This is a genomic window from Paenibacillus woosongensis, from assembly GCF_009725165.1.
GTDB lineage: Bacteria > Bacillota > Bacilli > Paenibacillales > Paenibacillaceae > Fontibacillus > Fontibacillus woosongensis.
In genome coordinates this window covers 1-56366 of the sequence record NZ_WNZW01000001.1, presented here as the reverse complement: position 1 = coordinate 56366, position 56366 = coordinate 1, and the positions used below count along the sequence as shown (strand labels likewise).

The window sequence follows — 56366 nt, the reverse complement described above, 5'->3', positions numbered from 1 at the left end:
CGTGCTGAAGCAGAGCTACCGGTCCACTCGCGAAATCGTCGAATTTACGAAACAGATGATCGCTGGAGGCGAGGAAATTGTTCCCTTCAACCGCGAAGGCGAAAAGCCGCTGGTAAGGGTGCTTCAGAACCTGGAGGACATGGATCGCGAGATCAAGCGGGATCTTCTGTCTTTGCGTGCTGACGGTTACGAGACGATTGCGGTCATCTGCAAAACGGCTGAGCAGAGCGAGAAGGTGCATGAAATGCTGGCCCAGGCTCTGCCCGTCAAGCTAATCAAAAAAACGACGCTTTCGTTCGAGAAGGGGATCCATGTTATACCTGCATATCTGGCAAAGGGCGTGGAATTTGACGCTGTGCTCATTTATGACGGTTCGAACCGCAACTACACCAAAGAGGCAGAGCGTAAACTGTTCTATACCGCTTGTACGAGAGCGATGCATTTGCTGCATGTGTATTCGGCGGGCGAGCCAAGCCGATTCATTACGGAGAGCGACCCGTCGGCCTATATCCAGGCTTAGGCAGGACAGTCCGAATATATTTTCACTTTTCAACCACACTAACATTGTATATCGTGTGTTGAAAGGTGGCCAAATAAGGATGGATAACAAAAAAGGTGATTTGTTCGCCCTAGCTTCCATACCGTTGATCATGACTTTAGGCAGTTCAATGATTATTCCGATATTGCCCCAAATTTCCCGCAAGCTGCAGGTTTCATCGTTCCAGGTCAGCATGCTCATTACGGTATACGCGGTTGTCGCGATTTTGCTCGTGCCAATCGCCGGCTACCTTTCCGACAAATTCGGCAGGAAAGTGATTATCATTCCAAGCCTGGTCATCGCCGGTATCGGCGGTGCGTTATCTGGAGTGGCCAGTTGGTTTGCGGAGGGGACGACGGTTTACTGGATCATTCTGGGCGGCCGCTTGCTGCAGGGTATCGGTGCTGCGGGTGCTTTTCCCATTGTTCTCCCCCTTGTTGGCGATATGTTTGACGATGACGAACAGGTCAGTCATAGTCTTGGAATTATCGAGACCTCCAATACGTTTGGCAAAGTGCTCAGTCCGATTCTGGGGGCGTTGCTTGGCGCCTGGATTTGGTATGTGCCGTTTTTGGCGATTCCTGTATTGTGCTTTGCTTCCCTGCTGCTCGTAATTTTTCTGGTTAAGGAACCGGAACGGAAGGAAGAGGCCAAGCCCATTGGCGAATTCTTGAAGACGGTGAAGAAGCTGTTCCATGAGAAGGGGCGCTGGCTTTACGCTATTTTTGCCATCGGCTGTATTTGTATGTTCCTGGTGTTTGGCGTGCTCTTCTACCTATCTGAGCAGCTTGAGACCAAGCATAGGCTGGAGGGGGTATTAAAGGGGCTGGTGCTGGCGATCCCGCTTGCTGCGCTGTGCCTTGCCGCCTACTTTACGGGGAAAAAAATCGGCAATGACAAGACGTTGATGAAGTGGTGCGGGGTTGTAGGATTGGTTTTGTCCACAGGTGCTCTTTTTGGCATTGGCTTTTTTAACAATATTTATTTTGTTATCGCTTGTCTGATCGTGTGCGGCGCGGGCATCGGCATAGTTCTTCCGAGCTCCGATGCTCTCATTACGGAAGGGATAGAGAAGCCCCTGCGCGGCACAATTACGTCTATCTATGGTAGCATGCGTTTCATCGGTGTTTCATTAGGGCCGCCGATCGTATCGCTGCTCATAAAAGCAGGGCATATGACGCTGTTCTTTGTGATCGCGGGCGTGTCGCTTGTGGCGGTGATTCTGCTGCTGACACTGGTCAAGCCAGAAACAGATAATGAACAAGGCAAAATGAAAAAAGCACCTCGTCCCGCACACCAGCCTTAAAGTGCAAAATATTCACATAATATCAATAAATAGACTTATATATTGTTAGAATTATCATATATCCGCCTCGTCAAGCTGTGTACAATCCTTGTACAATCGAACAATCCAAGATTATTCGATGATAATGCGAGGGGGAATAGTGATGAAGAAGAACAATCGGCAGCTTGGCTTTGTAACGCTTGGTGCAATAGCTCTGCTGGCCGTAGCCATAGTAATCTTCACTAGCTTGAAGGATAGCAGACCGACAACGGAGTTTCCTGATTTCGATCAGGTTTCGGTTAAGTTTAGCCCAACTGGGTTTAATGAAGCAGAGCAGCCCTACATCGGCGACAGGAACGCTCCTGTGGTGATTGTTGAATTTTCTGACTACAAGTGCCCGGCTTGCAAAAGATGGAATGAGGAGGTTCTTCCGGAGCTGAAGCAGGAATACTTGGATACGGGCAAAGCTGTATTGTATACGATCGATTATCCTTTTTTGGCGCCGGACTCCAATCTCGCAGCATTAGCTGGTGAGACGCTGTATCAGCAGAACCAAACATATTTTTGGACGTATCATGCGAAGATGAGCGAGCTGCAAGGAAAAAAGGACGACATTTGGGCAACGAAGTCGTTCATTCTCGATTTGGTACGCACTTATATTCCCGAAGCGGACATTGAGAAATTCGAGCAGGATTTGGACAACCGTACATACAGCGCCAATGTCAAAAAAGACCTCATGATCGTCGAGCATTATCAGGTGAGTGGAACGCCGACGGTGTTCGTCAACGGAAAAGAGGTCGAAGATGCTTCTTTTTCCGGCATCCAAGCCGCGATCGAGAACTAAGAACTTTTATTGCAGAACAGCAGGTTCACATCATGGACTTGCTGTTCTTTTTTGCCTCATAGTTTGGTATGATGTAATCGTGATTTTTATCGAACAGGCTATATCATAGACAGGGACATGATCAGGAGGGGTAACCATGAATGCAAAACAAGCGGCGGGCTACCGTGCAGCAGAATTGGTAAAGGAAGGGATGACGGTTGGACTCGGAACGGGATCGACGGCATATTACGCGATCGAGAAAATCGGCGAAATGGTTGCAGCCGGGCTTAGCATCCGGGCGATCGCTACATCCAAAGCTTCGGAAGAACTCGCTGCTAAATATAATATTCCGCTTATTCCTGCGGCCGAAGTTGACCGGTTAGATATCGCGATTGACGGCGCGGACGAAGCAGACCCGGATATGGCTCTTATTAAGGGTGGCGGCGGCGCTTTGCTGAGGGAGAAACTGGTAGCGCTTCAAAGCGACCGGTTCGTCGTTATTGCCGACAGCAATAAGAGAGTGGAGCACCTGGGGCAATTCAAGCTGCCGATTGAAATCGTGCCTTTTTGTTACGAATGGACACTTCGCCTGCTGCAGAGCCGTTATAATGTGCCGATTGAAATGCGGATGAACGGCGACAAGCTTTATGTTACGGATAACGGCAACTATATCGCCGATGCGGCTTTCGGCAAGATCGAATCGCCGGGCAAGCTGAGCGATGAGCTAAAGGCAACGACCGGGGTCGTAGAGCACGGCTTGTTTGTGGGCATCGCCAGCACGGTCATCATTGGCTATGACGACGGACGCACGGAGATTATTGAGAAGTAGGAAGGATGGTGCCTGGCATGCTTATAGACGTTAAACCGCGAATCGCCAGCGAAGAAGTTCGGGAGCTGCTTGAATATGCGGTTCATGGCGATGAGGAAGAGCTGAGCCAAGCGGTGAAGCAGTATGCAGCGGACAGCGATTTCAAGCTGCTTGCTTACGAAGAAGAAGAAGAACAGTACATCGGCATCATCGGCTACCGCAGCGAAGACAACGGCGTGCTGGAGCTGCTGCATCTCGCCGTTCATCCGGAGGACCGGGGAATGGGGTACGGCCGGGGGATCATTCTCGATGCTATGGTGCTTGAACGGCCTGCTGTCGTTTTGGCAGAGACCGATGAGGACAGCGCTGATTTCTTCCGCAGTATCGGCTTTCAGGTGACCGGATTTACGAAGTATCCCGGAGGACCGGAATATTTTCGCTGCACCTACGAGACGGAAGAGAACGAAGAAGATTTCATGTAATTGGGGGAACAAATAGGAGGCATACATGGGCGAAAATCCGTGTATGCCTTTTTCACGTAAAGAAGCTATTGAAAAGTATAAACTGAGGTTCAGGACATTTTGATTATCGGGTCAGATTTTTAAAATAGCTTCTCCAGACCCATTTCCGTTCGTCGCGTTTTTTGTATCTGGGCAGGGACCGGTAAATCGCGATCGCTTCCTCCCAGGAACGCTTGGCTTCTTCCGTCCGGTTCAAGGATTGGTATAGGCTGCCTAGCAAATAATACGCTTCACTGGAAGAGGAGTAATGCTCGCCGAACTGCTTGGCGTACTGCAGCGCTTTTTCCGGGTTCTTCTCGCGGAAGGCGAAGGCCAAGCTAAGGTAGGGCTGCCCGTATTTGACGCGTTCATTGATGGATAGAGCCTGAAGAACATGCTGTTCTCCTTCTTCCAATTGGCCCATTCCCAACTGGGCCTCGCCTAAATCACTCCAGAACTCTGCTGAGGATTCGGATGAAGACTTGGCTTCTTGAAGAAGGTTATAGGCTTCTTCGAACTTTCTTTGATCCAGCAGAAGCCGGGCCAGCTCCCGTTTTGAGGAGACGTCGAAGGCGTTAACAGCTAGCTGCTGCTTCAAGCGGGCAATTTGGCGCGATCTGCGAAACGGCTTGGTGAAGCTGGGGAAAATGCCGACGAAGCGCCTGTCCAGAAAGTACAAAATGACCAGAAATATAAGCAAAGAAAGGAATACATTTCCTGTCAGCCAGGAAAGAATGATGAGAATTAGAAATTTCATGTTCTCCTCCGTTGGTAAGATTATTTTCCAATTATACCACGAAAGGTATGCAGCTGTAGTTGGTGAGACAGCAGGCGGGAGAAAGAATATAAAAAGGCAGATCAAGATTTCTTGATCTGCCTTTTTGAGTCTTATTATTATTGGTAGCTGCGCGTTTGGGAGCCTTGCCCTTGTCCCGATTGTCCGATTTGGCCCATGGAAGAACCGGAGGGGGATGAACTGAAGTTTCCTTGACCGAAGCTGCCTTGCTGCCCGTAGCTTTGCTGTCCGTAGTTATGCTGACCAAAGCTCTGCTGTCCGAAGCTAGGCTGGCCAAAGCTCTGTCCGCCGATGGAACGTTGGCCGATTCCGGATTGACCAAAGCTGGAAGGATTACTGAAATGGGACACGCCGGAACCTACGATGTTCTCGAGCTGCCCAGCCAGCTGCGAAATTTGCTGGTATTGATGCATTGCCGTTTGATGACCTTGCAGTGCAGACTGAATCGTTTGAGCAGTTTTACGCTCGCGTTGGGCGATTTCTTCAAGCTGCATCGCGTTTTGCTGCTCCTGTTCGAGAAGCTGCTGATACATAGCCGAGGCTTGGCGGGTTTGTTGTTCCAATTGCTGAATGGTTTGTTCGATTTGACGAATTTGATGGTTTACGTTTTGATTCATGCTGGTACATCCTCCTCATAGGTTATGGTAAGTAGAAACAGGGTTAGGTTTCCCAGATAGGGTAAAGATATTCGTAGAACATAACCTGGAAAGGAGAGATAGACCATGCATAGGCTTGTGCTTGTACGGCATGGCGAGAGCGAGTGGAATAAATCAAATTTATTTACCGGCTGGACGGACGTGGACTTGTCGAGCAAAGGGGTCGATGAAGCTAAAGAGGCGGGGAAGCTGCTGAAAGAACATAAATTCGATTTTGATATTGCATACACCTCTTATTTGAGAAGGGCGATCAAGACGTTGTATTTTATTCAGGATGAGATGAATTTGCTGTGGATTCCTACTTATAAAACATGGCAGCTAAACGAACGGCATTATGGTGCGCTGCAAGGCCTCAGCAAGCTGACGACCGCTCAGAAATACGGGGAGCAGCAGGTCCAGCTATGGCGCAGAAGCTATGATGTGCTTCCTCCCGCATTGACCAAAGATGATGAGAGATATCCGCGAAATGACCCGAAATATAAGGATGTGCCCGACCAGTTCATTCCAGTAACGGAGAGCCTGAAGGAGACAATTGTGCGGGTAGAAGATTATTGGCTGCGCGAGATCAAACCGCAAATTCTGGCAGGCAAAAGAGTGATTATCGCGGCTCACGGGAACAGTTTGCGGGCGCTCGTCAAATATTTGGACAACCTGAGCGCGGCTGAGATCATGCAGGTTAACATTCCGACAGGAACTCCGCTCGTCTATTCGCTGGATGAGCAGCTTTTGCCTGTGGAGAAATACTATCTCGGCAGCGACACGAGAATCGAACATAAAATTGAAAAAGCAGCCGACCCTGACCGGGTTATGGAGTAAAATAGGCCGCGATGTCCAAGCGCTCCTCTTTGCAGCATCATGTACTGTAGGAAGAAAACTTTTCTATAGTATAGCAAGGGTGGGATCCGCATGAATCCTGAGGAATTTATCGCAAAAATCGCCCCTGCGGCGCTCAGGGATTGGCGCGGCAGCGGTGTATCGGCAGCGCTGACCATCGCCCAGGCGATTCTCGAATCGAATTGGGGAACGAGCGCGCTGGCCGTACGGGCAAACAATCTGTTTGGAATGAAAGGGACAGGTTCTGCGGGGAGTATCACCCTGCCTACGACTGAATATCGCGCAGGGGTCCCTTATACGGTCCAGGCAGCCTTTCGGAAATACAAATCATGGGAAGAGTCCGTTGCCGACCATACCAGACTGCTGTTGAACCAACGTTATCAGCAGGTTCTCCGCCGCCCAGGCAAAGAGGCTGCCCGCTACGTTGCGGCAGCAGGTTATGCCACTGACCCGAATTACGCGAACAAGCTGATTGCACTGATTGACAAATACGCTTTGAACCATTATGACGCAGAAGGGGGGGAGGAGCCGATGACGGTAGAGGAGAAAAAGCAGTTTGAAGCACTCAAACAGACGGTAGAGCAGCAGGCGAATCGTATCGCAGAGCTTGAGAAGCGGGCCAATTTGAAGACGCCGGATTGGGCCAAAGAAGCGATAAAGGCCGCCGTAAATTACGACAAGAAGCATCCGCTAATCCAGTCTCCCGAGCAAGGCAGCTATGATTTCTACCGATTAATTACGATCATGTACCGCAGAGGATTGTTCAACAAGCCGGATGCAGGATAAGCATACAGTTTTACAGCTTGCCCAAACCTCCTATCACGCCTATGAATATATTTATATTATTCAGAGGCAAAGGAGGTATCCCTATGGGCGAAATTGGAGGAGCAGGACTGTGGACTTCAACTGGGGTAATACTCGTACTGTTCATTCTGTTGGTTATCGTTTCCCGCGCTTGGATCTAATCTTGCAGCTGAAGTTTAAGTAACGCAGGTCCGCCGGGCATTGCCCGGCGGATTATTGTTTGTCGCTACCAATTTTACTTTTCCTATGAAAATTCAGCAGGAAATAACGGACGTTGCTAATCACATTCCTACACCTGAAGCGGTCAAGGAAGGGATTCTTGACACTTCATTTGCCGCATACAACGACAATAATGGGCAAGGTGATTTCGCCATTACTTACGGTAAAGAAGGCAAGGTCAATAATATAGTCGTAAGCAATATCACAGAGCCTCAAGCCTTAGACATAGATCATAACAGTACCAATGAATTTATCATTACATACAGTTTGGATTTTCCTGAGTATAGCCATGCACCAACGTTAAGCTGGGACGATGTTTACGAGTTCGACATAACTAAAGAGGAGTTCGTGCTTGCTAGCGCCAATTACCCCGATTATTACAAGAACACTTACATACCAGCCTAGAATCAACGCATCGCTGCAAGTAGTGATTCCCTTGAACAACAATCCCTTTCTGTACTTATGCAGGCTGCAGAGGGTAATCGAAGCAAAGGTATTAAACAATCTACTGCAGATCGTTACAAAAAGATCATTTATTTTATATTCATGGCATAACGCTTGGCATGAATATAAGCGAGGCTATTTCCGTTTTGGGTGAACCGGACGAAAGTTTTGAGGTCAATTCAAAAGTATGTATATGGTATCTGGATAATAATTTGGAGCTAGTAGCCGAATATGCTATCGATACGATTCATTATATTGCTTTGGGGGAATTCAAAAAGGATGTACTGGAACAGAGCATGGTCGTCTTAGGTGATCCTGCGGAAGCAGGTTCAAACGAGTATCATTATATTTCTGGAGATCAGCGTTTGAAATTTCACGTTATGCCAGGGTCCGGCGACTTTAGAGTGCAGCTATTGGACTCGGAAGCAGCCTAGAGCCCGATAAGAGTCCGAATAATAACTTCGGACTTTTTTTGTAGGGTCATCCAAGGTTTTGACGTTCCCAATCCACAAAAAAAGGACAAAAGCCCTCGTAGAATTCTACGCTACGAAGGCTTTTGTCCGGGCGCCCCTCGCGGGACGCCCATCATGGGAGATGTCAAAATTGAATATTTGGCGATTGTTGAGAACCAAGAGATACCTTGATATATAAGGGATTCAGCAATGTAGGTGATAGGACGTTATTGGGTGTTTTTGTGGATTTGGTCATCAATTGGTCATCAACTGGCAATTAAGATTGAACTTTAATATCTAGCTGTTTTGGGGCGAGAAGATCGTTGAATGTCTCGGCCGCGGCCCGATCGGCTGATTCGATTACGTGACCGTAAACATTCATTGTTGTTCCGATCTTAGAATGCCCCAACCGGCTAGAAATGATCTTTGCGTGAACCCCCTGGCTTATTAACAAAGTGGCAGAGGTATGACGTAGATCGTGAAATCGAATGTATTTCAGTTCAGGATTTTTTTGATGGAATGCCCGCCACCGATCGCCAAGGGTTTTAGGATACAGCGGCCGGCCTGTTTCTCCGGCAAAAAGAAAATAGTGATCGCCGCCTTCCCAGGGCGCTTTTGAGTTTGATCGCTCCCTGGCCATATGCTTTTGATATTGCTTCAATTCATCGACGACAGAAGAGGGGATTACAATCTTTCTGAATGAGCTCGAGCGTTTCGGCCCTTTGATAACCGGCTCTCCATCTTTATACATCGGTATCGTCTGTTTAATATCGATTATGCCTTGTTCCAGGTCGATGTGCTTCCATTCTAAGCCCAGCAGCTCCCCACGGCGCATGCCGGTCGTAAGCGCCAGTAACACCTGCACCCTGAAGCTCGGTTCCTCGTCTTCAATGGCATTAAGAAGCTGAGCAACTTCTTTTTCGTTGTAATAATCCATCTCTTTCGGCTGCTCTTTAGGTTTGTCTACCCCATCCATAGGATTTGTCTTAAGGACTTTCCAGGCCACGGCCTTAGAGAATATGCTTCTTAGGATTCTGAAATTATACACCTGTGAAGACTCGCCGACTGTTTCGGCAAGCTTATCCATGTAGTCCGTAATGTGCAGGGTTTTAATCTTGTCCAATTGAACCTCCCCAAAATAAGGGATCATACGTTTTTCTACCTGATATGAGTAATTATAAGCTGTCGTCTCTTCAAGGTTTTTCTGAACAAACTTCTTAGTCCAGATTTCTACAAAACTTGAGAATGTCATCTTTTCCGGATTGATGTACTCCCCGGATTCCACTTCCATTTTGAACTTAGTTAGTTCATCATTTAAATGTTCTCTAAGTTTTCTAGGGGATTTAAGAATAGCGGGATCCTCAACCCTAAGCGTTTTGGTTCTCCGGTCTCTTGTTCCATCCGGGCGATATCCGACGTTGACAACAAAGAACCAAGAATTTTCCCCACGCTTTTGCATACTGGCCATGAATAGAGCCTCCTTTTCTCGTGATTTTGAACCATCAGATTAGCTACCCATGTATTATTATTCCTTTGCGATTTTAACGCCTCAAAACCTCTCAGAACGGCTCACAGCCCGCCCATGTACTTCAACATGTTGGTTACCTGATATATTTATCCAACACTTCCTCGAGATTGTGGGAAACAACCCCGTGCTTTGCGAGAACTTTATTTATAGCCTCTCGAGCTAGACTTCTGAGTATCTCAACTGAGCGATCTTCTACCAGTATGAAATTAAGGGTATAGCGCTTCTTTTTTGTCTTCGTCATGTAGTCACCTTTTTTCTTAATCGGGATTTTTATCGACCTACATCAGTTTTCTCCCTGAACCCGAATACTGTTCGTGTTCGGACTTTTGTTTGGACTTTGTATTGGTTGCTCAAAAAAGACCGACCAATAAGACCGCACGATGTCGTAAGTTACGGAACTTCAAAGGCTTCCCTCAATTTGATGACAACCTCAAATTCGCTCCATGGCTTGCTTTATCATTATTTCGGCTATGGTGTCGTATAGGTCAGAGAGCGCGGTGGAATTTTCTCGTTTAACTGCTACTATCTCGATCATTCCATTTGAGCCCTCAAACGTATACACACGGTCTGTTTCTTTTATTGGTCTACGTCCATTCACAATGCAATCCTCCTTGTTGAAATTGGTAAACCATACGCAAATTGCTTAGGGTATGATTTAAGAGAATTTTAAGATTCACGTCAAATTGACGACAACCTTGCGGGTTCCGAATTTCGGAAGTGCAAAAGTTCGTTTCCGAAGTAAAACAACTCATTATATTTAGCGAACAGGGACACGATCATGTACCTAATAACAATCAAGATCAGGGACACGATTGTACCCCCCATACCCCTCTTCGTTCTCCATTTTAGGAACCTGCTTTCTTATCAGGGAAGAGAGTCTGCAGTATGTCCAATATGCGTTGGTGATCATTGAGAATCGTCTCCTATTATCTCGTCAATAGTTGACAAAGCCTCTAGATATCCCATTAACTTATGCCTGCTCTTTTGTGAAATCAGCCTATTGTTGAAGCGAATTATGATCGACCGATCGGGAAGCGCCTCTGACAAATCAATTATTGTAAAGTTGGTTTTCTTTTCACCAATAACTATTCCGTGCTTATCTGCTATGGATATTAACTCTCCAAGGAAGTCCTTTTCACCTCTATATTTGGGCAAAGCGTTTTTGATGGCGGTGTAGTTATAAACACGGTTAAACCTTTCGCATATCTCGTCATTTAATCCTTCATCAACGTAGTAATCAGGTCTTTTCAGATATTCGTCTTCGTAGAACTTATTAAAATCATGAGCTGAGTCGTTTCCTTCACTTAGAAGCAGATGCCCCCCAAATATTCTGAAAATGTCATCATGCAAATAGTCGGGAAAATAGCCATCATCATCGGATAATGCTTTCAATACTTCAGTTGTTCGCTCGAAGTCCTTCCATCGTTCATTATTAATTTCCTCGAACAATATTTTATCCTCTGATGTATGCCTTTCGTTCCAGTAACCTGCTTTGATCATTAATTCCTCATAACTGATTCCTAACGCTTCTGCGAGCTTCCGAAGTATTTCGGGCGATGGAGGTTCACGTCTTCCGTTTTCAATATGGGATAAATAGGATTTCGACAGATTAACTTTAGTTCCAAGAACTTCTAAGGTCATTTTTTTGCTCTCTCTTGCAGTTTTCAGATGTTTCCCAAATTCATTTGAACTCATCATAGGCCCTCCATTTCATTAAATTCATTATATTGAGTATACAGACAGAAAACAATATATAAATTTGTTGACTGATAGTATAATCGGTGTTATTGTATACACACAGACAACAAATTATAAAAAGTTAGCGAGGTGTAAACATGGAACGGATGACAGTTGAAGAAATGGCGAAGTACATCGGCGCTTCTGCCGTTAAAGTTTACGCAATGGTTAGGGCGAACGAAATTCCGCATTACAAGATCGGAGCAAAAATCTTGTTTCGTAAATCGACGATTGACCAATGGATCGCAGAGCAAGAAGCACAGGCCAGTGGAAAGTAACCAACAAAGTTTTTCGTTGGTCGATCTTTGGAAACAGCACAACACAAACGAAAGGAGGCAATTCCATGAGCTTAGAACTCACTTGCGCCAAGCACCGGATCGCGCTGGAGAAGAAGCACTTCCCAAACGGGGTAACGCCGAGGGAAATCAATCTGCTCGATGATGTTGAGCAGTTGCTCCAACGGGCATATCAAGCCGGCGCGCAGTCGAGTAATGACGTACAAGCCTGGTCAAACCAATCAGCCTTCGGTTATGCGATCATGGCCGCAGAGCGTGTTGGTTTCAGTGAGAGCGACACTCAGCGACTGATTCGCGCGCTTCACAACCGGTTTGACGTGGTTTCGTTGGAAAAAGCAGCAGAGCATTATCGCCGTTCGTCTTATTGAATGATAAACAAAAGGATTTAAGGCGGTTTCTGGCGGTTTTGAGACGTTATTTTTACAAAGGAGTGTAAATGTACACTTTCGGCGATTAAACCGTTACACCCATCTAAAAACCATCCATTACTTGATGAAGGAGGATATGAGCATGAAGGTACAAATTGAAGGCGACCTGTTTATTGAATCAGACCCCTATAATTTCATTCTTAAGGAGCAAAAGGCTCGGCAAGATGGGAGTGGGGATGGAAAGATTGTGATTCATGGTTATTTCTCAACGTTAGAAAGTGCCGCTAACCATGTTGTAAAGATGAAGATCAAACAATCCACCGCTAAGACCCTGCAGGAACTGGTTTCTGACGTTCGTAGCATCAAGGAGTATATTCATTCCCAATTAGGGATTTGACGGCCGTAAACCTGTCTCAAACGCTTCAAAACTAATATATAGGAGGTCAGTACTTTATGCGTAAACGTAATGTTCGTCCGGCGGCGCCGGCAGTAATCATCAAGCAAGTTGCCCCGGCCGTAGAAGTTATCGAACGGTTGCCCCAGATTGACCAACAAACAGTAATGACGCAGCTGGCTCAGATGGTTGCCCAGCAGCAGGCTAAACTAGAAAATCCAGAGCCTCAGACAATGGATGTGAAGGAGGCAGCGGCGTTTTTAAGGATGTCGCCTTGGACAGTGCGCGATATGGTCCGCCTGAAACAACTTCCCTTTTTCCGTCTAAGGTCAAGGATATTTTTCCGTCGCTGCGATCTCGAAGCTTGGATTTCTAGCCAGGTAAATGACTGTGTTGGAAAGTAGGTGAGCATCATGAACTCTGAAAGAAGGAAGATGACAGTTATTCTCTTGAGATTAGCGAGAGAATTAAACGCGCGACAAAATAAGCTGGCCCGCGAAGAAGATTATGACTTTTCCCTTCAAAGAGAAATCAACTCCGTGTTTTATGCGATAAGTGAAGTACATTCTATCGCTCACATGGATCCGATCGATACAGCGATTCATCGAACGGCATTTGATTTCGTCGATGGAAAAATTAAGATGGGCAAATGCCTGCGGGAAATCGAGCGTCATTTGAATATGCTCCACAAAGGATCTGGAATGAAGAACCGGCGGTGAGGTGAATGGCACGAAAAAGGAATTTCTTCACTCCATCAAATGACATATTTGAATTTGGCCTAAATCCATTTCAATTATCCGTGTATTTCTATCTTGCGCGATGTGCGAATAATGCAAAAGAAGAGGCGTTTCCTAGCTATGCCACAATCGCCGAGAAGACTGGAATGAGTGAAAGGAAAGCAAAAAACGTCGTTAAGGAACTTGTCTCCGCAGGATTTATAAAGAAGCAGCGTCGTTGGGGAGAAAGAGGAGGTCAGAGCAATGTATATGTTGTCGAAGATCCTCTTACCGTCGAATTAGACGGTGCTAGAGGGGTCAAATCTGACACCCCTAATATGAAAAATAGTGAAGAATCCAGTAATGGCAAGGGTTCTGGCCACATATTAGGTACACAATCGTACACCCCACAAACTGTTAAAAGTGCATACGATGCACTTAATGGGGTGCATGATATGCACTCACCTAGTGCACGTGGTGCACAGTATAAAGAACTATATATAAATAACAAAGATTATAAAGAAAAAACATACATCGATTTTGATAAAATCGACGATCATTCCTATTTCCAAATTTATAACTCGGTTTATAAAGAAAGGTTTGATAAAAACCATCCGAGAATTACGGAAGATCAGCTTCGAAGACTTGAAGTCGATATATGTGATTTGATCGAATGCGATATTAGCGATGAAGAATTTGAGGAAGCAGCAAGAAATCATCTATTTAACTTGCCACCTAAAAACGATGGGAAGATATTCCCTTTCATTGAAGCGTGGAAGCGGCACTTTGAGGTATAAAAAAAGCTCTCCAAAAGTGGAAAGCTGGTCTCGACAACCACAATTCTACCACAGGAGGGCTGGATAATGCGAGCTATAGATAAGTTACCCACTGCTATAAAGAAAGAGATTCGCAACACGATGGAAGACATGTTTGAGCGGTATCACCTTTCTAAATACACCTTGTTTCAAGCTAGAGAAAGCAGCGTAACAGCAAGCTACGAAGAACGTCCGAGCGGGCCAACCAATGTCATTAGTGATCCAACAGCTCAGGCAGCTGTTCATAACGCGGATGAGCCCGCCCGGCGTCAGGCGTTCTGTGAACGGATAGAACAAGCCGTTGCCCAACTCCCAGCTGAAGAGAGAGAAGTTATCACAGAGCGCTACATGAACCGTGACTTACCCTTTGATTTCACGGTTTATACACAGCGATTAGACCCGCCGATTAGCGTGGGCACCTATACAAAAATTAGGATCAGGGCTTTTGTACTTCTGGCATTAATGCTTGGTATTCAGGTGGAAGGGCTTCAAGAAGTCTGTTAAATAAAATTTATAGAAAAGGATGATTAACATGAGTAAATTAAGAGAATTAACAAGTGGCTACACATTCGATAATAAGCCGATAGCATTCGCCGATTTTTTAGAAACATTAGCTGGCAGCGGAGAAATTTACGAAAGAGTATACGGGGAGATCCTTGAGGCGTCCCTTGATACTCCAACTACATTCGAAGATGTCTTTGAAATCATTGTTCCAATCACAACGGAGATTTTGACCTTTACCCAAGAGGAACAACCAGAAATCTATCGTGAGCTGCTAAAAGACATCAAAAAGGCACATGATCGATTGCTTAAATGCAGGGAGTATAAAGAGATCATTATTGACAAGAGTGTCGATTCACCTAAGGAAGCGGATGACAAACTGACAAAGGTAATTCAATTTACTGAGAATAGGTGGGTTTTAGAAGAACTGGATAATCGGTTGGGTTCAGAAGGGTATCTCAAAGCTATACTTCTTCGAACTGTCAAATATAAGGGTGAAGATCATGAAGACCAGTCAGGCGAATAACTTTGCTGGTATTGGATCGGCTCGGGTTGCAGACATCCTTTATCGGCGTGCTGCTCAGACCTACCTTCCAGGTCCTGCTTCTCGCTATAGAGCAGAGGATGGTTCTATCTGTATTGATAAGGTATTGATCGGCTTGAGGGAACTAGGCGCTGATACTACTGAAATAGAGGCTTATTTGGATAGCATCTTTCCGAAAGGGAGCGACGATCATGAGCAATAATCTGCATCCCGACGTACTTTTAATCATCAGGAACGATTACATTCGGCGCATTAAAGATGGGGAAAACCTTTCGCCTGAGGAGCTAGAGGATTTGCTCAAGATTCAAGAAAATGCCCTCTTAGACTATTTGAAAGTTGTTGATAATTCTGCCGCATTAGCTAAACAGTTGCTAGAGGAGATTCGCTCGGATTATCAGATAATGGCTGAATTTCTAGAGGATCGCGGTTTGTCTCAAGAGTATGAATTATTCTACACCAAGTTTAAGAAGGATGTCAGTCAGGAGGATAGTGGGATCGATGAAAAAAACAATCGACATTGAAAACCTCATTCTCTATCTTCAAAGCATTGGACGAGATACCAGCGAGCTAGAGGCGTTGGTGAAGGAAATTAGGGAAAAACGCGCAGTCACTAAATAGGAATTAGTTATAGAAGGGAGGTGTTGTTATTGGAGAAAGCTATATTCGGGTGCGCAATACCTTTTGAAGATTACCCTTGCTGGAGCTATGACGAAGATAGTAGGACACACACATTTGAACGTGTGAATCCATTAGGGATCATGACTGATGGAATGGTTGGAATGCTAGAAGATCATTCTTTTGACAAACAACTGGGCCGTACGGACAATGGAACACTAAGTCTGTACATCAATAATCGCGGCCTATTCTTCCGTCTCAGGCCAACAAATAAAGCGGCATACAGCTGCTATAAAAGGGTTAAGCGAAACGCATTGCGTCATTGTAGCATAGGTTACCTTTCCCACAAAAAAGATCTTATTCGCGTATCAGACGATGAAGAGAAAATCAAAAAACTCCAAGCCTCTGGAGATGAGAGGGTAATTTTCCAAGAGCTACGAGAAATTCAACTGTATGAAATAACTTTAACTAATCACCCCAAACAAGACTACACATTTTGCACAACAAACAAGAGAGACGAGCGTTTTGTTGGAATTGATTGGGATAAACCTATAACAATAACGAAGGGACGATTAAACCATGAGAACGACTGCTGAAATCACAAAGGATATCGAGCAAGAGAAAAAGCGCGGATCGGAGAAGGCTGTAGAGCTTCAAGCGAAGCAAGTCGAGAACCGCAAACATCTGGAGCAAGCGAATGAGCAATACTTAACGGCACTGGCTAGTGCCGCCGATGATGCAGAGATCGCGATACTCCAAGAGCAGGTGGAGGCTGCGGAGCGGACGATCAGACTCACAGACGATGCGATCAATGCCCTATTGAAAGGCAACCCGCGTATTCAGGCACTGGAAGCGGAGCGGGTCTCGTTGCTGATGTACACGGCTGATGATGTGAAGAAGAAGGCGACTGCCATTCACCAATCTATGAAGCAGCATCACGATGCACTGGCAAAGGGAGTCGATGAACTGAACTCAATGTATCATGCCTGGTACAGGGCTACTAGTTCGGCTAACAATATCCTTGAACAGTTCAGTTCAGAGCAAAAGGAAAAGTTCGGGCTGCCAGTCCTAATAGCTGAACAGAATCCAGTTGTCGCATTACTCAATTCACTTTTGATCGAGCGCCATCGCGCATTTCGGCATTAAGTAGGAAGGGGGAAGCAAGATGAACTTGCGGCAATCTGGACGATATGGACAGCAAGCGTGGGCTAACGTTATGGCAAGGATGGAGCGAACGGCGCCTCCGGGAATTATGGATTTGTACCATGCACTTCTTGCGAGAGGGCCAATCTCAACGACTGAACGGGGAATCGTGTCGGCTCAGCAAACAGAAAAACAACGATTCGAAAGAGAAGTTGCTCGTATATCAGCTGAAATGGATTCAGGAGAATACTTCGTTGAAATTGCGGAGGCTAAAGCCAGGTTTAAAGCATGGATAAAAGATATCAGAAAAGGATGAATTCATATGAAAACTCACTGTGATGCCGGCTGCCAGAAAGCATTTGAAGTGGAATCGTTTAAGACGGTCAACCTCAAGGATGGCATAGATAAACTATGTTTCGAATGCCCGCATTGCCAGCGTGAGTATGTGGCCTTTTATAGAGACGCTGAGATACGCAAGCTGCAGGCGCGCATACGGAGAGTACAGAGGCGGTTTGCTGATCCGAACGACAATCATAAGGATGCTGCGAAAAAGGAAGCAGAGCTGAAGGCGACGATCAAGGAGAAGATGGACGAGCTCCGGGCTAGGATCGAGGAACGCGAACGCATGCCCCCCTCCCTCGAATTTTGAGCCTCAGAGCGTTTTGGGACCGGCGTGGGCCCTTCGTTTGCAGCGCGGACAACTTTTTCACATTAAGGGGGGGGTGTGAGTAATTCAAGCTAAACGTCCGTTTCGATGTAGTAATTGTGGAAAATTACTTGGATTTATCAAAGGATTTGCTGAAATTAAGTGCCCAAGGTGCCAAAATTACAACGTTATTGATACATCAAAAAAATAATAGTTAATGATTTGAGGCCCAAGGAAGAGGCCCTGCCATAGTTCGTGGTTAGGGCCTTTTCTGTTTCTTCCACGAACTATGAGCCATTAAACTTAGGGAGTGAAAGAATTGGCAGATGAAATTGAAGTATCGAATCTAGTCACGAAGATAACCCTTGATGATACCGGTATTGAGCAGTCAATGGCTGCATTAGGCAGGCAAATGAAGGTTGTGCAATCGGAGTTTGCAGCAGCCTCTAGCAAGTTGGGAGAACATGAAAAGTCTCAGGAAGGTTTAAGGGTAAAGGCAGATTCACTAAGTAAGCAGATGGAAATCCAAGCGCAGCGGATCGCCAAACTCAAACAACAGCACGAGGCTGCCGTAACTGCTAAAGGTGCGGATGCGCGGGAGACCCAGAAGCTTGAAACCAGGCTTAATAAAGCTGTCACCGAGTACAACAAGTTGCATCATGAACTGAACGCGACGACCGAGGCGCTGAATAAGCAAACCACCGCATGGGAAAAAGCATCTAAGCAGATGGACGAAGCTGCAAAGAAAATGGACGCGGTAGCAAAACAAATGAGCGCTGCTGGACAGGCGTTAACATTGACCGTTACAGCTCCAATTGTAGGAGCTGGAGCAGCAGCAGCAAAAGCTAGTATCGACTTTGAAAGTGCTTTCGCTGGCGTAAGAAAGACCATCGACGCAACAGAAGAAGAGTTCCAACAATTTAGCCAAGAAATCCGGCAAATGTCCAAAGAGATTCCGCAATCAGCGACGGCTATTGCAGGAGTGGCTGAAGCAGCGGGACAACTAGGAATCAAGAACGAGGCAATCATGGGCTTTACGCGAACCATGAGTGACTTGGGTGTAGCAACCAACATGAGCGCCGAACAGGCAGCAACATCACTCGCTCGGCTGGCAAACATCACACAAATGCCGCAGGAGAACTTTGACAGGCTCGGCGCCACAATCGTTGATCTTGGTAACAATCTAGCTACTACAGAGGCAGAGATCGTCGAGATGGGGCTTCGGCTTGCAGGGGCCGGGAAGCAGATCGGATTGACCGAGGCTCAAATATTGGCGTTCGCTGGCTCCTTATCTTCCGTAGGTATCGAAGCTGAAGCCGGTGGTTCGGCGTTCTCGCGAGTCATGATTGAAATGTCCCAGGCTGTCATGACTGGCGGTAGTAATTTAAACACGTTTGCTGCAACAGCAGGGATGACAGCCGCTCAGTTCAAAACAGCATTTCAACAAGACGCTGCCAACGCATTGATTTCTTTTGTTGAAGGCTTAGGCCGCATGTCAGCGGCGGGCGAGAACACCTTCTCCGTGCTGGATGATCTTCAATTATCCGAAATTCGTGTGCGAGACGCATTGCTTCGTGCATCCAACGCTGGGGATCTCTTTCGTAACTCTATGGAGCTTGGAACGAGGGCATGGGAGGAAAACACGGCATTGACCGAAGAGGCAAGTCGGAGATATGAAACCACCGACTCGCAGTTACAAATCCTCGGAAACCGAATTGTTGAAGCGGCTATAACTTTGGGGGATGCTCTTGTCCCGGCTATTATGTCAGCTTTGGACGCCTTGGAACCTCTCTTTCAAAGTGTCGAGGAAGGCGCGAAATGGTTTGCTAGTCTTGACCCGGAAATGCAGCGGACAATAATAAGTATGTTAGCTATGGCTACAGCAGCTGGCCCTTTATTGGTGGTAACAGCTAAATTAGTAACCAGTTTTGCAGCAATGATCCCGGTAATCAAAGGTGTTGGTACGGCGCTACTGTTTCTTACAACGAATCCAATTGGCCTGATTCTTACTGCACTAGCAGCTGCGACCACAGCATTTTTCGCAATTAAAAACAGCATGGATGAGGCGAAGCGAGCTGCTGAAGAGTTAGCCCAGGCTCAAATGGAATTACAGGAAATACAACGCAACGGGATAGATCGGTCGGAAATTGAGTTAACGCAACAAAGGATAGACAAGATAGATGAACTAACCGACTCATATCAGCGACTGATTGACACCGCGGCCGCCACAAATGCCGCACAGATGGGTAATAACGTCCTCGCCTTAGACGTAGCAGCCAAAGAATTAGGCATTAGCTTAAGAGACCTAGAGGAAGCGGCGAATGATGTTGGTGTAACGCTTGATTTCATAGATGAAAATGGCCGGCTTGCAGCTACATCTATGGAGCAGCTTACCCAAGCAAAAATGGTATTAACGAAGGCTATTAAGGACGCCCAGAGAGAAACGGCAGTAGAAATAAATGAACAAGCTAGACAAATTGCAGTTCGTCATCAAGAAGTAAAACAAATTGAAATTCTCCTAAGTACTTATAAATCAGCAAAGAAAGGATCGGATGAGTGGCAAGCAGCACAAAAAGCACTCATCCAGCAGTTTCCGCAGTTTGCAAATGGAACAGAAATTAATACCGAAGCAATTTGGGGTTTGGTCGGGGCTAAGAAAGCAGAAATAGACGAAACTTGGCAAGCTATTCAGGCAAAGGCAACGGAGGCATTGCAAGAGAAGCAAACAGCAATTGCCAAGCAGGAGGCGGCCATAAAAATAGCCGAGTCGATCGTGGAAATCGCAGGTTCTTCAGGTCTCGCTGAGTCTGCACTCGCACGCATGAACGATGAATTAACCCGATTGCGTGGGGAGGCAGCAAGCCTGCAGGCGTTACTAGATATGAGGCCGGGGGATCTCCCACCACCTCCGGTAACTGTTCCGGGAGTTACAGTGCCAAAGACAGGCGGGGGGGCGAATAAAAAGAAAACATCTTCGGGATCGAAAACTAAAAGTTACACCAACGAAGCTCTGGACGAAGCTTACAAGCAACTTGAACATAAAAAGCGCCTTGACCAGATGACCCTCGAATCCGAGTTGGAGACTTTGCAGGCTATCCAAAAAGCTCACGTGAAAACGGCAGATGAGCGTATGGCCATCGAAGAGAAAATCTACGATGTTAAGAAACAGATAGCCGAGCGTGAAAAGGAGCTGCGAAAGGATGGATTTGAGTATGCGAAGCAGCAACTGCAGGCCGAATATGAGGACATGCTTGCTCGTGAAGGGCTGTCTGTCGAGGAACGTTTAAAGCTAGAAGAGGGTCTAACCCAGGAACAAATCTTACTGCACAAAGAATATATCAGTCAAATTAAAGATGATATGCAGGATCGTTTCAAAGCCGAAGATAAGTTGCTGAACGATCAAATCTGGAGCAATAAAAACTATCTGGAGAAGGTGCTGGCAGACAATCGCTATACTGCAGCTGAAAAAAGGGCTATTGAACGGGAGATCACCGAAGAGATCCGGAAGCAGACGAATGAGCGCCTGAAGCTTCAAAAGGACTATCATTTGGAAACTCTTAAGTTGGCAGCCGAGGAACAGAAGGCTCAAATCGATAGTATTAACAATTTTGCTAAGGCCGTTCAGGATGCGCTTAAGGCTAAGTACCAAGCGGAGAAGAAAGCAGAGGAAGAACGTCTCAAGGCAGAACAGCAGGCAAACGAGGAATGGAAGAGGTCGCAACTCGACGCGATCAAGACCGTTTATAACGCCCGTGTTGAAGCTGCCCAGAAGGCAGCTGACGCCGAGATCGAGCGCATCAATGCTGTGTATAATGCTCGCGTAGAAGCGATTCAGAAAGAGCTTGACGCGATGAACCAGGCCGAAAAACAGCGAAGCCGCGAGGAACTTGACGCGGATGATCAGAAGAAGATCGAACGGCTATCGGCTAAAATCGAGTTTGAACGTGACGATTTCAATCGGAAGCAACTCCAAGACGAGTTGAACAAAGTAATTGCCGGGATGAACGAGCGGCACCGGCAGCAAGAACTAGAGGATAAGAAGGAGTCGCTCAAGGAAGAGCAGCAAGCAATTAAAGACAAGCTTGCCGAGGAAACGAAGGCCATAAAAGATCAGCTCGCTGCCAAAAAGGAAATTATGGCGCAGGAGTACGAGGCGCAGCAGGCCAACATTAACGCCATATATGCAGCTCAAAAGGCTTCTCTAGACCAACAATTATTAGATGCCCAAGATCACTATAACAAGCTGCTGGAAGCCAAGTCCTTGCAAGCCGAAGCGGAGAAAATGATCATTCAGAATCAACAGGAGGATATACTGGTTCTCTTAGATGAATTCGGCGAAGGTTATCAGGCAGCAGGACAGACGTTAGGTGAAAAGTTGATCGCTGGGTTTAAGCCAAAGGTAGACGAGATATCCTCCATGATTGCCGGAGTGATTGCGCAGATCAACGCGGCTACAGCGGCAACAATGGCAGCAAGTGCGGCCGTAGCGAGCGGGGGCGGTTCTAGCAGTGGCTCGTCCAGTGGAAAAAGCAGCTCAGACTCGTCAATTCCGGTGGTGCGCGGCACGGTCGTCTCGGTTACACAAAACTTTAATTCTCCGACTACATCGCCATCATCATTAGCAGCCGCGGCAACGAAAACAGCACAAAAGCTGCTTGGCTTTTAGGACTTCGCTATGAAATTTGGTCATCAATTGGTCATCAATCCACAAAAAAAGGACAAAAGCCCTCGTAGAATTCTACGCTACAAAGGCTTTTGTCCGGGCGCCCCTCGCGGGACGCCCATCATGGGAGAGGAGAAACCGGACGAAGAGCTTATGGGGAAACGTAAGTCTTCTCCGCGGTTGTCTACGACATTTGTGATGTCGATATTTAAAGTTTGTCCCGGTTCGTTCTATTTATACCTGGGGATGAAAAAAATGTTAAGAAAGTTTTGCCGTCTTCTTTCAAGAAAACAGGCTGGTATAGCAGCAGTGCTTTTGCAAATTTCAATCTGCCATTGATTGTGGTACGATATCGACATACCATGTAAAAAGCATGGGCAACAGGTAATCCGAATAAGGTGTGAATATCGATGAGAGTAATTTCGGGAAGCGCGAAGGGCAGGCCGCTAAAGGCTGTTCCCGGCATGAGCACTAGACCAACCACAGATAAGGTCAAGGAGGCTCTATTCAGCATGATTGGCCCTTATTTCGAGGGCGGCACTGTGCTTGATTTATTCGCCGGCACAGGCGGGCTGGGAATCGAGGCCTTGAGCCGAGGCATGGATAGAGCAATCTTCGTGGATTTGGACTACAAAAGCGTAGAAACGGTAAAAGCAAACTTAAGGGCCGCGGGCCTCGCTGAGCAGGCGGAAGTGTACAAGAATGACGCGGAAAGAGCACTTAAGACGCTGGCCAAACGGGGGGCGTCTTTTGATCTTGTCTTCCTCGATCCGCCGTATCGGTTGAAGCATGGGGACAAGCTGATGGAGCGAATGGACGAGCTCAACTTGCTGGAGGATCAGGCGATCCTCGTACTCGAGTACGAATCTTCCTTCGAATATCAGGATCATTTCGGCCATTTTAGAACGATTCGCAAAACAGATTATGGAGAGACGGGAATTACGATTTACGTCTATGATAAAGATAACAGGGCGGAATCGGATTTGATGGAGAAGGAGGAGCAGCATCACCATGGAGAAACAACATGAGCTTCGGATCGCGGTCTACCCTGGCAGCTTCGATCCGGTAACGAAAGGGCATATGGATATTATTCAGCGTGCCGCCCGCCAGTTCGACAGGCTGATTGTGGCCGTACTGAACAATACAAGCAAAAATCCTCTATTTACGGTCGAGGAGAGAAAAGAGCTTCTTCTAAAGGCGACGCAGCATGTGCCCAACGTGGAAATCGACAGCTTCCGGGATCTGCTCGTCAACTATATGGACTACAAGCAAGCCCATGTCATCGTACGCGGCATTAGATCGGTTACGGACTTTGAATATGAGCTGCAGCTGGCATCGACCAACCACAAGCTGAACAGCCAGGTAGAGACAATATTTATGATGACCAATCCCAAATATTCCTACTTAAGCTCCAGTGTTGTCAAAGAAATCGCTGCCTTTCAAGGAGATGTGTCAGACCTCGTGCCGCGGGTAGTTGAAGAGGCGCTCAAGACTAAGTTTCAGTCCAAGCCTGCTAAAGCATGAATTTTCTGGAGGCCAGCTTCCGTGCCAGCGGTAAGGTCTTGTCAGGAAGTGCGTTTTGTCCTGAAATGCCTTGACCATAGAAAAGCGGCAAACAAAACGAGCATGATCAGCAGTCCGAGCATGCACAGCTGCCAGGAGACGACGCTGGAGAAGATTCTCCATTTCATCAGCGGCAGGCCTTCGCCCGGTACCCATGCTGCGGTTCCGTTCAGGCTGCCGTTGGCAGGGAAGGACAGCGGCATCATCGCAGCGAACGGCTTCCAAAGCAAGAGGGTTAATACATAAGCATACATGCCGTGAATGATGCGGTTGATCAGAAAAAAAACGCCGCTAAGCCCGGTCGGCTTCAGCGCTGCTCGTGCCTGCAAGTAGGCGCTTAGTCCGCTCCAGCCGAGCAAGGCGCCTGTAAGGGCTGCCGGCAGAGGAGAGGATAAGCCGGTCGTGACTAAAGCGTACGATCCAAGATGCACTTCAAGCAGGGCGGCGATCGGCTTGGCTGTCAGGGATGGCGATAGGAGCGGCGCCAGCCAAGAGGAAGCGATTTGTATGATGACGGCAAAAATGAGCATATATCCGCCCGTCGCCATCAATGTTTGCACGGACGAGCCAACAGAATCGCCAAGAAGCTTGCCGAAGCTGCGGCCGTCTTCGCGCCGCGCTTCTTCAATTTGGCGTATAGCGAGCTTCCACCGCGATTCAGCCGAACCGCTTCCCGTTTGATGTGAATCCGCCGGGCCAGTGTCTGATTGCTTGCGCTTAAGGCCAAAGGAGAGCCAGTTCATGGTGACTGCGGCGCTTAGGCCCGATGCCCAGTGTATGCCGAGCAGAAACAGCCCCAGTTCAGGCTGCTTCATATAAGCGGTGCCGACGACGATGACGATGAGCACGGGACTGCAGTAATGCGAAAAACTCGCCAATTTCTCCGCTTCATGTGCGGTGATCTTGCCTTGTTTATATAAAGCTGCGGCTGCTTCCGCGGCTGCAGGAAACCCCGCAGTCATGCCAAGAGGAAGCACCCAGCCCAGCGTGCCCGGCAGGCCGAGGATCCGGCGGGTGACCGGATCGATAAATGAGCCGAGCCCGTGGGCGTATCCCGTTGCCATGAGGATCTGAGAAAGCACGAGAAAAGGCAGCAAGGCGGGAAAGACGATTCTCCACCAAAGAGCGAGTCCTTGACTCGAAGCTTCAAAAGCTTGGCTAGGAGCATAAATAATGCAAATAACTAGCAGGACGGCGGTCATTCCCAGCAGAATCGTAGAGAGCAAGCCGCCGTTTCGAGAACTTTCGTGATTCATCGGGCGAATTCACCTCTTTATGAGCATATGAAAGGCTAGTACATGTCTATGCTCGTCTGTCCGTTGAAAGACCATCAGTTACACCGCTTGGTGAAAAGAGAGGGAGCAAAGAGATGCGTCAATCCAGATCAGCAGTCATAAAAGCGGGGTTATACCTGATTACGCTTGCCATTGTGGTGTATGTGGTTGTTTATATGCCTACGCCATATATGATCAATCAGCCTGGCACAGCGGAGGAAATCAAGCCGATGGTAACGATCCCGTCCGGGGATCCGGAGGAGAAGGGGGCGTTCATGCTGACGACCGTATCCGTAAGTTATGCTAATCTGGCGATGCTGGCAACCTCGCAGTTTCAAGCCCACGCTGAGGTCGTACGCAAAGAGCCGGACCGCAACGAAAAGGAGTATGCAACGCAGCAGCAGTTCTATATGAGCAATTCGCAATCGAATGCCATTATGGCGGCCTACAATTTGGCGAACGTAAAATATGAAATCGTGCCTGAGTACGTGTTCGTCGTGGGATTGTCCAAGACATTTGCTCCGAAGGGGGATTTTCAATCCGGGGATATTATTTCCGAGCTTGAGGGGCATAAGGTAAAGCGGTTTGAGGATCTCCCGGCGCTGCTTCAGGGCAAGAAAGCAGGCGATCAGGCAGAGGTCGTGCTGAGCCGCGGGGGCAAAGAAATCCGCCAGCTGGTGGAACTCGTCGAAATCGGGCAGGATGAGGCGCTGCCCAAGGCCGGTCTCGGCGTGAGCGTTGGCGAGGTCCGCAAGGTCATGCCTGCGGATAAGAGCAAGGAAGTCAAATTTGCCGACACCCGGATCGGCGGCCCATCTGCGGGGCTCATGTTTACGCTCGAAATATATAACCAGCTGACCCCGGGCGATCTTAGCAAAGGGTACCGGGTCGCTGGAACCGGAACGATTGCCGAGGACGGGACAATCGGCTCGATCGGCGGGGTGCAGTTCAAGATCGTCGCCTCTCACCGGGAGAAGGCGGAAATATTTTTTGTGCCGGAAGCGAATTATAAGGATGCCAAGGCTAAGGCGGATGAAATCGGCACGTCGATGAAGCTGGTCCCGGTCAAGCATGTTCAGGATGCGCTGCGGTATTTGCAGGATTTGCCCGCAAAAACGCCGCCGGGCACGTAGCTAGATCGTGATCGGCGGCTGGCGGAAGTCCCGGAATATTTCGGAATCATTCCGGTTAGGCATGGCGTTCGCATATGCTGCTGCAGCTTGAATGTCGAGCTCCAGGCCAGGATGGGAAAAGGCGGCGGCCCTGGTTACGATAGGCAGGGATGCGCTGGCCTTCATTTGTTTGAGCAGCTCGCGGCCTTTTCTGCTGAAGGCAAGTACTCGTAAATAGCCCGGGCCTTGGGCCAGCGCCTCCGGCGCCATCGCAAGCTTGCCGTGCTGCAGCAAAATATGGAGCAGCATTCGCTGCAGTTTTGTGTACGTATACCTTTTGGTCTTGAGCTTCTCCAGAAGCTCATCAACGGTCAGCTGGTTAAGCTGGGGAAGCCATTTTTTGATGCGGAATTCCAGGCCCTCGGTCACTTCATGGTGCTCAGCCAGCGTCTCCCGTGAGCTCGTCAGCAGGCGATGAAACAAGGGAGCGGCGAAGCTCTCCCAAGTGACAGGGCCCCGCCCGGAGCGGAATTCCCGGGCGAGAATTTCCGCCGTATAGGGCGGGATGTAAGGAGTGGCAGCGCTAAGGCCGCCTTCCCCCGCAATGAGCCCGCGTATGGCGGTGGCGCTGGCGATGCTCGCGGAGCCGGGTACGGCGTCGCGGTAGCCGGCGCCCTCGCGCCGCACCGTGAGCGGCGCGATCGCGCTGCCGAGCCGCTGCAGCGCGATGAGGTAGTGCAGCCCAAGGCTGTTGTTGGGCTGCTCCAGCAGCGCTCGCGCTGCAGCTGCGCTGGCAGCGGAGCCAGGGCCGCCCCCCGGCGGGGCGGCCACGCTGCGCGCGGCAGCGGCGGCGTAAGCCGCGGGGTAGCTCGCACCGGTGGCGAGCTCCTCCGCGATCGCCGCCTTGAGCGCGCCGCTCTCGCCCGCAAGCTGGCGGGCGAGCGGCTGCAGCTCGGCGAGCGTGCCCGCCTCGCTGCCGAAGCACAGATGCGATACGATGCCCGTCGCATCCAGCAGCGCTGCGGCGCCGTGCGCGAACCACTCGGCAGGTTGGGCCGCATAGGCGACCGGCAGCTCCAGCACGAGGTCGGCGCCGGCATGCAGCGCCATTTCAGCGCGCGCCCACTTGCTTACGATCGCGGGCTCGCCCCGCTGCAGGAAGTCGCCGCTCATAACGGCGACGACCGCCTCCGCTTCGGCAAGCCGCTTCGCCTCAGCCATATGATAGGCGTGCCCGTTGTGAAACGGGTTGTATTCAACAATTAATCCAACGACGTTCAATGCCGCATACCACCTTTACAGGCTTATCATTTATGACTATACCATGTTCGCCTGGGCATTTTGAAGAAAATATAGAGCTTTTTGGCTTTTGCTCCGCCGGATAATTTCGTTATGAACGGCTGATAACGGCCGCTAAAAAATGCGATTTGCGTTTCTGGCAGCATGTGCATGGACGTTTTGTGCGGGTATGTGTAATATTAATGATACGGCAGCTATTGTTTCCCGCTTTGCTGTTGACAAAACTTACTTAAAATCGGTATAATAATTTTTGTTTGTTTGGAGTGATACTCATGGATTTTAGATTTCGCCAGATGGCCTCTCACGACGGGCCGAAGCAGCTGCATGATGCTCTGGATATGAGTCATGTCGTCAAAGGGCGTAATGACATTCACGGCATGAGTCCGCTTGCATGCGACTTGACAGCTGTGTACGCGGAAGGGAACGTAGTTGAGGTGACAGGCACACTGTCCGCGGAAATGGACATGTCCTGCTCCCGCTGCCTTAAGCCTTTGAAGCATAAAGTCGATATCGAATTTGAGGAAACCTTCAAACGCATTGACACCCCCGTAGAAGAAGGGCAGAATGAAGAAGAGGATGACATTCGGCTGATTGCCGATGATCAGGTGGATTTGAATCCATATATTGAAGAGGCTTTGCTTCTCAATCTTCCATATGCTGCCGTTTGCAAGGAAGACTGCAAGGGACTTTGTCCCAGCTGCGGAACGGACTTGAACGAACGGGATTGCGGCTGCAAGAACGAGCGGATCGATCCGCGGCTGGCAGCGCTAGGTGACTTTTTCAAAAAATGAGATTACAATGTGACACCGTAATAAGGTTGACTTCATTAAGGAGGTGGGAACCATGGCAGTACCTCAACGGAGAACGTCCAAGACGCGCCGCGACAAACGCCGCACGCATTTCAAATTGGCTGTGCCGGGCATGGTAAAATGTGAACAATGCGGAGAATTGAAGCTTGCTCACCACGTATGTAAAGTATGCGGAACATACAAAGCAAGAGAAGTTATCAAAGGTTAATTCCAGATAATATCTCCTAAACAGCACTCCACGGAGTGCTGTTTTTTATTGCTCTATATGGAAATTGCAGGACGGATTATGAAATCTCTTTATTTTTGCAGGGAGATGTTTTATACTCTATCTTAGTACCAGGTTCTAAACCGAAGAGGTTCGTTTTACATAATAAATAAAGTGATCACTCGGGGGTGTTACCCATCGAACGTTTGCCCAAGAGGGCGAGGCAGCAGCAGCTCGTCAAACTGATCGAAGAGAATCCTTTTGTCACAGATCAGGAGCTGACCCGGCAGCTGAAGGTGAGCATCCAGACGATCCGGCTCGACCGGATGGAGCTCGGTATTCCTGAGCTGCGCGAGCGGATGAAGCTGATGGCGGAACGATCCTATGACCAGGTGCGTTCATTGCCGCTGCATGAGGTTATTGGTGAAATCGTCGATTTACAGTTGGATAAGAGCGGAATATCTATTTTTGAAATAAGCAAGGAACATGTCTTTTCACGGACGGGCATCGCGCGGGGGCATCATATTTTTGCGCAAGCCAACTCATTGGCCGTAGCGGTCATTAACGATGAGATTGCGCTCACGTTCTCGGCGGATATCCGGTTTATCCGTCCGGTTCATTTGGGCGAGAAGTGCATCGCAAAAGCATATGTTCGTCCAGTTTCCGGCAACAAGGGCAAGGCCAAGGTCGAAGTGTTCACCTACGTTGGCGAAGAGATGGTGTTCCAAGGGAACTTCGTCATTTACCGCTCCGCGGTAGAGGACAATAACGAAGGAGGAAGTCAGCATGAGAATCGCCATTGATGCCATGGGTGGAGACCACGCGCCGAAGAGCACGCTCGAAGGTGCCCTGGCCGCGGCCAAGGAATGGAATGATATCGAAATTATTCTCGTCGGTGACCAGGCGCGGCTCGAACCGCTGCTGAAAGATTCGGCTGTGCCTGCCAATTTGAAGATTCATCACGCTTCAGAGGTCATTGAGGCGGATGATGAGCCTGTGCGCGCGGTGCGCCGCAAGAAAGACGCCTCTATGGTCGTGGCGGGCCGGCTTGTGCGCGAAGGCGAAGCCGAAGCGATGATCTCCGCTGGCAACACGGGCGCGCTGATGACGACGGGTCTGCTCGTTGTAGGACGGATGAATGGAATCGAACGCCCAGCGCTGGCTCCGATGATTCCGACGGTGGACGAGCGGGGGGTGCTGGCGCTTGATCTGGGCGCCAACATGGATGCGAAGCCGGAGCATCTGGCTCAGTACGCGCTAATGGGCAGCATTTACCGGGAGAAGGTGCATGGCATCAGCCGTCCGCGCGTCGGCCTCCTGAATGTCGGCACAGAGGAAATGAAGGGCAATGAGCTGACGAAGGCGGCTTATCCGCTCATTCAGGAGCTTCCAATTCATTTCGTAGGCAATGTAGAGGCTCGCGATATTCTGACGGGTGCTTGCGATGTGCTGGTTTGCGACGGGTTCGCGGGCAATATTTTGCTGAAATCGCTGGAAGGCACGGCGGGTACGATATTCTCGATTTTGAAGCAGGAGTTCTCCAAATCGCTGAAGAACAAACTGGCGGCTGCCATGTTAATGCCTTCTCTCCGGGGAATGAAGAAGACGCTCGACTATAAGGAACACGGCGGAGCTCCGCTCCTTGGTCTCAGCGGACTTGTGGTTAAGGGGCATGGATCCTCTGATGGCGAAGCGATCAAGAATGCGGTAAGGCAGGCCAGAACAGCAATTCAGAGTCGACTGACGGAGAGCATAGCACAGGAAATCAGCGGGAAGCGAGTGGTAGAATGATGAAATCACGTTCAGTAGGCATTATCGGAACAGGTAAATACGTGCCTGAACGGGTGTTAACGAACGCCGAACTGGAGACGATGGTAGAGACTAACGACGAGTGGATAGTTTCGCGGACAGGAATCCGCGAGCGTCACATTGCGGCTCCTGATCAGGCGACTTCGGATTTGGCTTACGAGGCGGCTGTCCAGGCTTTGAAATCGGCAGGACTCGCCGCTGAAGATATCGAGTTGATCATTGTGGCGACGATCACACCGGATATGACGTTTCCGTCCACGGCCTGCATTTTGCAGGAGAAGCTCGGAGCGAAGAAAGCGGCAGCTTTTGATTTGTCGGCGGCTTGCTCCGGATTTGTATACAGCCTCGCAACGGCCAACGGCTTCATACAGACCGGGATGTACAACAATGCCTTGATTATTGGGGCGGATGCCTTATCCCGCATAACGGACTACACGGATCGCAACACGTGCGTCTTGTTCGGCGACGGGGCCGGAGCGGTTGTGCTTGGCGAGGTTCCGGAAGGCAGAGGTTTCCTGTCTTTTGATCTGGGAGCCGAAGGAGCAGGGGGAGAGCTGCTCAAGCTTGAGGGCGGCGGCTCGCGCTGCCCGGCATCTGAAGAGACGGTACGTAGCGGCAAGCATTTCATTTACATGAACGGCCGGGAAGTGTTCAAATTTGCCGTCCGCGTCATGGGAACGGCGACGGAGGAAGTGCTCCGCAAAGCCGGCAAGGACAAGAGCGAAATCGACCTGTTCGTTCCGCATCAGGCGAATATCCGCATTATTCAATCCGCTATGCAGCGGCTTGATCTTCCGGAGGAGAAATGCGTTATAAACGTGGATAAATATGCGAATACCTCGGCGGCATCGATTCCTCTTGCACTTGTGGAAGCCGTGGAGGAAGGCCGTGTGGAGGAAGGCGACACCTTGCTTCTCGTAGGCTTTGGCGGCGGCCTCACTTGGGGCGCATCCGTGCTTGTCTGGTAATCATACTATGGATTATGATGCGAGAGAGCGTAACTACGTTCTTTGCATGCTTTTTATAGAGTGAAGGAGTGCTGACGAATTTATGGGTAAGCTGGCATTTGTATTTCCGGGTCAAGGTTCGCAAAGCGTAGGAATGGGTCAGGACATCTATGAATCTGTTCCGGAATCCCGGCAGCTGTTCGAGCAGGCCGATGAGATTCTTGGCTTTCCGTTGACTCGTCTTATTTTTGAAGGCCCGGATACGGATTTGAAGCAGACGACGAATACGCAGCCGGCGCTGCTGACGACAAGCGCAGCGTTATATCAGGCTTTGGCGGCTAAAGGAATCAAGCCGGACTTCGTAGCGGGACACAGTCTCGGGGAATACAGCGCACTTACGGCAGCTGGAGCGCTCAGTTTCAGCGACGCTGTCGCGACTGTACGGGCGCGGGGCGAGTTCATGGAGCAAGCCGTTCCAAGCGGCCAAGGCGCGATGGCTGCGGTACTTGGCGGGGAGCGTGAGGCACTAGCCGCCTTGTGCGCCGACATTACAGCTGGAGGAAGCCTGGTAGAGCTGGCGAACGTCAATTGCCCGGGCCAAATCGTAGTTTCCGGCAGCAAAGCAGGCGTAGATGCCGTCGTCCAGCGCGTCAAGGAAATTGGCGCCAAACGGGCGATTCCGCTTGAAGTTAGCGGCCCGTTCCATTCGTCGCTCATGAAATCGGCAGCGGAGAAACTGGCCGGAAAGCTGGAACAGATTGCCATTGGCGATGCATCGATCCCTGTTGTAGCCAATGTTACGGCAGACTCAGTGCAGCGGGGTGGGGAGATTTCCCGTTTGCTTGTGGAACAGGTATATTCGCCGGTTCTATGGGAGGACAGCGTTGCTTGGCTGATCGAGCAGGGCGTAGATACCTTCGTGGAAATCGGTCCCGGCAGCGTATTAACCGGGCTGATCAAGAAAATTAACCGGGGCGTAACAACATATAACGTGAATAGCCTGGAGAGCTTGGAGCAGGCGGCAGCCGCGCTGCTGTAGCTTGCGATAGGCGGTCCAATACTGTGACGGCTCAGTATATCCTAGGAAAGGAGAGAGTATAATGACGAAATTGCTTAGTGGTCAGGCAGCTCTAGTTACAGGCGCCTCCCGCGGCATTGGACGCGCTATTGCGCTGGCGCTTGCGGAAGCGGGCGCAAACGTGGCCGTCAATTATGCGGGCAATGAGGAAGCGGCGGCTCGCGTCGTCGCCGAAATCGAGGCTCTCGGCGTTCAGGCTTTCGCTGTCAAAGGGCATGTCGGGGATAGCGCTCAATTCGAGGCGATCGTCAAGCAGACCTTGGATACTTGGGGCCGAATCGATATTCTGGTGAATAACGCTGGAATTACTAGAGATAATCTAATTATGCGGATGAAGGAAGAAGAGTTCGACGCCGTCATCGAGACGAATCTCAAAGGCGTATTCAACGGCATCAAAGCGGTTACCCGCCCGATGATGAAGCAGCGCTCCGGCCGTATTATCAACATTTCGTCTGTAGTGGGCGTGCTAGGAAATGCCGGACAGGCCAACTACGTGGCGGCCAAGGCGGGTGTAATCGGCCTGACGAAATCGTCCGCCCGCGAGCTGGCTAGCCGGAACATTACAGTGAACTGTATTGCACCGGGATTCATTGCGACGGATATGACAGATCAGCTGCCGGAAGATCTGCGGCAGAATTTGCTCAGCGATATTCCGTTAGCGCGTCTTGGGCAGCCGGAAGAAATCGCGAAAGTCGCGGTATTCCTGGCTTCCGACGCAGCGTCTTATATGACGGGTCAGACCCTGCATGTAGACGGCGGGATGTATATGTGATTTCGAGTCTCGCTTCTATGGCATTTTGATTTTAATTTTCGTATAATACGAAGGAGGAGGTGAACCGGATGTCCGATGTATTGGAGCGCGTAAAACGCATTGTAGTGGATCGCCTCGGCGCAGATGAAGCTGAAGTGACGCTTGAAGCGTCTTTCAAAGATGACCTGGGTGCTGATTCGCTGGATGTAGTCGAATTGGTCATGGAACTCGAAGATGAATTCGATTTGGAAATTTCAGATGAAGATGCTGAGAAGATTACGACCGTAGGTGAAGTTGTAAACTACATACAATCTCATACCTAATGTCATTCAAAGTCCCGTACCTCCTTTGTAGGCGGGACTTCTCCTCATCTTAGCAAATCATCAGATTTACATTAGTTATTCACATTACTGTATTGCACATGCGATCTAGACGAGGTGAGTGTGTTTGAAGCATAGAGTGGTAGTAACCGGTATGGGAGTCGTTACATCCCTCGGTCAAGACTTGGATACGTTCTGGAATAATCTCATGGCGGGAAAATCGGGGGTATCCGCGATTGAATCGTTCGACGTTAGCGAATATCCGACCCGGATCGCCGCTTCGGTGAAGGACTTCAATGCCGAAGATTACGTAGACCGCAAGGAAGCGCGCAAGATGGACCGCTTCGTACAATTTGCAGCGGCGGCGGCTACGAGTGCTATTAAAGACAGCGGCCTCGTGATTGGTGAGCAGGTTGATCCTGAGCGCGTCGGCGTTATTATCGGTTCGGGGATTGGCGGACTGGGAACCTGGGAAGATCAGCATAACATTTTGCTGCAAAAAGGCCCAAAACGCGTAAGCCCTTTCTTCATTCCGATGATGATTGCGAACATGGCTTCCGGCCACGTGTCGATACTGTTCGGTGCGAAAGGACCAAACAGCACAGCTGTAACGGCGTGCGCGACCGGAACTCATTCCATTGGCGATTCGTATAAATTAATTCAGCGTGGCGATGCCGATGTCATGATTTGCGGCGGCGCAGAAGCAACGATCAGACCAACCGGTCTCGCCGGATTCTGCTCGATGCGGGCGATGTCAACCCGTAATGATGAGCCTGAGAGAGCAAGCCGCCCGTTTGATACGGGACGCGACGGCTTTGTCATGGGCGAAGGCTCGGGGGTTCTCGTGCTGGAGTCCTTGGAGCACGCGCAGAAGCGCGGAGCGAAAATTTACGCGGAAGTGATCGGTTACGGGTTAAGCGCTGATGCGCATCATATGACCGATCCAGATCCAAACGGTGCGCGCCGATGCATGGAGATGGCCATTCGCGAAGCGGGCATTAACGTTAGTGAGGTTGATTATATCAATGCCCACGGTACGTCAACTCCTGCAGGCGACCGCTCCGAGACGATCGCGATCAAAGAGGCGCTGGGAGATCATGCGCGTAAAGTGGCCGTCAGCTCGACGAAATCGATGACAGGTCATTTGCTCGGCGCAGCGGGCGGCGTGGAGGCCGTTATTTGCGGTCTGACGATCAAGAACAGCAAAATTGCACCAACGATCAATCTGGAGAACCAGGATCCGGAATGCGATTTGGATTACGTGCCAAATGTAGCGAGAGCTGCAGATGTCAGTGTAGCTATGTCCAACTCCTTCGGGTTCGGCGGTCACAATGCCACTATCGTTCTGAAGAAATTTGAAGCATAAGGGGTCAGTCTGTTGAGTGGAGATCTGAAGCAGTTACAGCACAAACTTCAAATTGTATTCCAAAACCGACAGCTGTTGAAACAGGCCTTTACCCATGCATCATATGTGAATGAACATCGGTTCAGCCAGCATCAGGATAACGAACGCCTGGAGTTTCTGGGCGACGCTGTCCTGGAGCTGACGGTATCCGAGCATTTGTATCGGATGTTTCCGGATCGTCCAGAGGGAGAACTGACCAAGCTTCGCGCAGCTATCGTATGCGAGCCATCACTTGTGAAGTTTGCCGAAAGCCTGGAATTCGGCAAATACGTATTGCTGGGGAAGGGTGAGGAATTAACCGGCGGACGGACTCGTCCGGCGCTGCTGGCTGATGTGTTCGAGTCGTTCATCGGCGCCCTCTATCTGGATCAGGGGTTGAAGGCTGTTAATGCTTTCCTTCATCAGCATGTATTCACTCAGTTTACGCTTAACGGGAAGCTGCAGACGACCGATTTCAAGACGGAGCTGCAGGAGCTCACCCAGCATCACAACATGGGCGTGCTGGAGTACCGTATCATTGAGGAGCGTGGACCGGCTCATGAACGGGAGTTCGTCTCCGAGGTGTCCATGGATGGCCGCGCGCTGGGGCAAGGAACTGGACGTTCCAAGAAGGAAGCTGAACAGCAGGCTGCCGCAGTGGCGCTAGAGCGTTTGAAATCTTTAAATGAATGACAATCAAATGATGTTTTAAGGATCGTCCCCGCTGCTTGCTGCACGGGGGCTTTTTGCTTGTCCCCATAAGCTTTTTTGTATGTTACAATAGTTGGTAGAGGTGATCGTGAAGGTATGTTTTTGAAACGAATCGAGTTATCAGGATTTAAATCTTTTGCCGACAAAACGGAAATGGAATTCGTGCGCGGCATTACGGCTGTAGTTGGCCCCAACGGCAGCGGAAAGAGTAACATCTCCGACGGCATACGCTGGGTGCTGGGCGAGCAGAGTGCCAAATCGCTCCGCGGCGGCAAGATGGAGGATATCATTTTTGCGGGCAGCGACGCACGTAAAGCGGTGAACTATGGAGAAGTCTCATTAACCCTCGACAATACGGACCAAGCTCTTCCGCTCGACTTCAGCGAAGTTACCGTAACCCGCCGGGTTCATCGCAGCGGGGACAGCGAATATATGATCAACAAGCAATCCTGCCGTTTGAAGGATATTACCGAGCTGTTCATGGATACGGGGATCGGGAAGGAAGCTTATTCGATTATCGGCCAAGGGCGGATTGAAGAAATTTTAAGTACGCGTTCCGAGGATCGAAGAGGGATTTTTGAGGAAGCCTCCGGGATTGTGAAATATAAAAGCCGCAAACGGGATGCACGGCGCAAACTCGATGATACGGAACAAAACCTGCTGCGTATTCACGATCTTGTCAGTGAACTTGAGGACCAAATCGGCCCTTTAAAGGAGCAGTCTGAGAAAGCGCTCCGCTATAAAGAGCTCCGCGAGGAGCTGAAGCATAAGGAAATATCGCTCTATGTCCACCAAATCGAGAAAATCCACGAGAACTGGAGCGAGGCGAACGACAAGCTGGCCAAACTGCAGGAGGAGCAGCTTGCGCTATCGACAATCGTATCGGCTCACGATGCTAAGCTCGAGAGCGACCGGTTGGCGCTTCGCCAATTGGAGGAGCATATCGATGAACTGCAGGGGCAGCTTCTGGAGTACAGCGAGAGCTTTGAGAAGAGCGAAGGCTTCGGCGAGGTGCTGCGGGAGCGCGAGAAGAACCTGATTCAGAACCGGGAGCAGCTGCGCCAGTCACTTGCTGTCAATGAAGAGCGCTATGCACAGCGTGCGGAGGAACTGAATGCTTTGTCCGCGAAGTTTGCGGAGGCCGAGAAGCAGCTGAATGAGCTCAGAACCGAGTTATCGGCCGAGGAAGTGAAGCTCGTAGGTGTTACTGGCGGGATCAGCCAAGCTCAGGAGGAAGCGCTCAAGGGGCAATTGCTCGAAACGATGAATCAAATGGCCGAAGCACGCAATGAGATCCGCTATGCCGACCAACAGAAGGAAAGCGTTCAGCGGCGGATGGACCGGTCGGAGGAGGAAGGCGCAAAATGGCGGGATGAGCTGGAGCGTCTGAAAGGCAGAAAAACCGAGCTTGAGAAGGTGCTGGAGCGTCTTGCCAAGGAGATCTCTGACCTGCGCAGCCGTTACATTACGGAGAGCGAGCGGCAGCAGTCTCTGCAGAAGCTGGCCGAGGAAAGCTCTGCGAATATACGTAAATGGGAGCAGCGGCGGGAAGCGCTGATTTCTCGCCGGGATACGATGAAGGAGATGGAGGAGGACTTCGACGGCTTTGCCCTGGGGGTAAAGGAAGTGCTGAAGGCCTCGCGTAAATCGCTGCTAGGCGGCGTCCACGGCGCCGTAGCCGAGCTGATCCAGGTGCCGGAGAAGCTGGAGCTTGCTGTCGAGACTGCGCTTGGAGCCGCGATGCAGCATATCGTCATGGAGAATGAAGCCGTTTCCCGGCAGGCGATCGCGTTCTTGAAGCAGCGCCAGCTTGGACGGGCTACTTTCCTGCCGCTCGATGTCATACGTCCCCGGCAGATGTCCGCAGCGGATAAGAGGACGATGGAAGAAGCCGAGGGCTTCATCGGCATCGGCGCTGAGCTTGTAGGCCACGACCCCCGCTATGCGAACATCGTCGGCAGCCTGCTGGGTAATGTCGTGTTCGCAAGCGACCTGGAACGGGCGAACAAGATGGCGGCGCGCTGCCAATACCGTTTCCGGATCGTCACCCTGGAGGGCGACGTCGTTAATGCCGGCGGTTCGATGACCGGGGGAAGCCAGCATCGCAAGAATAGTAATCTGTTAGGGCGTAAGCGCCAGCTCGAACAGCTCGCTGCAGATATCCGTGAAAGCGAGGATATGCTGGAGAAGCTAAGAAACGGACTTAATGATGTTCGCGGTCAAATGAAGCAGTGCGAGCAGGAGCTGGAGAAGCTGCGTGAAGCTGGCGACGGAAAGCGTACGGAAGAGCAGTCGCAAACGAGTGAGCTTAAGCAAGTAGAGCATGAGTGGAGGCACGTCTCCGAGCAATTCGAGCTCTACGGGCAGGAGAAGGGGCACTATGTTCAGGAGCTCGGTGAGCTGGAGAAGAGCAAAGCCTCTGCGGAAACGAGACTGAAGGACCTGGAAAAGGAAGAACAGACGATCCGGCAGTCGATTCAAGCTGCCGAGTTTGCCCGCAAAGCGAATGAATCCGTCAAGGAAGAGCTGCAGCATCAATTGACCGGACTTAAAGTACGCGAGGGCAAGCTCGATCAGGAGTGTCATTCCCTCCGCGAGCAGCTGCAGCGTTCGCAGGAAGAGTTTGAGATTCAGAAGAAGGAACTGGAGCAGAACCGCAGCATATTACAAGCGATCGAAGCCGACTTGAAGCAAAATGAACTGCAAAGCGTCAAGCAGCGGGAAGAGCTGAACGACTTCAAGCTGAAGAAGGAGCGTACTAGCGAGCAGCTTGACATGGAACGTGCATCGCGGAGCGTGCTGGTGAAGAAACTGGAAGATGGCGAGAGTGAAACCAAGGAGCAGAGAGTCGGCCTTAAGGCCGTCGAAGAACAGCTGCGCCAGACGGAGATTCAAGCGAACCGGCTGGATGTGGAGCTCGACAACATTCTGCACAAGTTAAGTGACGAATATGAGCTCAGCTTTGAGCTAGCGAAGCAGCGTTACGCCGTTCCTGAGGATGTCCCGCAGACACAAGCGGAAGTCAAAGAGCTGAAACGCCAAATTACGCTTCTGGGAGAAGTGAATTTGGGAGCGATTGACGAGTATGAGCGTGTCTCTGAACGCTACCAGTTCCTCAGCGAGCAGAAGGATGACCTTGTGGAAGCCAAGGCGACGCTGTACCAGGTCATAAAGGAAATGGATGACGAAATGTCCAAGCGCTTCAAAACGACCTTCGATGCGATTCGCCGCGAATTCGGCACGGTATTCACCAAGCTGTTTGGGGGCGGCCGTGCGGATCTTGTCCTGATTGATCCGGATAATCTGCTCGAGACCGGGATTGACGTTGTCGCCCAGCCGCCGGGCAAGAAACTGCAGAACCTGCAGCTGTTATCCGGGGGAGAGCGGGCTTTGACGGCAATGGCCCTTCTCTTTGCCATCCTGCACGTCAAGCCGGTGCCGTTCTGCGTGCTTGACGAGGTAGAAGCAGCGCTGGATGAAGCGAACGTGGCAAGATTCGCCCAGTATTTGCGCGAATTCTCCGAGCAAACCCAGTTCATCGTCGTGACGCACCGCAAAGGGACGATGGAAGAGGCGGATGTTCTCTACGGTGTCACGATGGAGGAAGGTGGAGTGTCCAAGCTCGTCTCCGTCAAGCTGGAGGATGAGGAAACGGTGGAAATTGCTTGAGCGGCCCAGCCGTGGCATAATTAGATCAGCGAGATTATAGCTTGATATTGGATCAGGGATGATTACTTAAGGAGGAACCTCATGAGTTTCTTTAAAAAATTAAAAGATAGCATCGCCTCCAAGACGGAGGCGGTGACGAAGCAGTTTAAGGACGGGCTTGAGAAGAGCCGCAAAGGCTTCGTCGAGAAAGTAGCCGATCTCGTCATCCGGCGGAAGAAGATCGATGAGGAATTTTTTGAGGAATTGGAAGAAATATTAATCGGGGCGGATGTCGGCGTAAATACCGTGATGACCTTGATTGACGAACTGCGCAGTGAAGTGAAGAAACGGCGGATCGAGGACGCGGCGGAGCTGCAGCCGATTCTGTCCGAGAAGCTCACGGAGCTGCTGCGCGGCGATGAGGATAATGAGATGAGGCTGAATCCCAACGGAATCAGCGTCTTCCTGTTCGTTGGCGTCAACGGCGTTGGGAAGACGACTACGATCGGCAAGCTGGCTCACCATTACAAGCAGCAGGGCAAGAAAGTCCTCCTTGCTGCGGGAGACACGTTCCGTGCAGGTGCGATCGAGCAGCTAGAGGTATGGGGCGAGCGCGTCGGCGTAGATGTGGTCAAACAGCAGCCTGGTTCCGACCCGGCGGCGGTTATGTATGATGCCGTGCAGGCGGCGAAACAGCGCGGCGTAGATATTCTTCTGTGCGATACGGCAGGGCGCCTGCAGAACAAGTCGAATTTGATGGAGGAGCTGAACAAAATCTACCGGGTCATTCAGCGGGAGATTCCCGATGCCCCTCATGAAGTGCTGATGGTGCTGGACGCCACGACTGGACAGAACGCGCTCAGCCAGGCGAAGCTGTTCGGCGAGAAGAGCGGCGTGACCGGGCTTGTGCTGACGAAGCTTGATGGTACAGCCAAAGGCGGCATCGTCGTCGCGATTCGTCAAGAACTCAGCCTTCCGGTGAAGTTCGTTGGTCTTGGAGAAAAAATGGAGGATTTGCAGAAATTCGATTCTGAGCAATTCGTCCACGGCCTGTTTGCCGGTCTGATTCAGGAAGAGGAAGAAGCTGCGGAAACCAGCGGCGAGTAACGGCAGATCAGAGAGAAGCATATTAAAAGGATAGGAGGCGATACAGTATGGCTAATACGCATACTTATCCGCGCAGGGAGGAAATCGCCAATGCCATCACCCATGGGATTGGATCTGTACTTAGCGTAGCCGCGCTCGTTCTGCTCATCGTATTCTCGAGCTTGAAGGGGACGGCCTGGCATGTAGTCAGCTTTACAATTTATGGGATTACCATGCTTCTGCTGTACGTTTGCTCTACTCTCGTACACAGCTTCAAGGAAGGCAAAGTGAAGGATTTGTTCGAATTTTTCGACCATTCCTCGATTTACCTTTATATCGCCGGAACGTATACGCCATTTTTGCTTGTGGCGATTCGCGGACCGCTTGGATGGAGCCTGTTCGGGGTAATTTGGGGCATTGCCATACTCGGCGTGCTGTTTAAGGCATTCTTCGTCAAACGATTTTTGTTCATGTCCACATTTTTCTATTTGATCATGGGCTGGCTGATCGTTATCGCCTGGGGACCGCTTACGGCTGCGGTGCCTTCGGAAGGGATCGTGCTGCTGGTAGCTGGGGGCATTCTATATTCGCTGGGCACGATATTCTATGTGTGGCGAGCATTTCCTTACCATCATGCGATTTGGCATCTGTTCGTGCTTGGGGGCAGTGTAACGCATTTCTTCGCTATTTTACTGTACCTGCTGCCGAAATGGTAAGGCTTAACTCGTAGCGAATCGTTACGAAGATCCCTATTCCAGCGAGGCCGCTGTCGTTCAAACGGACAGCGGCCTTGCACTTTTCAGAAGAAAAATGCTTACAGCCAAAGCGTTAATCATATGTTAAGGGAAAGTACTTGACATCCTACTTTTGATTATGTATCATAAAGAACGTTGATGCGCGCTGTAAAGTGTTTTTCCTTGACGGAGGGAGTGCCCATATGAGTCAGGAGAATAGGCTTGAGAAGACGAATCGGATCAACCTTTTGTTTGATTTCTATGAGAAGCTGCTAACAGAGAAGCAGCAGACGTTCCTTAAATATTATTTCCACGATGATTTCTCGCTTGGCGAAATTGCCGCCGAGTTCGGAATCAGCAGACAGGCCGTTTATGAGCATATCAAACGTGCTGAAGGCATGCTGGAAGTTTATGAGGAGAAGCTCAGGCTGCTCCATAAGCATGAGGAACGAAGCGCCGTGCTTGTCCGGCTGGGAGAAATTATCGCAGGTAGCGAGCTGCCCGCCGTACATAAAGAAGAAGCAAGGAACTTGCTCGACCAAGCTGAGCAATTATGATAAGATAAGCCGACTTCCGTCGGCTTGCCGGAAGTATTCAATTTTGAAAGTATTCAATCCTTGAAGCGGAGGTGACCGAAGATGGCTTTTGAAGGTTTAACGAACCGATTGCAGAGCGTATTCAGCAAGCTGCGCGGCAAAGGCAAGGTATCGGAGGACGATGTCAACGAAGCTATGAGAGAAGTGCGGCTCGCGTTGCTAGAAGCGGACGTCAACTTCAAAGTGGTCAAGGAATTTATCTCCAAGGTGAAGGAGAAGGCCGTCGGCAAGGAAGTGATGGACAGCTTCACGCCGGGCATGGTCATTATTGATATAGTTAACAAAGAGCTAACCGAGCTGATGGGCGGCAGTCAAGCGAAGCTGGCGAAGAGCAACCGTCCGCCGACCGTTGTGATGATGGCGGGCCTGCAGGGTGCGGGGAAGACGACAACCTCGGCCAAGCTGGCCAAGCTGTTGCTGAAGGGCAACCATCGTCCACTGCTTGTGGCCGGGGATATTTACCGCCCGGCTGCCATTAAGCAGCTGCAGGTGCTTGGTGAACAGATCAAGGTGCCTGTATTCACGCTCCCGGAAGGTAACAGCCCGGTGGAGATTGCCCGTCAGGCGCTGCAGCATGCGAAGGACAACGGCAATGATTACCTGCTCATCGATACAGCGGGACGACTGCATGTTGATGAGGAATTGATGGAAGAGCTCCGCCAGATTCATGAGGTGACGCAGCCGGATGAAGTGCTGCTTGTCGTCGATGCGATGACCGGTCAGGATGCCGTTAACGTGGCCGAGAGCTTCAATCAACAGCTCGAGCTGACAGGTGTTGTGCTGACCAAGCTGGACGGCGATACCCGCGGCGGTGCAGCATTGTCGGTCAAGGCCGTTACCGGCTGCCCGATCAAGTTTGCAGCGCTTGGCGAGAAGATCGACGCGCTTGAACCGTTTCACCCAGAGCGGATGGCTTCACGGATTCTCGGCATGGGCGATATGCTCTCGCTGATTGAGAAGGCTCAGTCGAATATCGACACTGAGAAAGCGAAGGAAATGGAACGCAAAATGCGTAATGCAGAGTTTACGTTCGATGATTTCCTGGAGCAAATGGAACAGGTCAAGAAGCTGGGGCCTCTGGACCAGATTATGGACATGATTCCCGGCATGGGCAAGATGAAGCAGATGAAAGATATCAAGGTCGATGAGAAGCAGATGGGCCGTGTTGAGGCGATTGTCCGCTCCATGACCAAGGAAGAGAAGCAGAATCCGGATATGATCAACCACAGCAGACGCAAGCGTATCGCTGCAGGTAGCGGCACAACGCTCGCCGACGTGAACCGGCTGATCAAGCAGTTCGATGAAATGCGCCGGATGATGAAGCAGTTCTCCGACATGATGGGGTCGAAAGGCAAGGGCTCGAAAATGATGAAGCAAATGCAGGCCAAAGCCGGCAAAGGAATGCGGTTTCCATTCCGTTAAGCCGTAAGAATAGGATTTGAATTTGATTCTTTGAAGGAGGTGAATTTTCATGGCAGCTCGTATTCGTTTGAAACGCATGGGTGCTCATAAAGCTCCTTTCTACCGTATCGTGGTTTCGGATTCCCGTTCCCCGCGTGACGGCCGCTTTATCGAGGAAATTGGTTACTACAACCCGGTCGCTGAACCGGCAGCAGTAAACATTGACGAAGAGAAAGCGTTGAAATGGCTTCAAAACGGTGCGCAAGCATCTGATACTGTTCGCAACTTGCTTAGCAAAGCAGGCGTAATGAAGAAATTTCATGAGCTTAAGCAGCAGAAATAATTGCTGATTCGGAGGGTCCCTTTATGGAACAATTAGTCGGCGTTATTGCGAAGGCTCTTGTTGATCATCCGGACGATGTCCGTGTGGAGGTCGTAGAGAAGGAACACCTGATTGTGTACGAACTGTCCGTGCATCCTGACGATGTGGGGAAAGTGATCGGCAAGCAGGGTAGAATCGCTAAGGCGCTCCGCACGGTTGTGGCATCGGCAGCCGTTAAGATGGATAAGCGGGTCACCGTGGATATCATATCTTAAAAATATACGAAAGAGGGTTAGGATGACTGTCCTAGCCCTTTTTCGTACATGCTGAAGCTGAAGCCGGAAATAGAGTTATGAGAAAATAAACGATAAATTTTTTATTAAGGAGGATGTTATGTCGGATTCATTGCTGTCAGTTGGCAAAATAGTTAATACACACGGCATCCGCGGAGAACTGAAGATGATTTCCAGCACGGATTTTCCGGAGGTGCGCTTCGCCCCGAAAAGCCAGTTGATCCTGGTTCATCCAGAAACCGGGGAACAGGTTCAAGTCACTGTGGCTTCTGCACGCCCTAATAAAGGGACGTTCATCGTTCGTTTTACAGCATACGACAATATTAATCAGGTTGAAAAATTCAAGGGGTTTGATGTGAAAGTCAGCAAAGAGGAGTCCATTGAACTGCCGGATAACGAGTATTATTTTTATGAAATCATCGGCTGCCGCGTCATTAATGAAGAAGGGGAAGAGCTTGGCGTCATAGAAGAGATTCTTCGTCCGGGTGCAAATGATGTATGGGTGGTCAAAATGCCTTCCCGCAAGGAGCTCCTGCTTCCTGTTATAGATGATGTCGTGCTTGACGTGGACGTGAAGGCGAAGCTGGTTAAAGTTCATCTTATGGAAGGACTGCTGTAAGCATGAGAGTGGATGTGTTGACACTGTTTCCGGAGATGTTCACGGGCGTGTTTGGAACGAGCATTCTCGGCAAAGCTCAGGACAAGGGAATCGTTTCTTTAAATCCGGTTAATTTTCGTGATTATGCTGGAAATAAACACGGTACGGTGGACGATACGCCGTACGGTGGAGGCGGAGGAATGGTGCTGAAGCCTGATCCGATTTTTCGTGCGGTCGAAGATTTGTTGTCCGGCAAGCCAGCGGATGCCCCGGCTCCCCGAATTATCCTGATGTGCCCGCAGGGCGAGAGCTTCACGCAGCGCAAAGCGGAGGAACTGGCCGAGGAGAAGCATCTTATCTTTATTTGCGGACATTATGAAGGGTATGACGAACGAATCAGGGAGCACCTGATTACGGACGAGCTCTCGGTCGGGGACTACGTTCTAACGGGAGGCGAGCTGCCAGCAATGGTTGTCGTCGACAGCGTTGTCCGTTTGCTGCCGGGCGTGCTTGGAAACGAGACCAGCGCAGTCACTGACTCCTTCAGCACGGGGCTGCTGGAATATCCGCATTATACCCGGCCGGTGGAGTTCAGGGGCTGGAAGGTGCCGGATATTCTGCTTAGCGGACATCATGCGAACGTAGCGGATTGGCGTCGGAAAGAGGCGCTGCGCAGAACGTGGCTGCGCCGTCCTGATTTACTGGAGCATGCCGAGCTTACGCCAAAGGATCAAAAATGGCTGGATGAAATCCGAGCGGAGCATGAGGAATAGAAATTTATAGAGAAAACATCCGGAAAAACCCTCGCCAGCGGCGAGGGTCATTTTGTATTGTAAATTGGCGGTTAATCGTGGTGGTGTATTCTTTGAAAGAACGCTGATCGACATTGTCTCTTAATGCCCGCCTTGCAACAGCTCCGCAAAATCGGTTGCCGTGGTCACCGTAAGGCGATTGAGCCTCATGAGAGAATCGCCGGGTTTAACGAAGCCTTGGAGGACAGTAAAGGCCATCCGGTAATTGTTTTCTTGCAGCGAATAAACCATTTGCGTGCTTTTCTCGCCGAAAGGGTAGGCAAAATACGGGCTGTCGATGCCAAGTTCTTTCATTTTGGCGATATCAGCTTTCAGGCTTTTTGTATCGAATCCTGTGGCATAATCCAGTCCGCATTTCTTAAACCCTTTTTGATGCAGGTCATACGTGTGGCTGTGGTATTCAAATACGTCAGAAGAAGCCTTGATTTCCTCAAAGGAGAGGAAGCTCTTCTTGGCCGGATCAAATGGCGATGTCTCTTGCTGTATTCTGCTGCCGATGACGAAGATGGTCGCTTCGAAGCCGTATTTTTTCAAAATAGGATAAGCATAAATATAATTGTTCTGGTAGCCATCATCGAACGTAATTACTACGGTTTTGGCAGGCAGGGATGTTTTGCCGAGCACATACTGCTCCAATTCTTCCATAGTCGCCGTATAGTAACCTTGCTCGTGCAAGTAATTCATATTTTTCTCGAAGGCTTCCAGGGTGATGATCGAATTATTGTCCGGTTGATCGTTATTGGCCTGTGGCGTAATGTAATGATACATAAGAACAGGAACCTGCTCGGCGGTGCCAGGCTGGATCAAGAAATTGGCCGGAAGCTTCTGGCTGCCGTCCTGACGAGGATGAGTCATTACAAAAGCTTGATCCTTGACCAAGCTCCAAGAGCTGCAGGCTTTACGCGAGAGAACGGTACCGGGATTGGCTACAGCCACAGCGTAAAGGATGATGATGAAAGCTAGCGAAATCAAAGCATATTTCTTAAAACGATGCATAATGACTCTCCTTTTTCAATAACTTACCACTCTATTGTATATGAAACCAGGTATGGAAAAGGTTTAGAAAAAGTAAACAATTCAATAATTTTTTATGCAGGACTGACACTTGTTTGCCGAATGCCGAATATGATGAATATGCACGTATATTTCTTGCTGGAAAACAAATCATAAGATGGGCAGTACTGTTTCAGGGTTGAAGCTTCTGGTTAAATAACTAGAGGCACCTAATCACGTTTATTCGTTTGGGAGGCAGAGCTTCATGGAACAGACAGAGCAGAATGAGCAACAGCAGTCTCAAGATCATGGAAGAAGAGAAGACGATCGTATGCTGACGGTAGACGATATCCTTGAATTTTACACCGGCCGCCGGAATTAGCTTTTGCAGCGAAGGAGGTACTTGAATGTTAAGTGAATACTTAATTGACCCCATAGACGCGGAATTTGAATTACTGAACGAGAACTTGCCATATGATTGATGATAGGGTGATAAGTCCGACTATAATAAGAGCGTTTACAGTGAGAATGGACACTGCAAACGCTCTTTGTCTTTAGGGCTGTATGCATACTGGACATTAACCTGTGAAGTATGCTAATATTTCTCATGTATGAAGGGATTTTACTAGGTTCAGGTCTTCATTGCTTAACCCTGTCATATACATATTAATCTAATCGGGTATGGCGCAGTCAGGTGGCGCGAACCCTTGGGGTTTAAATTTCGCAATTTTTCGCTTGATTTGCGTTATAATAAGCGTTTGACGAACGGTGAACGATGCGATTACACACGCGGAGTGCGCCGGACGACTTCGTAATTATCAGCGCGTCTTTTAGCGGTAATATACGCTAAGAGGCGTTTTTGTTTTGTTGGATGAACGGATTGGAAAATGGCCACGATTTGACCGCGTAACGTACGATGCGGATCGCTCTCTCGCGACGTGCTTAGCGTATTCTACCAGACAAAAGTTGTGGTGAAAAGATCGGCGGGCACTCTCGAAACGTACCAGGAAAACTTCGAGTACATGGACTTGTTCGCATTCGAGAAAACGGTAAGCATTGTTGCCGGAGATGTTGCGTTCGCATATGGCGTGGTTAACGGAGTAGCGGAATTGGGACGGCCATCCGCAAAAAAACGAGGAAAAATGCCGAGTAGTGGTGCTTTAAAATTTCAACCTGGAAAAGTTTATCGTACCACTGAAAAAATCGAACTGCCTATCGGAGAAAAGCTGCCTTTGCATACGATTCTGGTTCGGGGGCATATTTAGAAGTACTCTAATTAATCCTTCCAATGATTTTGCTTTACGGTTTTAACGGTATCCGATAGATGGTTATACGAGATGTCAGAATTGGCGCGCATGGACCGTTGGCGTATATATGGTGGACTTTCGAATGTTTCTGACGGATGTGTTGTCATGTATTTTGACAATAACCCAAATCGGGAGAGCGTACACTAATTTGACAATCGAAAGCGTATAGGGATTGGTAAAACATCAATGAAAACACACATAAAGATAGGTGGTAATAAAGTTGACTAACAGGGTGCTAGGGTTCATAGAGGGAATAAAATCTGTCGAGGGTGGTCTTTTAAGAATCTACGGCTGGGCGAAGCATCCTCACAAAAACGTGCCTGCTCAGCTAGTGGAAGTAGTTGATCAAAGTAATAACACTATTGCGACTTCTATCCCGAATAAACAAAGAGTAGATGTGCAAAACTCGTATAACAATCCCGGTCTGCTACTTACGGGCTGGGAAGTAAATGTCGATCAAAGCAAATTAAAAGGCGCGTCAGAGCTACACGCTTATGCGGTTGAAGGTAGGAATAGATACAAGTTAAGCGGGATTGTAAAACCTCAATCAAATAAAGGGACAATGTTTGCTGGTTACCATATTGACACTCTTATAAAAAGAGGGCTCAAGGTAGGTAAAAATTTTAACCTGCAGGCCGAGTGCTTTATCGACTTTCCGCATTGTTGGTTAATCACGATAGGAGATAATGTAACGTTTGCCCCAAGGGTTCATATTCTTGCTCACGACACTAGCGCTAGAACGTTTTTAGGGCATACAAAAGTAGGCCTTGTAAACATAGGCAATAGAGTGTTCGTTGGTAACGATGCTATTATTATGCCAGGCGTTTCTATCGGAGATGATGTGATAATCGGTGCGGGCAGTGTTGTGACAAAAGACGTGCCGAGCGGAAGTGTGTACGCCGGGAATCCGGCTAAGCTTATATGTACGACGAAAGAGTATTTAAATAAAACGAAGGAATTATTAGGAGAAACTCCTGTTTTCGGCTCGGAGTATACAATTGAAAAAGGTATTACAGAGGACATGAAGCAGCATATGATCCGGCGATTGAAAGAGTCGGGCGGCGTTGGTTTTATTTAATTATAGGGCTTGGTTATCATTGTAGAAAAGACTCCGTTAGTATAAGCGGAGTCTTTTTCGCGTTCATAGAAACGGAGGTGATTCGCAATCCTGCGCATTTACCAAAAGGAGTCCTTTCGTCCGCATACGACGTCCAGCGGTGACATGCATTAATTCAGACTATTCGCTGACATTTCAAGTCCTGATGACCTCCGAAGGACACAGACCCGCGGAGTAAAATTCGTTGGGTCTGCGCCTTTTTTCCGTTAAATGCGGGAGAGTAGTTCTTTGCGCTTTTCCTCGTAATCTGTATCAGATATTATAGAATAGTCTCTTCAATTTCTTTAGCGCTTCAAAAGCGTCTTCATTTCTTTGTATGCTGCTGATATTGAGGTAGTGGTAACTACAACATGGGGCTCGCTCCGTAAGAGTGGCTTGACAATCTCGACACCTGTACACGGAAAGGATCGTGTTTCTTCTATATATAAATAACGCAAGGGTGCGTCTATAGGTATTGCATGGATGAGCGCCTGTACGGTATAATGACGGTACTGCGTATGACGATTGCTTACATAACGCTAAAAATAACGTTTATAAAATCGGGGTATGGCGCAGTCAGGTAGCGCGCACCCTTGGGGTGGGTGAGGCCGTGGGTTCGAATCCCGCTACTCCGATTAAGCCTTTACATTAAGGGTTTAGGTCACTATCTAAAGGTAACTTTAGATAGTGGTCAACCCGAGACTCATTTTTGCACTTGCAAATCACAACCTAACGGATTATTAAATCCAGAAGGGTGTGATTTTTTTACTTAAATTTGCATCAAAGGATTTCATTGAAAGTTCGTAGTAAAGAACGTTTCATCTTATACTTTAGAAAGGTATAAGCAAACACTGGAGATTTTCAGCAGTTTGCCGCTAATGAGGATCTTCTCAATGTGAGGACGTAACGAGCAACATCAATCACACTATACAAATGTTGGCATATTATCGGCAAACTAACCATTCAAAAACCTTTTTTACTGTGTTTTATCTAAGCGATAGCCTATGAGGGGCTGCAACATACTCCATTTATATGAACTGAAAAGAATTCTAAAGTCACGATCGTTACATTAAAATAGTTTCTCTGGACTACTGCTCTGTTATTTACATAATTCCATAGACCTAATTTGTCGCAAGTGATATGATAATGGCAAATATTAGGTTGGAGGGATTGTAGTACATGACAAAATGCAATAATTGTGGTCATGAGTTATCTGATGAAAGTTTATTCTGTAACAAGTGCGGGTCAAAAATCGGTGTTAGTAATAATAATCGGAAATTGTTTTCTTTGAAGAACAGAAAATGGTTATATTTATCAAGTTCATTAGCTGTAGTTATTTTGGTTGCAGGTGTACTATATTTGGTTAATAGCAATCCTATACATACATTTAAGAAATCTATTCAAGAAAGTAGTTATAAGGATGCAATAGATATTTACAATAAGGAAATCAAAGGAAACACAAAAAGGGAAACTGAGGTGGAAACATATCTTGAATCGGACCTCATTAAAATCCAGCAAGATTTTGAAAATGAGAAAATTAATTTTGATAATGCCATAAGCAAAATAAATACTATAGAGAAAACGAAATTACTTACTTCTAAAGTTTCTGAAGTTCAGAATAAAATAAACTCTTTAAATGATTCCAGAATAGCATTTAAAGCAGGTAATGAACTAATAAAAAGTAATAATATTAAAGATGCACTTGTTGAATTAAAAAAAGTTTCAGAGGATGATTCCAAGAATTATGAAATTGCGAACGATTTAATTGAAAAATCTTCGAGTGAATATAAGAATATTATTCTTAAAAATGCTGAAAAAGCTGCATCCAATAATAAATTTGAAGAAGCACTAAATGAAATAAATCAAGGATTAAGCGTCATGCAAAATGATTCTGATTTAATCGCAAAAAAATCTGTCTATGAAAAGAAAAAAGAAGAGCAAATTGAAAATGAAAGAAAAATAAAGATGCAAGAAGCAAAAGATAAACAAGAGGTTATTGTAGAAAAAGCAAGTATTAAAATCCAGAGTACCGAATATAAAGCGTTGTATCCTGATATGATACAAGTAATAGTTAGAAACAAATCTAATAAGACAGTTAAGAATATGGTGGTTGTTAGTTTGGGATTTGATTCTAATGGATTACCGGTAAAAATCAGAAATCAATACTCATCTGAAGGCGATTATGCTTATGAAGGATATGCGGAGAATGTTAACATAGTAACGAATGCTACCTTCGGTAAAGGCAAAGGTTGGTCTATTCATGAGAACCTAGGAATTAAAACTGTCCTTTCTTGTGTAAAAGAGGTTGAATACTACGATGGGACAACTTGGGAGAATGAATATTATAATTATTGGCTCGACGAATTCAAGGAAAAGCCATTGCATTAAATCTATCTTTTATCCTTAATAATAAGGGTGTCAGAAGCTCTTAATTTAACTTGCTAACGCTGGTTAAATGTGATAAAATTTTTCTTGTTGTGAATTCGGTGGTCCGCTGCGGATGATGAGGGAGAACAATGGGTTCTCCGGAAGAGGCAAGAACACCTGAGTGGAAGGAGGGAGTCATAGATGAATATCGTACAAGCGATTACGCAAGAACAACTTCGCAAAGATATTCCGAGCTTTCGTTCCGGTGACACTTTGAAAGTGTTCGTTAAGGTTATCGAGGGATCTCGTGAGCGTATCCAGCTGTTTGAAGGTGTTGTAATTAAGCGTCGTGGCGGCGGAATCAGTGAAACTTTTACAGTTCGTAAAATTTCTAACGGTGTTGGCGTGGAAAGAACTTTCCCGCTTCATTCCCCGAAACTCGATAAAATCGAAGTGGCTCGCCGTGGTAAAGTGCGTCGTGCGAAGCTATACTATCTTCGTGAACTGCGCGGTAAAGCAGCTAGAATTAAAGAAGTGCGTCGTTAATTCGTTAACGATCAAGGGGGGCTTGTATTATTCAAGCCCCTTTACTATTTTTTCTGACTGTCGTCACGCTACATATTCCATGACAAAGTGAGGTTGCGAACTATGGAACAGCAATTTCAATCGGAAACGGGTCAATCGGGCGCTGCGCAGGATCCGCCAAGTAAAGAAAAAAACGAGGCTTTGGAGTGGCTAAAAGCGATAGTAATTGCTGTCGTACTGGTTCTTGTCATCCGTTGGCTGTTGTTTGCTCCTTTTATTGTGGATGGAGAGTCGATGCAGCCTAACTTTCATACAAGCGAGAGAATCATCGTTAACAAAATTCTTTATGATATCCGTGGACCAAAGCACGGCGAGGTCGTCGTGTTCCATGTACCTTCGCAGGGCCGTGATTTCATTAAGCGGGTCATCGGCGTTCCTGGCGATACGGTTCAGGTCGAAGGCGATACGGTAATGGTAAACGGGAAAGTCGTAGACGAAACTTACATTAAAGATGTCGTAAATGAGAAGCATAACAATAATCAGCTTTATAATACAGAAGGAAATTTCCCGAATGAATTCGTTCCAGAGAGCACGGTTCCGGAGGGTCATATCTTCGTGCTTGGAGATAACCGCTCCAACAGTACGGATAGCCGCCGAATCGGCTTTGTACCCTACAAGGATATTGTAGGGAGGGCGGATCTCGTGTTCTGGCCTTTGAAGGATATTAAAGTGATTAAGCATAAATGAATGCCCGGAAGCGGGAGCAACGGGAACTGAGGTGATGACATGACGATACAGTGGTTTCCCGGACATATGACAAGAGCGCGCCGTCAGATTCAGGAGAAGCTGAAGCTGATCGATGTCGCAATAGAACTGGTGGATGCGAGACTGCCGTTGTCTAGCCGCAATCCAATGATTGACGACATACTGCAGGGCAAGCCGCGGATGATCCTGCTCAATAAAGCGGATTTGGCAGACCCGGCGGTTACGCGAGAATGGATTGATTATTTCAAACAAGAAGGCTATGCCGCTGTGGCTATAGATGCTTCCACAGGCCAGGGCGTCAAGGAAATTCCGGCCATGGCCAGGGAACTGCTTCAGGATAAGATCGAGAAGCAGCTGGCTAAGGGCGTAAATCCGCGAGCGATCCGGGCGCTGATCGTTGGAATTCCAAACGTCGGCAAATCCACGCTGATCAACCGGATGGCCGGGCGAAATATTGCGGCGACCGGGGATCGGCCGGGCATTACAAAGGGACAGCAGTGGATCAAGGTAGGCACGGAGATGGAACTGCTCGATACGCCGGGGATATTATGGCCGAAATTTGAAGATCAGAACGTGGGTTACCGCTTGGCAATGACTGGGGCGATCCGTGAAGAAATACTGAACATCGAGGATATTGCTTTTTTTGCGGTAAAATATTTAGCGAAGTATTACTGGGAGCCGCTCGCTGAACGATTCGAACTCGAAGAGGCCCCGCAGGATTTTGAGAATCCGGATGAAATCGTGGCCGTAATGGAAGCCGTAGGACGTAAGCGCGGCTGTCTGGTCAGCGGCGGAAGGGTGGATCTTGAGAAAGCTTCCAGCGTGTTATTGCGCGAGCTTCGGGCCGGGAAGCTAGGAAGATATTCCCTGGAGTCCCCATACTGAATCCATGCTTAGACCGTCTTCCCACAAGGGAAGGCGGTTATTTTGTTAGATGAAAAGTACGGTCTGCCTGGGCAGCGAGTTACCTAGAATATCGACAATCCTCCGTTAAGATTGTATAATCTTGTTGATTATACTTGATGGTGGTGTTGATCATTTTATACGTAATTTCGTTAATCATGTCGTTTCTTATCGTATATTTGCTTATTCCTCCGTTCGGGAGATTGGCTTTTCGGCTCGATTTCGTAGATAAACCCCGGAAGGATGTGGAGCGCAAGCTGCACCGGGAGCCGATTCCGCTTACGGCAAGCTATGTTATTTTCATTGGCTTTTTTGTTACATATTTAGCTGTCGGCAGAGAGTTCAACATGGAGACGCTGGCGATATTTATCGGCGGAGTATTGCTGCTGATCATCGGTACACTCGATGATTGGTACAAGACGAAAGGGAAGGATTTTCCGGCTCTTCCCAAGCTGATCGTTCAAGTATCGGCTGCCGTGATCGTATATGCGTCAGGCATTTCGTTTACAGGTTTTTTTAACCCTTTTTCCGGAGAATATGTGGTGCTGCCGGGCATATTGCAATTTCTTCTGACGATTCTATGGATTTTCGGAGTAACGACCGTTATTAATTTCTCGGATGGCCTGGACGGGCTGGCCGGCGGGCTATCGGCCATTTCTGCCATTACCCTGTTTATCGTTGCTTTAACTAAAGGACAGTCGACTTCTGCCATCATGGCGATCACCCTTGTCGGGGTAACGCTGGCTTATCTGCGCTACAACAAGCCACCAGCCAAAATCTTTATGGGGGATGCCGGGGCGACGTTTCTTGGCTTCATATTAGCGGTAATCGCGCTGGATGGGGCATTTAAGCAAGCTACGGTACTATCGCTCTTTATACCTGTATTGGCGCTTGGCGTGCCGATATTCGACAATATCTTTGTTGTGATCAAACGGTTCCTGCAAGGAAAGTCCATTTACGAGGCGGATGCGAGCCAGGTGCATTATCGCTTGCTGCGGGCGGGTCTCACCCACCGGCAAACGGTCATGTTTTTAATGCTGATTAGCACTTGTCTTTGCCTTTCATCGATAATCCTGCTCCTTATCCAAACTTAAATTTACGTCAGGCCGGGAGAAGCGCCCCGGCCTTTTATTTTGCCTAAAGTCTATATAATTGAAGCGCAATTTCCGATATTACTGATATAACCTTACACGGGAACGGAATTTGCTTGTGTGATTTGTTGTATTGTTGGGACGGTGGGTTTGCAAATACAAGGAGGCATAATGAGTGATTTACTAACTTATGAAAAAGAATATTGGCAGCGCTCGTTCCAGTATATTGCGGGAATCGACGAGGTCGGCCGGGGCTGCCTGTTCGGTGATGTCGTCGCTGCAGCAGTTATTTTACCGCATGGATTAATATTAGAAGAAGTTAATGATTCCAAGAAGCTGACTGCAAAAAAGCGTGAGAAATTGTTCGATATAATTATGAAAGAAGCGCTGGCCGTAGGCACGGGATTCATCGATGCGGAAACTATTGACCGTCTTAATATCAAACAGGCAACACGCCTGGCAATGAAGCATGCGGTAGAGCAGCTTGCAATTAAGCCGGATTTTCTGCTCATTGATGCGGAGAAGGTCGACGTCGATATCGAGCAGCTGGCGGTGATAAAAGGGGATGCGGTAAGCCAGTCTATCGCCGCGGCCTCGATCGTGGCAAAAGTAACTCGAGATCGATTATGCGAAGGCGAGTGGGATGTTCGATATCCGGAATACGGCATCGCCGCGCATAAAGGTTATGCGACCAAGCTGCATCGGGAACGGATACAGGCTCTTGGTCCAACACCCATGCATCGCAAGAGTTTTATGCGCAATTTATTCGTACAGGAACAGACGTTGTTTTAAAGACAAGTAAGCTTCTAAAGGTAAGCGCACTGCACAACGTTTTACGCTTCTTACTAGACCCGTCTTGAGTAAGGCGGGTTTTCCGTATCATTGATGTGAATACAGGAGGATGCTCATGAATATCGGACCGCTGATGCGCAGTCTTATGGGAGATTCCCGGCCGGGAGAACCTCGGGCGTTAGAACTTAAAACGGGGCAAATCGTGAGAGGGACTGTGCTAAGTGTCTCGGAGGATGGACAGGAAGCGGTCATACAGGTGCAGGGCGTGAAGCTTCACGCCGCCCTGGAGACGCCGCTTCGCCAAGGGGAAACGACGCTGCTGCAGGTTCAGCAGCCGTCAGCTGACGGGTTGGCCGTATTAAAACCTGTCGGCTCCAACACGGCCGCACCGATGTCCGCTGCTTCTTTAGCGAATGCCCTGGCCGCTATGGGACTGGAGGATACGGCGGCAAACCGTGAGCTGGTGCAGATGATGCGGGCTAGCGGCCTGCCTTTAACCAAAGAGAGCCTGCACACTCTTCAGCAGTTAACTTTACATAAGCCGCAAGCCGTGCCGATGTCGGAATGGATTCAAGCAGCGGGAATTGCACTGGGACGGGGACTTCCTATGACCGGAGAGACGGTGGCGGGACTGCATCAGGCTGTATTCGGCCCGCCGCTTCATGAGCTGTTAACCACGCTGGAGGAATTACTCAGTAATTTAGTGCGTTCGGCGGAAGCGAATGGGGCCAAGGAGGCTGCTGGAAATCGGGCGTTACCGGCTCAAGCGCAGGGGCAGGCGTGGGCTGGCCAACCGAACGCTCAAACAGGCAATGCAGTGTCAAGCCAGGCTCATGCTGGCAATGCTTCGTCGTCTTTGGCTCACGCGGCGGCAACTGCTGGCAGCCCGGCAGGCGGATTGCCAGCCGGGCAAGCGGCGCAGGGCGGACAGGCTGCAATGCCAAGCGCAGGGCCATCTGCTGAAGCGCTGGCAGGCAAGCTGCAGCAGATGCTGCATGAGCTGCGCGCCGCCATATCGCTGCCAGGCGGAGCAGCTGCGGCGGAGCGCGGCGCGGCCAGCAGCGCACCGCAGCAGAGCCCGGCCGCCGCGCCAACCGCCGCTGCAGGCACCGCTGCCGCTATGCCTGCGGCGGCGGCGCCTGCAGCGCAGGCGCAAGCGCAAGGCGAAGTGCCCGCAGGGCCTTCGCCCGCGCTGCTGACGCGTCCCGCCCCCGAGGCGGAGCCGTGGGTGGGACGCGTGCTCAAGCTGCTCGGTGCGGAGCACGAGCAGCAAGTGCTGCGCGCTGCGCCAAGCAGCGCGCAGGAGGCGCCGCCAGCCGCAGGCGCGGCGCAGCGGGCTGCCGCCGGAGGCGCGGAGGCGCCAGGCGGCAGCGGGGCGGGCGGCCGCAGACCGGCCGGCAGAGGCGGAACGAGGAGAGCGAAGGGGGCGGCAGAAGGACGACAGCAGAGGCCCGGGAAGGAAAAGAGAAAAAAGAAGAAGAGAAAAAGAGAAAAAGGGAGGAAGAGGGGAAAGTAAGGACCACATCCAGCATATCGGTCAGCACATTGCCATTATGGGATTTGGACTTCAATTCCAAACCGGTGTATAAATCGGGATCATCGCCCAGCCACATCAAATCGCTGCCGCTCCCTGTCATTACGCCTTTATAC

65 protein-coding genes and 1 tRNA gene (1 of these 66 running past the window's edge) are annotated in these 56366 nt (G+C 49.2%); 59 read left to right on the top strand and 7 right to left on the bottom strand.

Annotated elements, in window-relative coordinates; translation table 11 throughout:
* From helD to GNP95_RS00310, 5 genes are all read left to right on the top strand, one after another.
* Positions 1 to 520 carry the 3' portion of an RNA polymerase recycling motor HelD gene (gene helD, locus GNP95_RS00330; RefSeq protein ID WP_155608953.1) on the top strand. Its footprint begins 1823 nt before the window's first position, so the window shows 520 of its 2343 coding nt (coding positions 1824-2343); its start codon lies off the left edge, out of view; it ends in the stop codon at positions 518 to 520.
* Between the two features lie 79 nt (positions 521 to 599).
* A complete protein-coding gene (locus GNP95_RS00325; RefSeq protein ID WP_155608952.1) occupies positions 600 to 1844 on the top strand; it encodes an MFS transporter in 1245 nt (414 codons plus the stop codon).
* 142 nt (positions 1845 to 1986) lie between these two features.
* Positions 1987 to 2667 (top strand): thioredoxin domain-containing protein, encoded by a 681-nt coding sequence (locus GNP95_RS00320; RefSeq protein WP_196427024.1) that lies wholly within the window; start codon positions 1987 to 1989, stop codon positions 2665 to 2667.
* 136 nt (positions 2668 to 2803) lie between these two features.
* Positions 2804 to 3475: a ribose-5-phosphate isomerase RpiA gene (gene rpiA, locus GNP95_RS00315; RefSeq protein WP_155608950.1), complete on the top strand. Its 672-nt coding sequence runs from the start codon at positions 2804 to 2806 to the stop codon at positions 3473 to 3475.
* A gap of 17 nt (positions 3476 to 3492) precedes the next feature.
* Positions 3493 to 3936, top strand: coding sequence for a GNAT family N-acetyltransferase (locus GNP95_RS00310; RefSeq protein WP_155608949.1), 444 nt, complete (start codon positions 3493 to 3495; stop codon positions 3934 to 3936).
* Between the two features lie 103 nt (positions 3937 to 4039).
* On the opposite strand, the gene GNP95_RS00305 is transcribed toward GNP95_RS00310, so the two are convergent.
* Positions 4040 to 4711 (bottom strand): tetratricopeptide repeat protein, encoded by a 672-nt coding sequence (locus tag GNP95_RS00305; protein ID WP_155608948.1) that lies wholly within the window; start codon positions 4709 to 4711, stop codon positions 4040 to 4042.
* Between the two features lie 137 nt (positions 4712 to 4848).
* Positions 4849 to 5367, bottom strand: coding sequence for a hypothetical protein (locus GNP95_RS25650; protein WP_196427023.1), 519 nt, complete (start codon positions 5365 to 5367; stop codon positions 4849 to 4851).
* A gap of 105 nt (positions 5368 to 5472) precedes the next feature.
* Here GNP95_RS25650 and gpmA point away from each other — a divergent pair, with 105 nt between their 5' ends.
* The 5 genes from gpmA (at position 5473) to GNP95_RS00275 (ending at position 8141) form a co-directional block, all read left to right on the top strand.
* On the top strand, positions 5473 to 6222 hold the full coding sequence (gene gpmA / locus GNP95_RS00295; protein ID WP_155608947.1) for a 2,3-diphosphoglycerate-dependent phosphoglycerate mutase: 750 nt from the start codon (positions 5473 to 5475) through the stop codon (positions 6220 to 6222).
* Between the two features lie 90 nt (positions 6223 to 6312).
* On the top strand, positions 6313 to 7026 hold the full coding sequence (locus GNP95_RS00290; protein WP_155608946.1) for a glycoside hydrolase family 73 protein: 714 nt from the start codon (positions 6313 to 6315) through the stop codon (positions 7024 to 7026).
* 83 nt (positions 7027 to 7109) lie between these two features.
* Positions 7110 to 7205, top strand: a complete 96-nt coding sequence (locus GNP95_RS00285) for a dihydroorotate dehydrogenase (RefSeq protein WP_155608945.1) — start codon at positions 7110 to 7112, stop codon at positions 7203 to 7205.
* Positions 7206 to 7290: 85 nt separating this feature from the next.
* Positions 7291 to 7668 (top strand): hypothetical protein, encoded by a 378-nt coding sequence (locus GNP95_RS00280; protein ID WP_196427022.1) that lies wholly within the window; start codon positions 7291 to 7293, stop codon positions 7666 to 7668.
* A 158-nt stretch (positions 7669 to 7826) separates the two neighbouring features.
* Positions 7827 to 8141, top strand: a complete 315-nt coding sequence (locus GNP95_RS00275) for a hypothetical protein (RefSeq protein ID WP_155608943.1) — start codon at positions 7827 to 7829, stop codon at positions 8139 to 8141.
* 295 nt (positions 8142 to 8436) lie between these two features.
* On the opposite strand, the gene GNP95_RS00270 is transcribed toward GNP95_RS00275, so the two are convergent.
* Both GNP95_RS00270 and GNP95_RS00265 read right to left on the bottom strand, forming a co-directional pair.
* Positions 8437 to 9627: a tyrosine-type recombinase/integrase gene (locus GNP95_RS00270; RefSeq protein WP_155608942.1), complete on the bottom strand. Its 1191-nt coding sequence runs from the start codon at positions 9625 to 9627 to the stop codon at positions 8437 to 8439.
* A 966-nt stretch (positions 9628 to 10593) separates the two neighbouring features.
* Positions 10594 to 11382, bottom strand: a complete 789-nt coding sequence (locus GNP95_RS00265; protein ID WP_196427021.1) for a helix-turn-helix domain-containing protein — start codon at positions 11380 to 11382, stop codon at positions 10594 to 10596.
* A 140-nt stretch (positions 11383 to 11522) separates the two neighbouring features.
* Here GNP95_RS00265 and GNP95_RS00260 point away from each other — a divergent pair, with 140 nt between their 5' ends.
* The 19 genes from GNP95_RS00260 to coaD all read left to right on the top strand — a co-directional run bounded on the left by GNP95_RS00260 (position 11523) and on the right by coaD (position 23649).
* Positions 11523 to 11702 (top strand): helix-turn-helix domain-containing protein, encoded by a 180-nt coding sequence (locus GNP95_RS00260; protein WP_155608940.1) that lies wholly within the window; start codon positions 11523 to 11525, stop codon positions 11700 to 11702.
* Positions 11703 to 11767: 65 nt separating this feature from the next.
* A complete protein-coding gene (locus GNP95_RS00255) occupies positions 11768 to 12088 on the top strand; it encodes a hypothetical protein (RefSeq protein WP_155608939.1) in 321 nt (106 codons plus the stop codon).
* 142 nt (positions 12089 to 12230) lie between these two features.
* On the top strand, positions 12231 to 12485 hold the full coding sequence (locus tag GNP95_RS00250) for a hypothetical protein (protein ID WP_155608938.1): 255 nt from the start codon (positions 12231 to 12233) through the stop codon (positions 12483 to 12485).
* Between the two features lie 56 nt (positions 12486 to 12541).
* The gene (locus GNP95_RS25940; RefSeq protein WP_230873618.1) at positions 12542 to 12886 is read left to right on the top strand and encodes a helix-turn-helix domain-containing protein; all 345 of its coding nucleotides are present in this window, start codon (positions 12542 to 12544) and stop codon (positions 12884 to 12886) included.
* 45 nt (positions 12887 to 12931) lie between these two features.
* Positions 12932 to 13201 carry a hypothetical protein gene (locus tag GNP95_RS00240; RefSeq protein ID WP_196427020.1) on the top strand — a complete coding sequence of 90 codons (270 nt, stop codon included), beginning with the start codon at positions 12932 to 12934 and terminating at the stop codon, positions 13199 to 13201.
* Positions 13202 to 13206: 5 nt separating this feature from the next.
* The gene (locus tag GNP95_RS00235; RefSeq protein WP_155608936.1) at positions 13207 to 13995 is read left to right on the top strand and encodes a helix-turn-helix domain-containing protein; all 789 of its coding nucleotides are present in this window, start codon (positions 13207 to 13209) and stop codon (positions 13993 to 13995) included.
* Between the two features lie 66 nt (positions 13996 to 14061).
* A complete protein-coding gene (locus GNP95_RS00230) occupies positions 14062 to 14517 on the top strand; it encodes an ArpU family phage packaging/lysis transcriptional regulator (protein WP_155608935.1) in 456 nt (151 codons plus the stop codon).
* 28 nt (positions 14518 to 14545) lie between these two features.
* Complete coding sequence (locus tag GNP95_RS00225; protein WP_155608934.1) at positions 14546 to 15040, top strand: hypothetical protein; 495 nt, start codon at positions 14546 to 14548, stop codon at positions 15038 to 15040.
* Positions 15018 to 15260: a hypothetical protein gene (locus GNP95_RS00220; RefSeq protein WP_155608933.1), complete on the top strand. Its 243-nt coding sequence runs from the start codon at positions 15018 to 15020 to the stop codon at positions 15258 to 15260. Before GNP95_RS00225 ends, GNP95_RS00220 begins: the two co-directional genes overlap by 23 nt.
* Positions 15250 to 15579, top strand: a complete 330-nt coding sequence (locus tag GNP95_RS00215) for a hypothetical protein (protein ID WP_155608932.1) — start codon at positions 15250 to 15252, stop codon at positions 15577 to 15579. Before GNP95_RS00220 ends, GNP95_RS00215 begins: the two co-directional genes overlap by 11 nt.
* Before the next feature lie 126 nt (positions 15580 to 15705).
* A complete protein-coding gene (locus GNP95_RS00210) occupies positions 15706 to 16269 on the top strand; it encodes an HK97 family phage prohead protease (RefSeq protein WP_155608931.1) in 564 nt (187 codons plus the stop codon).
* Entirely contained in the window at positions 16253 to 16819 is a 567-nt protein-coding gene (locus GNP95_RS00205; RefSeq protein ID WP_155608930.1) for a hypothetical protein, read from the top strand. The genes GNP95_RS00210 and GNP95_RS00205 overlap by 17 nt, the downstream gene beginning before the upstream one ends.
* 19 nt (positions 16820 to 16838) lie before the next feature.
* Entirely contained in the window at positions 16839 to 17132 is a 294-nt protein-coding gene (locus GNP95_RS00200; RefSeq protein ID WP_155608929.1) for a hypothetical protein, read from the top strand.
* A gap of 6 nt (positions 17133 to 17138) precedes the next feature.
* A complete protein-coding gene (locus tag GNP95_RS00195) occupies positions 17139 to 17465 on the top strand; it encodes a hypothetical protein (protein ID WP_155608928.1) in 327 nt (108 codons plus the stop codon).
* Positions 17466 to 17547: 82 nt separating this feature from the next.
* Positions 17548 to 17673, top strand: a complete 126-nt coding sequence (locus GNP95_RS26665; protein WP_413773724.1) for a zinc finger domain-containing protein — start codon at positions 17548 to 17550, stop codon at positions 17671 to 17673.
* Between the two features lie 108 nt (positions 17674 to 17781).
* Complete coding sequence (locus GNP95_RS00185) at positions 17782 to 22128, top strand: phage tail tape measure protein (RefSeq protein ID WP_196427019.1); 4347 nt, start codon at positions 17782 to 17784, stop codon at positions 22126 to 22128.
* Between the two features lie 9 nt (positions 22129 to 22137).
* Positions 22138 to 22464, top strand: coding sequence for a hypothetical protein (locus GNP95_RS00180; RefSeq protein ID WP_155608927.1), 327 nt, complete (start codon positions 22138 to 22140; stop codon positions 22462 to 22464).
* A gap of 71 nt (positions 22465 to 22535) precedes the next feature.
* Positions 22536 to 23153 (top strand): 16S rRNA (guanine(966)-N(2))-methyltransferase RsmD, encoded by a 618-nt coding sequence (gene rsmD, locus GNP95_RS00175; protein ID WP_155608926.1) that lies wholly within the window; start codon positions 22536 to 22538, stop codon positions 23151 to 23153.
* Positions 23137 to 23649: a pantetheine-phosphate adenylyltransferase gene (gene coaD / locus GNP95_RS00170; protein ID WP_155608925.1), complete on the top strand. Its 513-nt coding sequence runs from the start codon at positions 23137 to 23139 to the stop codon at positions 23647 to 23649. Before rsmD ends, coaD begins: the two co-directional genes overlap by 17 nt.
* Before the next feature lie 41 nt (positions 23650 to 23690).
* Here coaD and GNP95_RS00165 read toward each other — a convergent pair whose 3' ends face one another.
* A complete protein-coding gene (locus tag GNP95_RS00165; RefSeq protein WP_155608924.1) occupies positions 23691 to 24944 on the bottom strand; it encodes a nucleoside recognition domain-containing protein in 1254 nt (417 codons plus the stop codon).
* Between the two features lie 113 nt (positions 24945 to 25057).
* On the opposite strand from GNP95_RS00165, the gene GNP95_RS00160 reads away from it, so the two are divergent.
* Positions 25058 to 26095, top strand: coding sequence for a SepM family pheromone-processing serine protease (locus GNP95_RS00160; protein WP_155608923.1), 1038 nt, complete (start codon positions 25058 to 25060; stop codon positions 26093 to 26095).
* Here GNP95_RS00160 and GNP95_RS00155 read toward each other — a convergent pair whose 3' ends face one another.
* Positions 26096 to 27355 (bottom strand): nucleotidyltransferase, encoded by a 1260-nt coding sequence (locus GNP95_RS00155; RefSeq protein WP_155608922.1) that lies wholly within the window; start codon positions 27353 to 27355, stop codon positions 26096 to 26098. It lies immediately after the preceding gene.
* A gap of 290 nt (positions 27356 to 27645) precedes the next feature.
* Here GNP95_RS00155 and GNP95_RS00150 point away from each other — a divergent pair, with 290 nt between their 5' ends.
* From GNP95_RS00150 to trmD, 19 genes are all read left to right on the top strand, one after another.
* Entirely contained in the window at positions 27646 to 28164 is a 519-nt protein-coding gene (locus tag GNP95_RS00150) for a YceD family protein (RefSeq protein WP_155608921.1), read from the top strand.
* A gap of 52 nt (positions 28165 to 28216) precedes the next feature.
* The gene (rpmF, locus tag GNP95_RS00145; protein ID WP_055108505.1) at positions 28217 to 28390 is read left to right on the top strand and encodes a 50S ribosomal protein L32; all 174 of its coding nucleotides are present in this window, start codon (positions 28217 to 28219) and stop codon (positions 28388 to 28390) included.
* A 203-nt stretch (positions 28391 to 28593) separates the two neighbouring features.
* Complete coding sequence (gene fapR, locus GNP95_RS00140) at positions 28594 to 29190, top strand: transcription factor FapR (RefSeq protein WP_055108504.1); 597 nt, start codon at positions 28594 to 28596, stop codon at positions 29188 to 29190.
* Positions 29174 to 30178 carry a phosphate acyltransferase PlsX gene (gene plsX / locus GNP95_RS00135; protein ID WP_155608920.1) on the top strand — a complete coding sequence of 335 codons (1005 nt, stop codon included), beginning with the start codon at positions 29174 to 29176 and terminating at the stop codon, positions 30176 to 30178. Before fapR ends, plsX begins: the two co-directional genes overlap by 17 nt.
* Complete coding sequence (locus GNP95_RS00130; protein WP_155608919.1) at positions 30175 to 31164, top strand: beta-ketoacyl-ACP synthase III; 990 nt, start codon at positions 30175 to 30177, stop codon at positions 31162 to 31164. The genes plsX and GNP95_RS00130 overlap by 4 nt, the downstream gene beginning before the upstream one ends.
* An 82-nt stretch (positions 31165 to 31246) precedes the next feature.
* On the top strand, positions 31247 to 32182 hold the full coding sequence (gene fabD / locus GNP95_RS00125; protein ID WP_155608918.1) for an ACP S-malonyltransferase: 936 nt from the start codon (positions 31247 to 31249) through the stop codon (positions 32180 to 32182).
* A 61-nt stretch (positions 32183 to 32243) separates the two neighbouring features.
* Positions 32244 to 32993 (top strand): 3-oxoacyl-[acyl-carrier-protein] reductase, encoded by a 750-nt coding sequence (gene fabG, locus GNP95_RS00120; protein ID WP_155608917.1) that lies wholly within the window; start codon positions 32244 to 32246, stop codon positions 32991 to 32993.
* A 68-nt stretch (positions 32994 to 33061) separates the two neighbouring features.
* Positions 33062 to 33295 (top strand): acyl carrier protein, encoded by a 234-nt coding sequence (gene acpP, locus GNP95_RS00115; protein WP_019638123.1) that lies wholly within the window; start codon positions 33062 to 33064, stop codon positions 33293 to 33295.
* 124 nt (positions 33296 to 33419) lie between these two features.
* A complete protein-coding gene (fabF, locus tag GNP95_RS00110) occupies positions 33420 to 34658 on the top strand; it encodes a beta-ketoacyl-ACP synthase II (RefSeq protein ID WP_155608916.1) in 1239 nt (412 codons plus the stop codon).
* Positions 34659 to 34670: 12 nt separating this feature from the next.
* Positions 34671 to 35369, top strand: a complete 699-nt coding sequence (gene rnc / locus GNP95_RS00105) for a ribonuclease III (protein WP_155608915.1) — start codon at positions 34671 to 34673, stop codon at positions 35367 to 35369.
* Positions 35370 to 35483: 114 nt separating this feature from the next.
* A complete protein-coding gene (gene smc, locus GNP95_RS00100; RefSeq protein WP_155608914.1) occupies positions 35484 to 39056 on the top strand; it encodes a chromosome segregation protein SMC in 3573 nt (1190 codons plus the stop codon).
* Positions 39057 to 39137: 81 nt separating this feature from the next.
* A complete protein-coding gene (gene ftsY / locus GNP95_RS00095; protein ID WP_155608913.1) occupies positions 39138 to 40142 on the top strand; it encodes a signal recognition particle-docking protein FtsY in 1005 nt (334 codons plus the stop codon).
* Between the two features lie 47 nt (positions 40143 to 40189).
* Positions 40190 to 40837: a PAQR family membrane homeostasis protein TrhA gene (trhA, locus tag GNP95_RS00090; RefSeq protein ID WP_155608912.1), complete on the top strand. Its 648-nt coding sequence runs from the start codon at positions 40190 to 40192 to the stop codon at positions 40835 to 40837.
* Positions 40838 to 41058: 221 nt separating this feature from the next.
* Complete coding sequence (locus GNP95_RS00085) at positions 41059 to 41412, top strand: putative DNA-binding protein (RefSeq protein WP_155608911.1); 354 nt, start codon at positions 41059 to 41061, stop codon at positions 41410 to 41412.
* 81 nt (positions 41413 to 41493) lie between these two features.
* The gene (gene ffh, locus GNP95_RS00080) at positions 41494 to 42873 is read left to right on the top strand and encodes a signal recognition particle protein (protein ID WP_155608910.1); all 1380 of its coding nucleotides are present in this window, start codon (positions 41494 to 41496) and stop codon (positions 42871 to 42873) included.
* A 49-nt stretch (positions 42874 to 42922) separates the two neighbouring features.
* Positions 42923 to 43195, top strand: coding sequence for a 30S ribosomal protein S16 (gene rpsP, locus GNP95_RS00075; protein ID WP_019638109.1), 273 nt, complete (start codon positions 42923 to 42925; stop codon positions 43193 to 43195).
* Positions 43196 to 43218: 23 nt separating this feature from the next.
* Complete coding sequence (locus GNP95_RS00070) at positions 43219 to 43449, top strand: KH domain-containing protein (protein WP_019638108.1); 231 nt, start codon at positions 43219 to 43221, stop codon at positions 43447 to 43449.
* A 118-nt stretch (positions 43450 to 43567) separates the two neighbouring features.
* Positions 43568 to 44086, top strand: coding sequence for a ribosome maturation factor RimM (rimM, locus tag GNP95_RS00065; protein ID WP_155608909.1), 519 nt, complete (start codon positions 43568 to 43570; stop codon positions 44084 to 44086).
* 2 nt (positions 44087 to 44088) lie between these two features.
* Positions 44089 to 44838 (top strand): tRNA (guanosine(37)-N1)-methyltransferase TrmD, encoded by a 750-nt coding sequence (trmD, locus tag GNP95_RS00060; protein WP_155608908.1) that lies wholly within the window; start codon positions 44089 to 44091, stop codon positions 44836 to 44838.
* A gap of 120 nt (positions 44839 to 44958) precedes the next feature.
* On the opposite strand, the gene GNP95_RS00055 is transcribed toward trmD, so the two are convergent.
* Positions 44959 to 45873, bottom strand: coding sequence for a polysaccharide deacetylase family protein (locus tag GNP95_RS00055; RefSeq protein WP_155608907.1), 915 nt, complete (start codon positions 45871 to 45873; stop codon positions 44959 to 44961).
* A 1019-nt stretch (positions 45874 to 46892) separates the two neighbouring features.
* Here GNP95_RS00055 and GNP95_RS00050 point away from each other — a divergent pair.
* From GNP95_RS00050 to GNP95_RS00005, 10 genes are all read left to right on the top strand, one after another.
* On the top strand, positions 46893 to 47135 hold the full coding sequence (locus GNP95_RS00050; protein ID WP_155608906.1) for a hypothetical protein: 243 nt from the start codon (positions 46893 to 46895) through the stop codon (positions 47133 to 47135).
* A gap of 262 nt (positions 47136 to 47397) precedes the next feature.
* The gene (locus GNP95_RS26495) at positions 47398 to 48255 is read left to right on the top strand and encodes an acyltransferase (RefSeq protein ID WP_330163197.1); all 858 of its coding nucleotides are present in this window, start codon (positions 47398 to 47400) and stop codon (positions 48253 to 48255) included.
* 579 nt (positions 48256 to 48834) lie between these two features.
* Positions 48835 to 48908, top strand: a tRNA-Pro gene (locus GNP95_RS00040).
* Between the two features lie 544 nt (positions 48909 to 49452).
* Positions 49453 to 50661, top strand: coding sequence for a DUF5780 domain-containing protein (locus GNP95_RS00035; RefSeq protein WP_155608905.1), 1209 nt, complete (start codon positions 49453 to 49455; stop codon positions 50659 to 50661).
* Positions 50662 to 50841: 180 nt separating this feature from the next.
* Entirely contained in the window at positions 50842 to 51186 is a 345-nt protein-coding gene (gene rplS / locus GNP95_RS00030; protein ID WP_155608904.1) for a 50S ribosomal protein L19, read from the top strand.
* A 102-nt stretch (positions 51187 to 51288) separates the two neighbouring features.
* Entirely contained in the window at positions 51289 to 51912 is a 624-nt protein-coding gene (lepB, locus tag GNP95_RS00025; protein ID WP_155608903.1) for a signal peptidase I, read from the top strand.
* A gap of 39 nt (positions 51913 to 51951) precedes the next feature.
* Complete coding sequence (gene ylqF, locus GNP95_RS00020) at positions 51952 to 52815, top strand: ribosome biogenesis GTPase YlqF (protein WP_155608902.1); 864 nt, start codon at positions 51952 to 51954, stop codon at positions 52813 to 52815.
* 137 nt (positions 52816 to 52952) lie between these two features.
* Entirely contained in the window at positions 52953 to 53927 is a 975-nt protein-coding gene (locus tag GNP95_RS00015; RefSeq protein ID WP_155609952.1) for an MraY family glycosyltransferase, read from the top strand.
* Between the two features lie 168 nt (positions 53928 to 54095).
* Positions 54096 to 54716, top strand: a complete 621-nt coding sequence (locus GNP95_RS00010) for a ribonuclease HII (protein ID WP_155608901.1) — start codon at positions 54096 to 54098, stop codon at positions 54714 to 54716.
* Between the two features lie 115 nt (positions 54717 to 54831).
* Positions 54832 to 56232 (top strand): hypothetical protein, encoded by a 1401-nt coding sequence (locus tag GNP95_RS00005; RefSeq protein WP_196427018.1) that lies wholly within the window; start codon positions 54832 to 54834, stop codon positions 56230 to 56232.
* The last annotated feature ends 134 nt before the right edge of the window (positions 56233 to 56366 follow it).

Excerpts from the sequence above, each read along its gene's own strand:
- lepB (WP_155608903.1), top strand. The coding sequence starts at position 51,289 with ATGGAACAGCAATTTCAATCGGAAACGGGTCAATCGGGCGCTGCGCAG.
- ftsY (WP_155608913.1), top strand. The coding sequence starts at position 39,138 with ATGAGTTTCTTTAAAAAATTAAAAGATAGCATCGCCTCCAAGACGGAG.
- rplS (WP_155608904.1), top strand. The coding sequence starts at position 50,842 with ATGAATATCGTACAAGCGATTACGCAAGAACAACTTCGCAAAGATATT.
- GNP95_RS00130 (WP_155608919.1), top strand. The coding sequence starts at position 30,175 with ATGATGAAATCACGTTCAGTAGGCATTATCGGAACAGGTAAATACGTG.
- GNP95_RS00270 (WP_155608942.1), bottom strand. The coding sequence starts at position 9,627 with ATGGCCAGTATGCAAAAGCGTGGGGAAAATTCTTGGTTCTTTGTTGTC.
- GNP95_RS00230 (WP_155608935.1), top strand. The coding sequence starts at position 14,062 with ATGCGAGCTATAGATAAGTTACCCACTGCTATAAAGAAAGAGATTCGC.
- fabD (WP_155608918.1), top strand. The coding sequence starts at position 31,247 with ATGGGTAAGCTGGCATTTGTATTTCCGGGTCAAGGTTCGCAAAGCGTA.
- GNP95_RS00325 (WP_155608952.1), top strand. The coding sequence starts at position 600 with ATGGATAACAAAAAAGGTGATTTGTTCGCCCTAGCTTCCATACCGTTG.
- GNP95_RS00150 (WP_155608921.1), top strand. The coding sequence starts at position 27,646 with ATGGATTTTAGATTTCGCCAGATGGCCTCTCACGACGGGCCGAAGCAG.
- GNP95_RS00010 (WP_155608901.1), top strand. The coding sequence starts at position 54,096 with ATGAGTGATTTACTAACTTATGAAAAAGAATATTGGCAGCGCTCGTTC.
- rpmF (WP_055108505.1), top strand. The coding sequence starts at position 28,217 with ATGGCAGTACCTCAACGGAGAACGTCCAAGACGCGCCGCGACAAACGC.
- GNP95_RS00285 (WP_155608945.1), top strand. The coding sequence starts at position 7,110 with ATGGGCGAAATTGGAGGAGCAGGACTGTGGACTTCAACTGGGGTAATA.
- GNP95_RS00085 (WP_155608911.1), top strand. The coding sequence starts at position 41,059 with ATGAGTCAGGAGAATAGGCTTGAGAAGACGAATCGGATCAACCTTTTG.
- trmD (WP_155608908.1), top strand. The coding sequence starts at position 44,089 with ATGAGAGTGGATGTGTTGACACTGTTTCCGGAGATGTTCACGGGCGTG.
- GNP95_RS00320 (WP_196427024.1), top strand. The coding sequence starts at position 1,987 with ATGAAGAAGAACAATCGGCAGCTTGGCTTTGTAACGCTTGGTGCAATA.
- GNP95_RS00205 (WP_155608930.1), top strand. The coding sequence starts at position 16,253 with ATGAGAACGACTGCTGAAATCACAAAGGATATCGAGCAAGAGAAAAAG.
- fabG (WP_155608917.1), top strand. The coding sequence starts at position 32,244 with ATGACGAAATTGCTTAGTGGTCAGGCAGCTCTAGTTACAGGCGCCTCC.
- plsX (WP_155608920.1), top strand. The coding sequence starts at position 29,174 with ATGAGAATCGCCATTGATGCCATGGGTGGAGACCACGCGCCGAAGAGC.
- GNP95_RS00180 (WP_155608927.1), top strand. The coding sequence starts at position 22,138 with ATGAAATTTGGTCATCAATTGGTCATCAATCCACAAAAAAAGGACAAA.
- coaD (WP_155608925.1), top strand. The coding sequence starts at position 23,137 with ATGGAGAAACAACATGAGCTTCGGATCGCGGTCTACCCTGGCAGCTTC.
- GNP95_RS00305 (WP_155608948.1), bottom strand. The coding sequence starts at position 4,711 with ATGAAATTTCTAATTCTCATCATTCTTTCCTGGCTGACAGGAAATGTA.
- GNP95_RS00055 (WP_155608907.1), bottom strand. The coding sequence starts at position 45,873 with ATGCATCGTTTTAAGAAATATGCTTTGATTTCGCTAGCTTTCATCATC.
- GNP95_RS00035 (WP_155608905.1), top strand. The coding sequence starts at position 49,453 with ATGACAAAATGCAATAATTGTGGTCATGAGTTATCTGATGAAAGTTTA.
- ylqF (WP_155608902.1), top strand. The coding sequence starts at position 51,952 with ATGACGATACAGTGGTTTCCCGGACATATGACAAGAGCGCGCCGTCAG.
- rpsP (WP_019638109.1), top strand. The coding sequence starts at position 42,923 with ATGGCAGCTCGTATTCGTTTGAAACGCATGGGTGCTCATAAAGCTCCT.
- GNP95_RS00260 (WP_155608940.1), top strand. The coding sequence starts at position 11,523 with ATGGAACGGATGACAGTTGAAGAAATGGCGAAGTACATCGGCGCTTCT.
- GNP95_RS00165 (WP_155608924.1), bottom strand. The coding sequence starts at position 24,944 with ATGAATCACGAAAGTTCTCGAAACGGCGGCTTGCTCTCTACGATTCTG.
- trhA (WP_155608912.1), top strand. The coding sequence starts at position 40,190 with ATGGCTAATACGCATACTTATCCGCGCAGGGAGGAAATCGCCAATGCC.
- GNP95_RS00160 (WP_155608923.1), top strand. The coding sequence starts at position 25,058 with ATGCGTCAATCCAGATCAGCAGTCATAAAAGCGGGGTTATACCTGATT.
- GNP95_RS00250 (WP_155608938.1), top strand. The coding sequence starts at position 12,231 with ATGAAGGTACAAATTGAAGGCGACCTGTTTATTGAATCAGACCCCTAT.
- GNP95_RS00070 (WP_019638108.1), top strand. The coding sequence starts at position 43,219 with ATGGAACAATTAGTCGGCGTTATTGCGAAGGCTCTTGTTGATCATCCG.
- GNP95_RS00275 (WP_155608943.1), top strand. The coding sequence starts at position 7,827 with ATGAATATAAGCGAGGCTATTTCCGTTTTGGGTGAACCGGACGAAAGT.
- GNP95_RS00265 (WP_196427021.1), bottom strand. The coding sequence starts at position 11,382 with ATGAGTTCAAATGAATTTGGGAAACATCTGAAAACTGCAAGAGAGAGC.
- acpP (WP_019638123.1), top strand. The coding sequence starts at position 33,062 with ATGTCCGATGTATTGGAGCGCGTAAAACGCATTGTAGTGGATCGCCTC.
- GNP95_RS00280 (WP_196427022.1), top strand. The coding sequence starts at position 7,291 with ATGAAAATTCAGCAGGAAATAACGGACGTTGCTAATCACATTCCTACA.
- gpmA (WP_155608947.1), top strand. The coding sequence starts at position 5,473 with ATGCATAGGCTTGTGCTTGTACGGCATGGCGAGAGCGAGTGGAATAAA.
- GNP95_RS25940 (WP_230873618.1), top strand. The coding sequence starts at position 12,542 with ATGCGTAAACGTAATGTTCGTCCGGCGGCGCCGGCAGTAATCATCAAG.
- GNP95_RS00225 (WP_155608934.1), top strand. The coding sequence starts at position 14,546 with ATGAGTAAATTAAGAGAATTAACAAGTGGCTACACATTCGATAATAAG.
- rpiA (WP_155608950.1), top strand. The coding sequence starts at position 2,804 with ATGAATGCAAAACAAGCGGCGGGCTACCGTGCAGCAGAATTGGTAAAG.
- GNP95_RS00050 (WP_155608906.1), top strand. The coding sequence starts at position 46,893 with ATGGACTTGTTCGCATTCGAGAAAACGGTAAGCATTGTTGCCGGAGAT.
- GNP95_RS00005 (WP_196427018.1), top strand. The coding sequence starts at position 54,832 with ATGAATATCGGACCGCTGATGCGCAGTCTTATGGGAGATTCCCGGCCG.
- GNP95_RS00215 (WP_155608932.1), top strand. The coding sequence starts at position 15,250 with ATGAGCAATAATCTGCATCCCGACGTACTTTTAATCATCAGGAACGAT.
- rimM (WP_155608909.1), top strand. The coding sequence starts at position 43,568 with ATGTCGGATTCATTGCTGTCAGTTGGCAAAATAGTTAATACACACGGC.
- GNP95_RS00200 (WP_155608929.1), top strand. The coding sequence starts at position 16,839 with ATGAACTTGCGGCAATCTGGACGATATGGACAGCAAGCGTGGGCTAAC.
- GNP95_RS25650 (WP_196427023.1), bottom strand. The coding sequence starts at position 5,367 with ATGAATCAAAACGTAAACCATCAAATTCGTCAAATCGAACAAACCATT.
- GNP95_RS00255 (WP_155608939.1), top strand. The coding sequence starts at position 11,768 with ATGAGCTTAGAACTCACTTGCGCCAAGCACCGGATCGCGCTGGAGAAG.
- GNP95_RS00015 (WP_155609952.1), top strand. The coding sequence starts at position 52,953 with ATGGTGGTGTTGATCATTTTATACGTAATTTCGTTAATCATGTCGTTT.
- GNP95_RS00195 (WP_155608928.1), top strand. The coding sequence starts at position 17,139 with ATGAAAACTCACTGTGATGCCGGCTGCCAGAAAGCATTTGAAGTGGAA.
- smc (WP_155608914.1), top strand. The coding sequence starts at position 35,484 with ATGTTTTTGAAACGAATCGAGTTATCAGGATTTAAATCTTTTGCCGAC.
- ffh (WP_155608910.1), top strand. The coding sequence starts at position 41,494 with ATGGCTTTTGAAGGTTTAACGAACCGATTGCAGAGCGTATTCAGCAAG.
- GNP95_RS00310 (WP_155608949.1), top strand. The coding sequence starts at position 3,493 with ATGCTTATAGACGTTAAACCGCGAATCGCCAGCGAAGAAGTTCGGGAG.
- rsmD (WP_155608926.1), top strand. The coding sequence starts at position 22,536 with ATGAGAGTAATTTCGGGAAGCGCGAAGGGCAGGCCGCTAAAGGCTGTT.
- GNP95_RS00220 (WP_155608933.1), top strand. The coding sequence starts at position 15,018 with ATGAAGACCAGTCAGGCGAATAACTTTGCTGGTATTGGATCGGCTCGG.
- GNP95_RS00290 (WP_155608946.1), top strand. The coding sequence starts at position 6,313 with ATGAATCCTGAGGAATTTATCGCAAAAATCGCCCCTGCGGCGCTCAGG.
- GNP95_RS00235 (WP_155608936.1), top strand. The coding sequence starts at position 13,207 with ATGGCACGAAAAAGGAATTTCTTCACTCCATCAAATGACATATTTGAA.